Source organism: Acidovorax sp. 99, assembly GCF_003096455.1.
Taxonomy (GTDB): Bacteria; Pseudomonadota; Gammaproteobacteria; order Burkholderiales; family Burkholderiaceae_C; genus Acidovorax; species Acidovorax delafieldii.
Genome location: NZ_QEKU01000001.1, coordinates 2289431 through 2346074, shown reverse-complemented (window position 1 = coordinate 2346074; position 56644 = coordinate 2289431). Strand labels below are relative to the sequence as shown.

51 protein-coding genes (2 of these 51 cut by a window edge) are annotated in these 56644 nt (G+C 65.1%); 20 read left to right on the top strand and 31 right to left on the bottom strand.

The window, feature by feature from the left end; translation table 11 throughout:
• The 5 genes in view from C8C95_RS10980 to radA are tightly spaced (at most 49 nt apart) and all read right to left on the bottom strand, a layout consistent with a single transcriptional unit that may run on beyond the window.
• A protein-coding gene (locus tag C8C95_RS10980; protein WP_116748619.1) for a glycosyltransferase family 2 protein crosses the window boundary here: on the bottom strand, positions 1–735 show its 5' portion. It extends 81 nt beyond the left edge of the window; only the first 735 of its 816 coding nucleotides appear in the window; the start codon lies at positions 733–735; its stop codon lies off the left edge, out of view.
• Between the two features lie 15 nt (positions 736–750).
• Positions 751–957 (bottom strand): zinc-finger domain-containing protein, encoded by a 207-nt coding sequence (locus tag C8C95_RS10975; protein WP_056057299.1) that lies wholly within the window; start codon positions 955–957, stop codon positions 751–753.
• A gap of 5 nt (positions 958–962) precedes the next feature.
• Positions 963–1901: a branched-chain amino acid transaminase gene (locus C8C95_RS10970; protein ID WP_056057294.1), complete on the bottom strand. Its 939-nt coding sequence runs from the start codon at positions 1899–1901 to the stop codon at positions 963–965.
• A 39-nt stretch (positions 1902–1940) separates the two neighbouring features.
• Positions 1941–2375: a glycerate kinase gene (locus C8C95_RS10965; protein WP_116748618.1), complete on the bottom strand. Its 435-nt coding sequence runs from the start codon at positions 2373–2375 to the stop codon at positions 1941–1943.
• A gap of 49 nt (positions 2376–2424) precedes the next feature.
• Positions 2425–3804 carry a DNA repair protein RadA gene (gene radA / locus C8C95_RS10960; protein WP_116748617.1) on the bottom strand — a complete coding sequence of 460 codons (1380 nt, stop codon included), beginning with the start codon at positions 3802–3804 and terminating at the stop codon, positions 2425–2427.
• 114 nt (positions 3805–3918) lie between these two features.
• Here radA and hpaI point away from each other — a divergent pair, with 114 nt between their 5' ends.
• The 3 genes from hpaI to C8C95_RS10945 all read left to right on the top strand — a co-directional run bounded on the left by hpaI (position 3919) and on the right by C8C95_RS10945 (position 6576).
• A complete protein-coding gene (gene hpaI, locus C8C95_RS10955; protein ID WP_116748616.1) occupies positions 3919–4749 on the top strand; it encodes a 4-hydroxy-2-oxoheptanedioate aldolase in 831 nt (276 codons plus the stop codon).
• A 34-nt stretch (positions 4750–4783) separates the two neighbouring features.
• On the top strand, positions 4784–5761 hold the full coding sequence (locus C8C95_RS10950; protein WP_116748615.1) for a 2-dehydropantoate 2-reductase: 978 nt from the start codon (positions 4784–4786) through the stop codon (positions 5759–5761).
• A 191-nt stretch (positions 5762–5952) separates the two neighbouring features.
• Positions 5953–6576 carry a glutathione S-transferase family protein gene (locus C8C95_RS10945; RefSeq protein ID WP_116748614.1) on the top strand — a complete coding sequence of 208 codons (624 nt, stop codon included), beginning with the start codon at positions 5953–5955 and terminating at the stop codon, positions 6574–6576.
• Positions 6577–6651: 75 nt separating this feature from the next.
• Here the strand turns inward: C8C95_RS10945 and C8C95_RS10940 are convergent, their stop codons facing one another.
• Positions 6652–8232: an ABC transporter substrate-binding protein gene (locus C8C95_RS10940; RefSeq protein ID WP_116748613.1), complete on the bottom strand. Its 1581-nt coding sequence runs from the start codon at positions 8230–8232 to the stop codon at positions 6652–6654.
• A gap of 88 nt (positions 8233–8320) precedes the next feature.
• Positions 8321–8929 (bottom strand): LysE/ArgO family amino acid transporter, encoded by a 609-nt coding sequence (locus tag C8C95_RS10935; RefSeq protein WP_063461013.1) that lies wholly within the window; start codon positions 8927–8929, stop codon positions 8321–8323.
• Between the two features lie 77 nt (positions 8930–9006).
• Here C8C95_RS10935 and C8C95_RS10930 point away from each other — a divergent pair, with 77 nt between their 5' ends.
• Positions 9007–9894, top strand: coding sequence for a LysR family transcriptional regulator ArgP (locus tag C8C95_RS10930; RefSeq protein WP_116748612.1), 888 nt, complete (start codon positions 9007–9009; stop codon positions 9892–9894).
• A gap of 37 nt (positions 9895–9931) precedes the next feature.
• Here the strand turns inward: C8C95_RS10930 and C8C95_RS10925 are convergent, their stop codons facing one another.
• Complete coding sequence (locus C8C95_RS10925) at positions 9932–10741, bottom strand: siderophore-interacting protein (RefSeq protein ID WP_116748611.1); 810 nt, start codon at positions 10739–10741, stop codon at positions 9932–9934.
• Between the two features lie 80 nt (positions 10742–10821).
• On the opposite strand from C8C95_RS10925, the gene C8C95_RS24005 reads away from it, so the two are divergent.
• Positions 10822–11313, top strand: coding sequence for a MarR family transcriptional regulator (locus C8C95_RS24005; protein WP_116748610.1), 492 nt, complete (start codon positions 10822–10824; stop codon positions 11311–11313).
• 92 nt (positions 11314–11405) lie between these two features.
• Here C8C95_RS24005 and C8C95_RS10915 read toward each other — a convergent pair whose 3' ends face one another.
• Both C8C95_RS10915 and alr read right to left on the bottom strand, forming a co-directional pair.
• A complete protein-coding gene (locus tag C8C95_RS10915; RefSeq protein ID WP_116750246.1) occupies positions 11406–12275 on the bottom strand; it encodes a hypothetical protein in 870 nt (289 codons plus the stop codon).
• Positions 12276–12413: 138 nt separating this feature from the next.
• Positions 12414–13529 carry an alanine racemase gene (gene alr, locus C8C95_RS10910; RefSeq protein WP_116748609.1) on the bottom strand — a complete coding sequence of 372 codons (1116 nt, stop codon included), beginning with the start codon at positions 13527–13529 and terminating at the stop codon, positions 12414–12416.
• Positions 13530–13685: 156 nt separating this feature from the next.
• On the opposite strand from alr, the gene lplT reads away from it, so the two are divergent.
• From lplT to C8C95_RS10880, 6 genes are all read left to right on the top strand, one after another.
• Positions 13686–14990 carry a lysophospholipid transporter LplT gene (gene lplT / locus C8C95_RS10905; protein ID WP_056057261.1) on the top strand — a complete coding sequence of 435 codons (1305 nt, stop codon included), beginning with the start codon at positions 13686–13688 and terminating at the stop codon, positions 14988–14990.
• Between the two features lie 201 nt (positions 14991–15191).
• Entirely contained in the window at positions 15192–16091 is a 900-nt protein-coding gene (locus C8C95_RS10900) for a DMT family transporter (protein ID WP_116748608.1), read from the top strand.
• Between the two features lie 76 nt (positions 16092–16167).
• Complete coding sequence (locus C8C95_RS10895; RefSeq protein ID WP_116748607.1) at positions 16168–16656, top strand: glutathione peroxidase; 489 nt, start codon at positions 16168–16170, stop codon at positions 16654–16656.
• Positions 16657–17011: 355 nt separating this feature from the next.
• Positions 17012–17488, top strand: a complete 477-nt coding sequence (locus C8C95_RS10890; RefSeq protein WP_165836536.1) for a hypothetical protein — start codon at positions 17012–17014, stop codon at positions 17486–17488.
• Positions 17473–17973 carry a hypothetical protein gene (locus tag C8C95_RS10885; protein ID WP_116748605.1) on the top strand — a complete coding sequence of 167 codons (501 nt, stop codon included), beginning with the start codon at positions 17473–17475 and terminating at the stop codon, positions 17971–17973. The genes C8C95_RS10890 and C8C95_RS10885 overlap by 16 nt, the downstream gene beginning before the upstream one ends.
• A gap of 279 nt (positions 17974–18252) precedes the next feature.
• A complete protein-coding gene (locus C8C95_RS10880) occupies positions 18253–18723 on the top strand; it encodes an OmpA family protein (protein ID WP_133246225.1) in 471 nt (156 codons plus the stop codon).
• Between the two features lie 50 nt (positions 18724–18773).
• On the opposite strand, the gene C8C95_RS10875 is transcribed toward C8C95_RS10880, so the two are convergent.
• The 16 genes from C8C95_RS10875 to C8C95_RS10805 form a co-directional block, all read right to left on the bottom strand.
• Positions 18774–19730 (bottom strand): RHS domain-containing protein, encoded by a 957-nt coding sequence (locus tag C8C95_RS10875; RefSeq protein ID WP_243415679.1) that lies wholly within the window; start codon positions 19728–19730, stop codon positions 18774–18776.
• A 295-nt stretch (positions 19731–20025) separates the two neighbouring features.
• Entirely contained in the window at positions 20026–20595 is a 570-nt protein-coding gene (locus tag C8C95_RS23520) for a hypothetical protein (protein ID WP_133246224.1), read from the bottom strand.
• The gene (locus C8C95_RS10870; RefSeq protein ID WP_116748602.1) at positions 20586–25376 is read right to left on the bottom strand and encodes an RHS repeat-associated core domain-containing protein; all 4791 of its coding nucleotides are present in this window, start codon (positions 25374–25376) and stop codon (positions 20586–20588) included. The genes C8C95_RS23520 and C8C95_RS10870 overlap by 10 nt, the downstream gene beginning before the upstream one ends.
• Before the next feature lie 144 nt (positions 25377–25520).
• Positions 25521–25952, bottom strand: coding sequence for a DcrB-related protein (locus tag C8C95_RS10865; RefSeq protein ID WP_116748601.1), 432 nt, complete (start codon positions 25950–25952; stop codon positions 25521–25523).
• Positions 25953–26017: 65 nt separating this feature from the next.
• Positions 26018–28567, bottom strand: a complete 2550-nt coding sequence (tssI, locus tag C8C95_RS10860; RefSeq protein WP_116748600.1) for a type VI secretion system tip protein TssI/VgrG — start codon at positions 28565–28567, stop codon at positions 26018–26020.
• A gap of 328 nt (positions 28568–28895) precedes the next feature.
• The gene (locus tag C8C95_RS10855; protein ID WP_116750245.1) at positions 28896–29633 is read right to left on the bottom strand and encodes a YafY family protein; all 738 of its coding nucleotides are present in this window, start codon (positions 29631–29633) and stop codon (positions 28896–28898) included.
• A gap of 59 nt (positions 29634–29692) precedes the next feature.
• Positions 29693–30337 (bottom strand): glutathione S-transferase family protein, encoded by a 645-nt coding sequence (locus C8C95_RS10850; protein WP_116748599.1) that lies wholly within the window; start codon positions 30335–30337, stop codon positions 29693–29695.
• A gap of 22 nt (positions 30338–30359) precedes the next feature.
• A complete protein-coding gene (locus C8C95_RS10845) occupies positions 30360–30851 on the bottom strand; it encodes a GyrI-like domain-containing protein (protein ID WP_116748598.1) in 492 nt (163 codons plus the stop codon).
• A 233-nt stretch (positions 30852–31084) separates the two neighbouring features.
• Positions 31085–32038 carry a ProQ/FINO family protein gene (locus C8C95_RS10840; RefSeq protein ID WP_233250368.1) on the bottom strand — a complete coding sequence of 318 codons (954 nt, stop codon included), beginning with the start codon at positions 32036–32038 and terminating at the stop codon, positions 31085–31087.
• A gap of 92 nt (positions 32039–32130) precedes the next feature.
• Positions 32131–32745 (bottom strand): cold shock domain-containing protein, encoded by a 615-nt coding sequence (locus C8C95_RS10835; RefSeq protein ID WP_116750244.1) that lies wholly within the window; start codon positions 32743–32745, stop codon positions 32131–32133.
• Positions 32746–32818: 73 nt separating this feature from the next.
• Complete coding sequence (gene glcF, locus C8C95_RS10830; protein WP_116748596.1) at positions 32819–34072, bottom strand: glycolate oxidase subunit GlcF; 1254 nt, start codon at positions 34070–34072, stop codon at positions 32819–32821.
• A 45-nt stretch (positions 34073–34117) separates the two neighbouring features.
• The gene (locus C8C95_RS10825; RefSeq protein ID WP_099732258.1) at positions 34118–34939 is read right to left on the bottom strand and encodes a YoaK family protein; all 822 of its coding nucleotides are present in this window, start codon (positions 34937–34939) and stop codon (positions 34118–34120) included.
• A 44-nt stretch (positions 34940–34983) separates the two neighbouring features.
• Complete coding sequence (glcE, locus tag C8C95_RS10820; RefSeq protein ID WP_116748595.1) at positions 34984–36111, bottom strand: glycolate oxidase subunit GlcE; 1128 nt, start codon at positions 36109–36111, stop codon at positions 34984–34986.
• Positions 36112–36368: 257 nt separating this feature from the next.
• Positions 36369–37913 (bottom strand): ammonium transporter, encoded by a 1545-nt coding sequence (amt, locus tag C8C95_RS10815; RefSeq protein WP_116748594.1) that lies wholly within the window; start codon positions 37911–37913, stop codon positions 36369–36371.
• Between the two features lie 36 nt (positions 37914–37949).
• Complete coding sequence (glnK, locus tag C8C95_RS10810) at positions 37950–38288, bottom strand: P-II family nitrogen regulator (RefSeq protein WP_015012094.1); 339 nt, start codon at positions 38286–38288, stop codon at positions 37950–37952.
• A gap of 43 nt (positions 38289–38331) precedes the next feature.
• A complete protein-coding gene (locus C8C95_RS10805; protein WP_056057222.1) occupies positions 38332–39042 on the bottom strand; it encodes a TorF family putative porin in 711 nt (236 codons plus the stop codon).
• A gap of 214 nt (positions 39043–39256) precedes the next feature.
• Between C8C95_RS10805 and C8C95_RS10800 the strand changes: the two genes are divergently transcribed.
• Together C8C95_RS10800 and C8C95_RS10795 are read left to right on the top strand one after the other, a co-directional pair.
• Positions 39257–40801 (top strand): YifB family Mg chelatase-like AAA ATPase, encoded by a 1545-nt coding sequence (locus tag C8C95_RS10800; RefSeq protein ID WP_116748593.1) that lies wholly within the window; start codon positions 39257–39259, stop codon positions 40799–40801.
• A 182-nt stretch (positions 40802–40983) separates the two neighbouring features.
• Positions 40984–41481 (top strand): MarR family transcriptional regulator, encoded by a 498-nt coding sequence (locus tag C8C95_RS10795; RefSeq protein ID WP_116748592.1) that lies wholly within the window; start codon positions 40984–40986, stop codon positions 41479–41481.
• Between the two features lie 42 nt (positions 41482–41523).
• Here C8C95_RS10795 and C8C95_RS10790 read toward each other — a convergent pair whose 3' ends face one another.
• Positions 41524–42411, bottom strand: a complete 888-nt coding sequence (locus tag C8C95_RS10790) for an amidohydrolase family protein (RefSeq protein WP_116748591.1) — start codon at positions 42409–42411, stop codon at positions 41524–41526.
• 160 nt (positions 42412–42571) lie between these two features.
• On the opposite strand from C8C95_RS10790, the gene C8C95_RS10785 reads away from it, so the two are divergent.
• The 6 genes from C8C95_RS10785 (at position 42572) to C8C95_RS10755 (ending at position 51140) form a co-directional block, all read left to right on the top strand.
• Complete coding sequence (locus C8C95_RS10785; protein ID WP_060984553.1) at positions 42572–43354, top strand: crotonase/enoyl-CoA hydratase family protein; 783 nt, start codon at positions 42572–42574, stop codon at positions 43352–43354.
• A 39-nt stretch (positions 43355–43393) separates the two neighbouring features.
• A complete protein-coding gene (locus tag C8C95_RS10780; RefSeq protein ID WP_116748590.1) occupies positions 43394–45271 on the top strand; it encodes a feruloyl-CoA synthase in 1878 nt (625 codons plus the stop codon).
• Between the two features lie 28 nt (positions 45272–45299).
• A complete protein-coding gene (locus tag C8C95_RS10775) occupies positions 45300–46064 on the top strand; it encodes an SDR family NAD(P)-dependent oxidoreductase (RefSeq protein ID WP_056742222.1) in 765 nt (254 codons plus the stop codon).
• A 98-nt stretch (positions 46065–46162) separates the two neighbouring features.
• Complete coding sequence (locus C8C95_RS10770) at positions 46163–47152, top strand: Bug family tripartite tricarboxylate transporter substrate binding protein (RefSeq protein WP_116748589.1); 990 nt, start codon at positions 46163–46165, stop codon at positions 47150–47152.
• Between the two features lie 124 nt (positions 47153–47276).
• Positions 47277–49004 carry an acyl-CoA dehydrogenase family protein gene (locus C8C95_RS10765; RefSeq protein ID WP_116748588.1) on the top strand — a complete coding sequence of 576 codons (1728 nt, stop codon included), beginning with the start codon at positions 47277–47279 and terminating at the stop codon, positions 49002–49004.
• Positions 49005–49427: 423 nt separating this feature from the next.
• Complete coding sequence (locus C8C95_RS10755; RefSeq protein ID WP_116748587.1) at positions 49428–51140, top strand: tannase/feruloyl esterase family alpha/beta hydrolase; 1713 nt, start codon at positions 49428–49430, stop codon at positions 51138–51140.
• Positions 51141–51203: 63 nt separating this feature from the next.
• Here the strand turns inward: C8C95_RS10755 and C8C95_RS10750 are convergent, their stop codons facing one another.
• The 4 genes from C8C95_RS10750 to pobA all read right to left on the bottom strand — a co-directional run bounded on the left by C8C95_RS10750 (position 51204) and on the right by pobA (position 56189).
• A complete protein-coding gene (locus tag C8C95_RS10750) occupies positions 51204–51653 on the bottom strand; it encodes a carboxymuconolactone decarboxylase family protein (RefSeq protein ID WP_116748586.1) in 450 nt (149 codons plus the stop codon).
• Between the two features lie 511 nt (positions 51654–52164).
• The gene (locus C8C95_RS10745; RefSeq protein WP_116748585.1) at positions 52165–54186 is read right to left on the bottom strand and encodes an AAA family ATPase; all 2022 of its coding nucleotides are present in this window, start codon (positions 54184–54186) and stop codon (positions 52165–52167) included.
• A gap of 343 nt (positions 54187–54529) precedes the next feature.
• Positions 54530–54691, bottom strand: coding sequence for a hypothetical protein (locus C8C95_RS23690; protein WP_165836535.1), 162 nt, complete (start codon positions 54689–54691; stop codon positions 54530–54532).
• 325 nt (positions 54692–55016) lie between these two features.
• Positions 55017–56189 (bottom strand): 4-hydroxybenzoate 3-monooxygenase, encoded by a 1173-nt coding sequence (pobA, locus tag C8C95_RS10740; protein ID WP_116748584.1) that lies wholly within the window; start codon positions 56187–56189, stop codon positions 55017–55019.
• A gap of 103 nt (positions 56190–56292) precedes the next feature.
• Between pobA and C8C95_RS10735 the strand changes: the two genes are divergently transcribed.
• Positions 56293–56644: the beginning of a helix-turn-helix domain-containing protein gene (locus C8C95_RS10735; RefSeq protein WP_116748583.1), read on the top strand. 530 nt of this gene lie beyond the right edge of the window; only the first 352 of its 882 coding nucleotides appear in the window; the start codon lies at positions 56293–56295; its stop codon lies beyond the right edge, outside the window.

The following is a 56644-nucleotide window of genomic DNA, read 5'->3' as shown; positions in this document are numbered from 1 at the left end:
CAGGCAATACAAAAAACCGGCCCCGCCACACAGAAAACCCAGGCGGAACACATACAGGCGCAGGAACATGCTGGTGCCCGAGGCCAGGCCGCGCACCACCCCGCCCTTCTTGCCCGTCGCGGCCCGCTTGGCAGCGCCGAGCATCGCGTACTGCGTGAGCTTCTCCAGGCTGCCGCGCACGGTGGTGCGCGAGTAGTGCAGCAGCCGCGCTTCGATCAGGCGGCGCGGCACGGCGCCACCGCCCGGAGGTGGCAACAGCTCGGCCTGCTCGTGCACCACGCCTGTGAACTCGCGGACCATGGCGCGCACAAACAGGCGCTCGATCTGCGATTGCGAGCGAAAGTACTTGAGTTCGTGCCCATAGGCCACCATGCGCCAGCGGATGGTCCACACGGCCTGCGCGCCAGAGCGCACGATGGCCTGCAGCTCCTGGGCGAACGCCGGTGTCATCACCTCGTCGGCATCCAGGAAGAAGATGTAGTCACCCCGCGCATGGGCCAGCAGTCGGTTCCGCTGCACGGCAAAGCCCTTCCATTCGGGGTAGCTGTGGACCTCCGCGCCCAGGCGCTGGGCGATGGCCACGGTGTCGTCGGTGCTGCCGCTGTCCACCACCAGCAACTGGTCGGCAAACGCGGCGCTTTGCAGGCAGGCTTCGATGCGGTGCGCCTCGTTGAGGGTCAGCACCGCCACGGTCAACGTGGGCGGCGCCGATGCGCCACCGGTTGCAACTGGCATCAACCCATCAACCGGTCAGTGGCCAGCGTGCACATGCTCTCCGGCCTTCAGCCGGTACACCGTGCCGCAGTACGGGCACTTGGCTTCACCCGTGCGGGCCACGTCCAGGTACACCTTGGGGTGGCTGTTCCACAGCTTCATGTCGGCCTTGGGGCTGGGACAGAAAACGCCGCCTTGGGCGTTCAGGTCTTTGGCCAGGAGTTCAACGGTTGCTTGCGACATGTTCTTCAGACCTTGCTCAGCCAGTGGGCGTATTTCGGATTGCGGCCACCGACGATGTCGAAGAAGGCGCTTTGGATTTTTTCGGTGATCGGGCCGCGCGAACCGCTGCCCAGCTCGATCCGGTCGAGTTCGCGGATGGGCGTGACCTCAGCGGCTGTGCCGGTGAAGAAGGCCTCGTCGGCGATGTACACCTCGTCGCGCGTGATGCGCTTTTGCACGATCTCCAGGCCCAGGTCCTTGGCGATGTGGAACACGGTGTTGCGGGTGATGCCGTTCAGGGCACCGGCCGACAGGTCGGGCGTGTAGATCACGCCGTTCTTGATCACAAAGATGTTTTCGCCCGCGCCTTCGGACACAAAACCCGAGCTGTCCAGCAGCAGGGCTTCGTCGTAGCCATCGTCCGTGGCTTCCATGTTGGCGAGGATGGAGTTGGTGTAATTGCTCACCGCCTTCGCCTGCGTCATGGTGATGTTGACGTGGTGGCGGGTGTAGCTGCTGGTCTTGACGCGGATGCCGCGCTTGAGGCCTTCCTCGCCCAGATAGGCGCCCCAGGCCCAGGCAGCGACCATCAGATGAATCTGGTTGCCCTTGGGCGAAACACCCAGCTTTTGCGAGCCGATCCAGGTCAATGGACGCAGATAGCAGGATTCGAGCTTGTTTTCGCGCACCACGGCTTTCTGGGCCTCATTCACCTCTTCCTTGGTGAACGGGATCTTCATGCGCAGGATCTTGGCGCTGTTGAAGAGGCGGTCGGTGTGCTCTTCCAGGCGGAAGATCGCCGTGCCATTGGCGGTGTTGTAGGCGCGCACGCCTTCGAAGGCGCCGCAGCCGTAATGCAGGGTGTGGGTCAGCACGTGGATCTTGGCGTCGCGCCAATCGACCATCTGGCCGTCCATCCAGATCTTGCCGTCACGGTCGGCCATCGAGGGAACTACGGGGCTCATGGGTGTCCTTTGGTTGCTGTGGGTCGCAAAACCAGGATTTTACGGGGCGGCGGGCGGCGCGCCTTCTCCATCAGCGGCAGGGTTGTCCTGGGGGCGGACCAGGGTCCACACCACCAGCTTGCCCTGCTGGAACTCGCAGGTCACGTACGAGCGGGTGCCGTCGGTCCAGCGGTAGACCTCGGGCTGCACGTTTTCGGCCGACACGCGCTCTCCCAGCGCCTGGGTCATGGCCACCACGTGCATGAGGTTCACGCCCTTCGTCAGCCGAGCGTTGAGCATCACGGCGCTGCCCACATACCCGATGGGGCGCTTGGCGGCCTTTTGCATCACGCTCATCAGCCGCGTGAAGTGCAGCAGGCCCCACATGAGCAGCCCACCGGCCACGGCAGCCACTCCGGCCCAGCCGTAGGCATAAAAACCAAACCCGATCAGGGCCACCGCCCCCAGGGGCACCAGGATATTGCGCAAGTTCATAGGTCGAGATTGTCTTATGGCGCCATGGACATGGCGCTGTGGGCATTGCTTACAGACCGCGCACCACGTTCATGGCCTCTTCCACCCGCTCGACGGCGTGGATGGTCAGCCCTTCGATGGGTTTTTTGGGCGCATTGGCCTTGGGCACCACGGCCACGCTGAAACCCAGCTTGGCAGCTTCCTTCAGGCGCTCCTGCCCCCGGGGCGCGGGTCGCACCTCACCGGCCAGCCCCACTTCACCAAACGCCAGAAAGCCGCGCGGCAGCGCCTTGCCCCGCAGGCTGGAGGTGATGGACAACATTACCGCCAGGTCGGCTGCGGGCTCGCTGATGCGCACGCCCCCCACCGCATTCACAAACACGTCCTGGTCCATGCAGGCCACCCCCGCATGGCGGTGCAGCACGGCCAGCAGCATGGCCAGGCGGTCCTTGTCCAGGCCCACACTCAGGCGCCGGGGGCTGGGGCCGCCGCTGTCCACCAGGGCCTGGATCTCGACCAGCAGGGGGCGTGTGCCCTCCAGCGTCACCATCACGCAGCTGCCGGGCACGGGCTCGGAGTGCTGACTCAAGAAGATGGCGCTGGGGTTGCTCACGCCCTTGAGGCCCTTTTCGGTCATGGCGAACACGCCAATCTCGTTGACGGCGCCAAAGCGGTTCTTGATGGCGCGCACCAGGCGGAACTGGCTGTGGGTATCGCCTTCGAAGTACAGCACCGTGTCCACCATGTGCTCCAGCACGCGCGGCCCGGCCAGAGCGCCCTCTTTGGTCACATGGCCCACCAGAATCACGGCGATGCCCGTGCCCTTGGCCATGCGCGTGAGGTGCGCTGCGCATTCGCGCACCTGGGCGACCGAACCCGGTGCGCTGGTGAGCTGGTCGGAATAGGTGGTCTGGATGGAGTCGATGACGACCACGGCCGGTTGCGTGGCGTCCACCGTGGCCAATATTTTTTCGAGCTGGATCTCGGCCAGCAGCTGCACCTGGCTGCCCTCGATGCCCAGGCGGCGTGAGCGCAGCGCCACCTGCGCGCCGCTTTCCTCGCCTGTCACGTACAGCGTGGGCAGGCCTGCGCGCTGCAGCGCGTCCATGGCCTGCAGCAGCAGGGTCGATTTGCCAATGCCTGGGTCGCCGCCGATCAGTACCACGCCGCCCTCCACAATACCACCGCCCAGCACGCGGTCCAGCTCGTCGATGCCGCTGGGGGTGCGGGCCACGTCCTGGGCCTCGATGGCCGCCAGCGGAAGGACGGGTTGCGCATTGGCCAGACCCGCGTAGCCCTGCGGGGCGCTCAGGCGGTTCTTGCCCGGCCCGGCCTCGGCCACCTGCTCGATCAGCGTGTTCCAGGCGCCGCAGGACGGGCATTTGCCCAGCCAGCGCGGGCTGGTGCCGCCGCATTCGGTGCAGGTGAACGTGGTTTTTTCTTTGGCCATGGCAGGTGTCGGTGGGCGAACGCAAAAGCAGGGGCAGCCGACTATAGCGACCCGCCCCGCACACGAAGACAACAGCCCGTACGATGGCGGGCTTGGCACCGCACGGAGTTGACATTGCAGACACCCACCAACCGCTTCAAACAGGCCATGGCGCAAAGCCGGGCGCAAATCGGCCTCTGGCTCGGGCTGGCCAACGCCTACAGCGCAGAGATCCTCGCGGGCACCGGCTACGACTGGCTGCTGGTCGATGGCGAGCACGCGCCCAACGACCTGCGCTCCATCCTGCACCAGCTGCAGGCCATCGCCAGCGCCACCAGCGCCCTGCCCCCCGGAATGCAGGCGCCCCACCCCATCGCCCGGGTGCCGGTGGGTGACACGGCCCTCATCAAACAGTACCTGGACATCGGCGCACAGACCCTGCTGGTGCCCATGGTCGATACGCCCGAGCAGGCCCAGCAGCTGGTGCGCGCCACGCGCTATGCGCCCGAGGGTGTGCGCGGCATGGGCAGCGCACTGGCCCGCTCGTCGCGCTGGCAGGCCTACCCGCAGTACGTGCACGAGGCCAACCAGCAGATCTGCCTGCTGGTGCAGGCCGAGACCGTGGAAGCCATAGCCAACCTCGACGCGATTGCCGCCACGCCCGGTGTGGACGGCGTGTTCATCGGCCCGGCCGACCTGTCGGCCTCGATGGGCCACCCCGGCAACCCAGGGCACCCGGATGTGCAGGCCGCCATCCACGACGGCATCGCGCGCATCCTGCGCGCGGGCAAGGCGCCGGGCATCCTGGCCACCAACGAGGCCCAGGCGCGCCAGTGGCTGGCGGCCGGCGCGCTGTTTGTGGCCGTGGGCGTGGACACCATGCTGCTGGTGAGCGCTGCGCAGGAGCTGCTGGCCCGCTACCGCAGCGCGCCAGACGCCGCCCCCAACCGGCCCGCAGGCTACTGAACTTTTCTTCTTCCAGACCCAAGGACAGACATCCATGAAAGCATGTATTTACGGTGCGGGCGCCATCGGCGGCTGGCTGGGCGTGGCCCTGGCGCAAGCGGGCCACACCGTCAGCATGGTGGCGCGGGGCGACACACTGCGCGCTCTGCAAACCGAAGGGCTGCGCATGCGTCGCCCCGACGGCACGCTGGCGCAGGTGGCCGTCACGGCCCACAACGACCCGGCAGCCCTGGGTGTGCAAGACCTGGTGGTGGTCGCCGTCAAGGCGCCGGGCCTGCCTGACGTGGCGCGTGCCATGGCCCCGCTGATCGGGTCCGACACCATCGTGCTCACCGCCATGAACGGCGTGCCGTGGTGGTTCCTCGATGGCTTTGGCGGCGCGGCGCAGGGGCGTGCCCTTGAATCCGTGGATGCGGGCGGCGTGATCGCCCGCGCTATCCCGACGAGCCATGTGGTGGGCAGCGTGGTGCACACCAGCTGCTCGCTGGAGGCACCGGGCTTCGTCAAACAGCATTTCGGCAACCGCCTGATCGTGGGCGAGCCCGATGGCAGCCGCAGCGAGCGCTTGCAAGCACTGGCCGACACGCTGCAGCGCGGCGGCATCGATGTGGAGGTGAGCACCACCATCCAGAAAGACATCTGGTTCAAGCTGTGGGGCAACCTCACGGTTAACCCCATCAGTGCCCTCACCGGCGCCACCACCGACCGCATCCTGGACGACGACCTAGTACGCGGCTTCGTGAGCGCCGTGATGCTGGAAGCCAAGGCCATCGGCGAAAAGCTGGGTCTGCCGATTGACCAGCAGCCCGAAGACCGCCACGCCGTCACGCGCAAGCTGGGCGCGTTCAAGACCTCGATGCTGCAGGACGTGGAAGCGAACAAGCCCCTGGAGATCGACGCCCTGGTGGGCGCCGTGCGCGAGCTGGGGCAGCTCACCGACACGCCCACGCCCCACACCGACGCCTTGCTGGGCCTGGTGCGGTTGATGGCACGCACACGCGGCCTGTACTAAGAGCGGCTAACAAAACTCTTCTGGCGTCGTTGCTGTGTCTTGTCGTACTGCTCGTACTGCCTGCGACACAGCGCCTAGCCAGAACCGCTTCGCTGAGTTTTGTTTGCCGCTCTGAGTCATCTCAAGCAAAATCGGCTGCAGGCGCTAGTGGAATATGCATCAGCAGCTATTTAATTCATAGCAAACCAACCATGACCCAACTCACGCTGTACTACACCCCCGGCACCTGCGCGCAGGCCGTTCGCATTGCTCTGGAAGAGGCCGGCGCCCCCTACGACCTGGTGCGCGTGGACTTCGCCGCTGGCCAGCAACGCACGCCTGAATACCTGGCGGTCAACCCCAAGGGCCGCGTGCCCGCGCTGGCCACGCCGCAAGGCACGCTGACGGAGACCCCTGCCCTGCTGGCCTATGTGGCGCAGAGCTTTCCCGCAGCGCGCCTGGCGCCCGCCGACGCCTACGGCTTTGCGCGCCTGCAGGAGTTCCACAGCTACCTCGCGTCCACCGTACACATCGCCCACGCCCACCGCCCCCGCGCCAGCCGCTGGGCCGACGAGCCCGAGGCCCAGGCAGCGATGCAGCGCAAGGTGCCGCAGAACATGACGGAGTGCTTCAACCTCATCGAAAGCCACTACCTGCCGAACACGGACCAGGGGCCCTGGGTGATGGGCGAGCAGTACACCGTGGCCGACGGCTACCTGTTCACCATCGGCACCTGGCTGCACAGCGACGGTGTAGACATAACCCAGTTTCCGAAGGTGTTTGCACACACGCAGCGCATGCTGCAGCGCCCGGCGGTGCAGCGAGCAATGGCCTGAAACGCCCACGGCGGACACAAAAAAGCCCCGGTGCTTCGGGTCAGAAGCGCCGGGGCTTTTTGTTGGCAAATTGGATCAGTTCACCTTGAGATACCGCCAGTCGATGCGGTTGTCGGCGCGGTGGATGATCTCTACCTTCTTCGTGCCCGCCCACGGAATGACCTGGTTGTACAACGGGATGTGCGACACCAGCTCATGCTCCTTGATCAGCGCCTGCTCGATCAGGCCGTTGCGCGTTGCAGTGTCTGTTTCCTTCTTCACACGCTCGATCAGCGCGTCCATCTGCGGGTCTGAGAAGCGGCCCAGGTTGAAGTTGCCATCACCCCCCGCGCCGGGCGAGCGCACCAGCGACTGCAGGCTGTAGAACGCGTCAAACGTGGGCACGCCCCAGCCCAGCAGGTAGATGCTGGCTTCGTTGCGCTGGATCATCGGGAAATACGTGGCAAACGGCAGCGAGCGCAGCTTGGCCTTCACGCCCACCTTGGCCCAGTGCGAGGTGATGGCCTGGCACAGCTGTTCGTCGTTGATGTAGCGGCCCGCACTGCACGCAAAGTCCACTTCAAACCCATTGGGGTAGCCCGCGTCGGCCAGCAGCTTCTGTGCGGCCTTGGGGTCGTAGGGGTAGCGCACGTCGGCCTTCTTGGTCCAGCCGTTGACCTGGTTCGCGATCAGCGTGCCCGTGGGCTGGGCCAAGCCGCGCAGCACCACGCGCTGAATGGACTGGATGTCGATGGCCTGGTACAGCGCCTTGCGCACACGCAGGTCCTTCAGCGGGTTCTTGCCCTTCACGTCCGAGCCGGGCAGCTCGTCGCGGAACTGGTCCAGCCCCAGGAAGATGGTGCGGTACTCTGGCCCTTCCAGCACCTGCAGGTTGGGCGTCTGTTTGATGCGCGCCAGGTCTTGCAGGCTGGGGTCGATCACAAAGTCCACCTCCCCCGACAGCAGCGCGGCGGTGCGCGTGGCGTCGGCCTTGATGGGGGTGTAGACGATCTCGGTCAGGTTGGTGGGGTACTTGCCCTTGCCCCACCAGTGCGGGTTGGGCTCCAGCACCACACGCTGGTCGGGCGTCCACTGCTTGAGCTGGTAGGGGCCAGTGCCCAGCGCATTGCGGTGGGCATAGTTTTCGTCCTTGGTCTTGATGTCCTTGGGCTCGACCGACTTGTTCTTTTCGGCCCAGGCCTTGCTCATGATGCGCAGCTCGGTCAGCTGGTTCACCAGCACCGGGTTGGGCAGATCGGAGTGGATGTCGATGGTGTAGGCGTCGACCTTTTCCACACGGTCAATGCCCTGGGTGTAGACGGCGAAGTTGGAGCTTTTGGCCTTGGCGCGCTCCAGCGAGAACTTGGCGTCGTCGGCGGTGAACTCGCTGCCGTCGCTGAACTTCACGCCCTTGCGCAAGGTCAGGCGCAGCTGAGTGGGCTTGATGAGCTTCCACTCGGTGGCGAGCGAGGGCTCGGGCTTGAAGGTCTTGCTGTTGTATTCCACCAGCGTGTCGTACACCGCGCCGTGCATGGTGTTGTTCACGCCCACGTTCTGGGTGTGGATGTCCCAGGTGGAGATGTCCACCGACCGGGACCAGCGGAAGGTCTTGGCCTGTGCGGCCAGGGGCAGTGCCGCAACAACGGCGGCGGCCAGGAGTAGGTGTTTGAAGCGCATGGACGGGAGGATAGGCAAAAACGCCAAAAAATGCTGAATGGCCGCACTATCCCCCAAGCAACGCTGCATGGGAACGAACTTATTCTTCTTAGCTTAGAGCCATCACCCCTGCCAGCACCAGCATGGTGGTGGCCGTCACCCCATCCAGCACCCGCCACGCCGCCGGGGTGGCAAACAGCGGCGCCAGCCAGCGGGCGCCGAGGCCAATCAACAAGAACCACAGCGCGCTGGCCAGCGAGCCCCCTGCGGCAAACAGCGCACGGCCCCAGGCCGGGTAGGGCGTTGCCATGGTGCCCAGCAGCACCACGGTGTCCAGGTACACATGCGGGTTGAGCCAGGTGAGTGCCACCACGGTGGCCAGCGTGGTGCGCAGGCTGGTACCGGGGCCGCTGGTGGCGACCAGCAACTGTCCTGGGCGCAGCGCCCGCGCGGCCGTCTGTGCCGCATACATCAACAGGAACAGCGCACCCGCCCAGCGCATGAACTGCGCCCACTCGGGCCGCGCCAGCAGCACGCCGCCCATGCCCCACACGCCCACCTGCAGCAGCACCGCGTCCGACAACGCGCACACCAGCACCACGGGCATCACATGCTCGCGCCGCAGCCCCTGGCGCAGCACAAATGCGTTTTGCGCGCCAATGGCCATGATGAGCATGGCAGTGGATGTGAAACCGTGAACGAACGCAGTGGAGACCATGGGCACGGATTCTGGCCAAGGGCCTGCGTTGACGCCAGCTATACTTTTTAACGATCCGTCAAAATGGCTAACCACCCATGCAACTCGACTCCGCCCAGCTCAACGCCTTTGCCACGGTGATCGATGAGGGCAGCTTCGAGCGGGCGGCGGCCATGCTGCATGTCACGCGCTCAGCGGTGTCGCAGCGCATCAAGCTGCTGGAAGAGCGCGTGGGCCAGGTGCTGGTGCGCCGCGCCACGCCCTGCACGCCCACCGAGGCCGGGCAGGCGCTGTACCGCCATGCGCGCGAGGTGGCGTTGAGCGAGGCCGATGCGCTGGCCACCATTGGCGGCGGGCAGCACAGCACCACGCGGCTGGCGATTGGTGTGAATGCCGACTCGCTGGCCACTTGGTTCCCCCACGCCATGGCACAGGCGGCCGAGGGGCAGGCCATCACCTTCGACATCCATGTGGAAGACCAGGACCATTCGGCCAACCTGCTGCGCGAAGGCCGCGTGATGGCCGCCGTGACGGCCGACCCGCAGCCCGTGCAGGGCTGCCAGGTGCTGCCGCTGGGCACGCTGCGCTACCGCGCGCTCGCAAGCCCTGCGTTCATGGAGCGCCACTTTGCGCAGGGCGTGAACGCCACCACCCTGGCGCAGGCGCCCATGCTGGTGTTCAACCGCAAGGATGCGCTGCAGGCGCGTTTTGTAGGCCGCATCACGCGCCGCAAGCTCGCACCGCCCGTGCACTGGCTGCCCGAGGCACATGCGTTCGTCAAAGCCACCCGCGCCAGCCTGGGCTGGGGCATGACGCCCGACCCGCTGGTGGAGGATGACCTGAAGACTGGTGCGCTGGTCGAGCTGATTGCAGGCAAGCCGGTGGATGTGCCGCTGTACTGGCAGTGCTGGCGCCTGAATGTGCAGGCGCTGCAGCATGTGACCGCAGCCGTGCAGCGGGCTGCTGCGCTGACGCTGCTGCGCTGAGAAGAAAGTCGAGAGGGATGTAGCAAGCAAGGGCCGACTACGCAGCGCTCGCCAGGTCCTCGTGGTGGTCCGCCGCGCCGCGCTTCCAGTAAGCGGAGATGCGCATGCGTTTCGCGTCCACGCCCGGCTTGGCCATCACGGCGCGGCGCACGGCGGCCATGTCGCTGTGTTCGCCAGCGGCCCAGACAAAGCCCGCGCCGGGCGGCAGCGACAGCGCCTCCACAGCGGCAGGCAGCGCGCTCACCCATTGGAGATCCACCTGCGCCGCGCTCGCCAGCGTGCGCTGGTCGGCCGGGTTGCTCAGCTGGATGCGCACGGTGGCCACCGCGCTGGCGGGCAGCTCGGCCAGGCGGCGGGCGATCGCGGGCAGCGCGGTTTCGTCGCCCAGCAGCCAGTGCCAGTCGAAGCCCGTGGGCACCACCATGCTTCCGCGCGGCCCGGCAATGCCCACCCACTGGCCCACGGTGGCGCTGGCGGCCCAGTCGGTGGCGGGGCCCGCGTCGTGCAGAGCCACTTCGATGTCCAGCTCGCCTGCTACCGCGTCAAAGCGCGCGGGGGTGTAGTCGCGCAGCACGGGGCGCGGGCCATCAAACACGGGGCGGCCGTCCTGCAGCGTGGGCAAGGTGGGGCGGTCTTGCCCGGGCGAGGGAAGGATGAGCTTGAGATGGTCGTCGAACCCGGCGCTCATAAAGCCCGCCAGCTCGGGGCCGGCCAGGGTCAGCCGCACAAAGCCGGGGCTGACCTGGGTGCGGCGCACCACCTGGAGGTGGCGGCCCTGCAAAGGGTGGCGAATGCGCTCGATGGCGAGGGAGGGGGCCGTGGCGGCCAGGGGCAAGGAAGCGTTCATGGCGTAAAATGTTGATTTAATCAACCAAATCAACCAAATCATCCGTCATTCAGTTGACTTTGTCAACCGATAGCCACGCCATGCCCCCACGCGCCCGCCCCGATGTGTTTGAAGCCCTGCACGACCTGATGCACGCCTACCGGGCGCGCATGGTGCGCGCGATGACCTCCGTGCACCCGGACCTGACCTTCAACGAGGTGCGCGCGCTGAACTTCATCGGCCGCCACCCCGGCGCCACGCAGAAAGAGCTGGTGCGCCACAGCGGCGCCGACAAGGCCCAGGTGGCACGCATGCTGGGCCTGTTGCAGGACAAGGGGTGGCTGGAACGCCAGCCGCACGCCGAGGACCGGCGCAGCCTGTGCCTCACGCTGAGTGCCGAGGGCCAGGCGCTGTACCAGGCGCTGCAGGCCGCGCGGCAAACCCTGTCGGCCCAGGTGCTGGCGGGCTGCGACGACGCCACCCAGGCGCAGCTGCTGGCCCTGCTGGCGCGGGTGCGGACCAACCTGGACGCGCTGCCCCCCCTGGAGACTGGCGAGGACTGCAGCCACGGCAAGGGCCGATCCTCCCGTTAAGGGCCCCACAGGGGGTTTCAAGCGCTTTTGAAGGGATTTTTGCCCCAAGCGCTAGTGCAATATGCCCTGACAGCTATCAAATAGAGAGCAAATCAGCGCCCCTGGATCACGCGCAGCGCCTCGGGCAGCGAATGCACATGGGGCAGGAAATGGTCGATGGTGGCGCCCAGCAGCACGGCGCAGACCAGCGCGCCCAGCAGCGGCTTCCAGGTCAGGCGCACGGCGGCGCTGAGCCAGCCCTCGCGCTCCACCCCCACGGCGGCGCGGGCAGTGGCCACCGAGAAGGCAATCTCCACCGCCACCGTGAGCAGCACATCCCAGCCAAAAAACAGCATGGCCAGCGAGCCCGCCCCCAGGATCAGTGCCGCGCCAATGAGAAAGATGGCCACCACGGGCACGACCACCACAGCGCCCTCGTCGGCGCTGCCCAGCGCATCGGCCGCGCCCCCGGCAATATCGCCCAGCACGCCGGAGTCGCTGCCGGAGCCCCCGCTGGACAGGCCCTGCGTCCACCCGCCCCCAAAGTCCCCCGATGCGCCACCGCCGCCAAAGTTGCCACCGCCGGTGCGCGGCAAGGGCACCTGGCCTCCACCGGAGGGGCCATTGCCACTGGGCCAGGAGATGTCGGGCAATTCCACACTGCTGCCGTCGCCCGACGACCCGTCCCGCCGCACCAGCCGCGCTGCCCAGGCGCGCAGCACCAGCAGATAGCCGATGTAGCCCACCGACAGCGTAATCAAGTACCGCAGCGCCAGCGACTCCACGCCCAGCACCATCTGCAGGTGCGAGGTGGCCCACATCAGCAGCAGCGTGAAGCTGCCGATCAGCAGCCCGTGCCAGCGCAGGCTGTAGCGCTGCTGCAGGGTGCGCGCGACCGCACCATGTTGCGGCATGCGCACCGAGCGCCAGGTGGAACTGCCTTTTTTCTTGGAACTGGAGGAGTTGCTGCGGGGTGTGGCCATGGAAGGAGCGCGCTGCGCGCGGCGGCAAACAGACGGCGCCATTTCACACCAGTTTCAGGCCGCGCCCCACACCGGCTGCCCCTGCGGCGTGAACTTGTGCGCGAACCGCGCCCTGCCGCACGCCAATGTAGGGGGGCTTCAGGCCCCGCCGTCCACCACCACCGGCACGCGCTGCGCCAGGGCGCACATCAGCTCGTAGCCCACGGTGCCTGCTGCCTGCGCCACCTCGTCGATGGACAACACCACGCCATTGCTGGCGCGGCCCCAGAGCGTGACCTCGCTGCCAAAGCCCACCTCCACACCCGCCTGCTGCAGGGGCGTGAGGTCCACCGTCACCATGTCCATGCTCACCCGCCCCACCAGGCGCGTGCGCACGCCGTTCACCAGCACCGGCGTGCCGGTGTCGCAGTGGCGGGGGTAGCCGTCGGCGTAGCCACAGGCGGCGATGCCAATGGTGAGCGGGCCGTCGGCCGTGAAGCGCGAGCCATAGCCCACGGTGTCGCCCGCCTGCAGTTGCTGGGTGGCGATGAGGCGCGTGGACAGCGTCATGGTGGGTTGCAACCCCCAGTGGCCGGCATGGTGCTCGGGGAAGTCCGGCGCGCTGCCATAGACCACGATGCCCGCGCGCACCCAGTCGGCGCGCACACCCGCATCCTGCGCGTGGCGCAGCGTGGCGGCACTGTTGCTCAGGCTGCGCTCGCCAGGCAGGTCCTGCGCGGCGGCGTTGAAGGCCGCCATCTGGTGCGCAATGCCGCGCGGGCCGTCGGCGTCGCTGAAGTGGGTCATGAACGAAATCTCGTCCACCTGCGGCAGCGCATTGAGCCGGGCCCACGCGGCGCGGTAGCGCTCGGGCGTGAAGCCCAGGCGGTTCATGCCCGAATTCATCTTGAGGAACACCCGGTGCGGCACCTGCGTCTTGTGCGCAGCCAGCATGTCGATCTGCTCGTCGCAGTGCACCGCATGCCACAGGCCCAGGCGAGAGCACAGCTCCAGGTCGCGCGGCTCGAACACGCCTTCGAGCAGCAGGATGGGCCCGCGCCAGCCCAGGTGGCGCACGCGCTCGGCCTCGGCCAGGTCCAGCAGCGCAAAACCGTCGGCGCCGCGCAGGCCCTCGTATACCCGCTCGATGCCGTGGCCATAGGCATTGGCCTTGACCACCGCCCACACCTTGGCGTCAGGCACCGACTGGCGCACGCGCGCGAGGTTGTGGTGCAGGGCCGTGGTGTGGATGGTGGCAGCAATGGGACGGGGCATGGGACAGACCTGATGGAGCGAGGGATTTACCGGGGGATCAGCGCCGGATTCTGGCACTGTGGCCGTTTATCCGCGTGATATAACCGCCTGTCCCTCGCTACGATTCTTCACATTTACCAGGGCATCAGCCCAACTGATGCTCTCACCAGCCATTCGATGAAGCGCGGTTTTTACACCATCATGTCGGCGCAGTTTTTCAGCTCGCTGGCCGACAACGCACTCTTCGTAGCCGCTGTGGAACTCCTGCGCACCGGAGGCGCCCCCGAGTGGCAGCGCGCGGCCCTGGTGCCCATGTTCGCATTGTTCTATGTGGTGCTGGCGCCCTTCGTCGGCGCCTTTGCCGATGCGCTGCCCAAGGGCAAGGTCATGTTTGTCAGCAACGCCATCAAGGTGGCGGGTTGCCTGATGATGCTGTTTGGCTCGCACCCGCTCATGGCCTACGCCGTGGTGGGGCTGGGTGCTGCGGCCTACTCGCCCGCCAAGTACGGCATCCTGACCGAGCTGCTGCCCGCGTCCCAGCTCGTCAAGGCCAACGGCTGGATCGAGGGCCTGACCATTGCATCGATCATCCTGGGTGTGCTGCTGGGCGGCCAGCTGGTGGGGCAGCAGCTGTCGGGCATGCTGCTGGGCTTTGACTTCCCCGTGATCGACACCGGCGTGGACACCCCCGCCGAGGCCGCCATCGCAGCGCTGATCGCTGTCTATGCACTGGCTGCCTGGTTCAACACCCGCATCCCGCACACCGGGGTGGAGATGCGCCCCCTGCGCGCCGACCCGTCACGCAGCGTGGTGGCCAACGCGCTCAACCTGCTGCCCGACTTCTGGGCCTGCAACAGCCGCCTGTGGCGCGACAAGCTGGGCCAGATCTCGCTGGCCACCACCACCCTGTTCTGGGGCGCCGGTGGCAACCTCAAGTTCATCGTGCTGGCCTGGGCCGCCGTGGCCCTGGGCTACAACACCACCCAGGCCTCGGCCCTGACGGGCGTGGTGGCCATCGGCACCGCCGTGGGTGCCGTGGTGGCATCGATGCGCATGCGCCTGGACATGGCCACCCGCGTGATCCCGCTGGGCATTGCGATGGGCTTGCTGCTGATCCTGATGGTGTTCATCAGCAACATCTGGCTGGCCATTCCGTTCCTCATCGTGCTGGGTGGCCTGGGCGGCTACCTGGTGGTGCCCATGAACGCCCTGCTGCAGCACCGGGGCCACAACCTCATGGGCGCGGGCCGGTCGATTGCCGTGCAGAACTTCAACGAGCAGGCCTGCATCCTGGGCCTGGGGGCTTTCTACAGCCTGTCGCTCAAGCTCGGCCTGTCGGTGTTTGGTGCCATCACCACCTTCGGGCTGGTGGTGGCGGGCATCATGTGGGTCATCCGCCGCTGGCACCAGCGCAACTGCGTGAACCACCGCGACGAAGTGAACCATCTGCTGGACATCGCGCGGCACGATACGCACCATTGACTCCCGATTGCGAAGCCCCCCTGTGCGGCTTCGCTGCTTCCCCCGAGGGGGACGCACCCAGTGGCCTGGCAGAGCCAGTTCCACGGGTGCACTGGCGAGGAGCCGCCCCGGCTTTGAGTGCTATGCCATGGCGCCAATTGCTACATAATTTATAGCTATCAGCGCATATTCAACTAGCGCTACCGCCTGTTTTTGCCTTCAATGCACTCTCCACAGCCCTTCGCCGCCCTGCTGTTCAACGCCTTTGTCTGGGGGCTGGCGTGGTGGCCGTTCCAGCACATGCACCAGGCGGGGTTGCACCCCTTGTGGGCCACGGCCTGCATGTATGCGGTGGTGCTGCTGGCGCTGCTGGCCTGGCGCCCCGGCATCCTGCAGCAGGTGCGCGCGCATCCGCAGCTGTGGTTGCTGGCGCTGGCCTCGGGCCTGAACAACGTGGCCTTCAACTGGGCCGTGACCATTGGCGACGTGGTGCGCGTGATCCTGCTGTTCTATCTGATGCCCGCCTGGGCCGTGCTGCTGGCCTGGAAGGTGCTGGGCGAGCGTCCTACCCCTGCGGCGCTGCTGCGCCTGGCGCTGGCTTTCTGCGGCGTGGTGCTGGTGCTGCTGCCCGAGGGCGCACCTGCTTCGCGCCTGCTGCAGAACCTGTCGCTGGCCGACGCTCTGGCGCTGCTGGGCGGTTTCATGTTCGCGCTGACCAACGTCACGCTGCGCCGCCTGCACACCGTGCCGGGGCCCGCGCGCATGTTCTCGATGTTTGGCGGCTGCATGCTCATGGCGCTGGCCGTGGCCAGCATTGGCCTGCAAGTGGGCGTGGTGGAGCCCTTCCCTGCCGTCAATGCCACCTGGGTCGTCACCGGCCTGCTGCTGGCCGGGGTGCTGATGCTGGGCAATTGGGCGCTGCAATTTGGCGCCGCCCGCCTGGCGGCGGGCACCACGGCGCTGGTGATGCTGTCGGAGGTGATGTTTGCCAGCGTGTCGTCGGCCCTGCTGGGCGCGGCCACGCTGAACACGCGCACCGTGCTGGGCGGGGCGCTGATCCTGCTGGCTTCGCTGCTGGCGGCGCTGCAGTTCCGCCGACCGGGTGCTGCGGGCCCTCATTGATGGATTGACCCGCCTGCGCACAGGCCTCTGCAGCTGGGGCTACGATGGCCCGTCATCCCCCACCCGGAGAACCCGCATGTCCACCAGCATCTACGACTTTGAAGCCCTGCAGATGAACGGCCAGGCCGTGCCCCTGTCGCAATACCGGGGCAAGGTATTGCTCATCGTGAACACCGCCAGCGCCTGCGGCTTCACACCCCAGTTCGGCGGGCTGGAAGAACTGCACAAGGAATACGCCGACCAGGGCCTCGTCGTGCTGGGCTTCCCCTGCAACCAGTTCGGCGCCCAGGACCCCGGCAGCAACGACGAGATCGCCAGCTTCTGCCAGCTCAACTACGGCGTGAGCTTTCCGATGATGGCCAAGATCGACGTGAACGGCGCCAACGCCTCGCCCCTGTACCAGTGGCTCACCGCCGAAGCCCCAGGCCTGCTGGGCAGCAAGGCCATCAAGTGGAACTTCACCAAGTTCCTCGTCGGCAAGGACGGCCGCGTGATCCGCCGCTATGCGCCGCAGGACGCGCCGAAGAAGCTGGCGGGGGATATTGCGGCGGCACTGGCGGCCTGAACCCACTGCCCCGGCTCGCGGAGGACGGCACCGCTCTTTGCGCGCGCCATCACAGGCGATGATGAGCTTATCAGCACATATCAGGGTGCTCCGCGCATGCCTGGCGTTACCAATTGATGCGCCATGTAGGCATTTGTGAAAGCTGAATCAAGCAGTTGCCTACAGACGCATTGACGTCAAAACAGCAGAAAACACCGGCGACACTCGGCGTCGTTTCAGAGTGGCAGAGACCACTCGGTCGCATTTTCTGCTGTTTGGGAGGCCCCTCTTCATGTCTGCTTTCGCTGGATGGCGAGCGTGCTTTGCCGCTGCGTCATTTCTTGTCGCCGCCTGCGCTGCTCAAGCCCATGACTTTGTGAACATCCCACCAGCCTTGTGCGTGCCGGTGGACCGCAGCGTGGGTCTGCCTGCCGAGATGGAGCCCTATCGTGCTGCAGTGCGTATATGTGCCATCGCGCAGCAGCCGCCTTCCGTGGCTGCGCCGGTTGCTGCCAAGGTGAACTTGCTCAGCGTGTTCACCGACGACTATTACAAAACCTTGCCCGCTGATGCGGCGTGGCGCGACTTTCCTCTGCCCATGCTCGTTGACGCGACGGGTCGCTGCCTGGGCCGCATCCCGCACCTCTTCCCAGTCGATCCCCCGCAGGAATTGACCATCAGCGCCGGGCGATGGCAGCGCGGTACCCCGCACGAACTGCGCCTAAAGGTGCAGTCCCCTGCCGTGGGCGGTGACTCCACGCTGCCCAGCCTGCACTGGAATCCTCGCAAGGGGACCTACACCCCCAAGAACACCACCCCTTCACAGGACAAGACCTCGTGCCCACAGACGTAGCCGAAACCGCGCAGTCCGTCAGCAAGCTCAAGCAGGCTTGCGATGCTGCCTATGCGCTGTATCCCAACTCATGCAGCCATGCCGTCTGGCATGTGATCAAGCAGTACCTGCCCAACCAGGCTTGGATGAGCGCCAACGCACTGGTCGAACACATGCGCGGGCAGGCGCACTGGAAGATCGTCCCGGCAGGACAGGTGGGCCGTCTGGCGCGCGAAGGTGTGCTGGTGGTGGGCGGCAAATCCGAGGCCACCAACGGGCACGTGATCGTTGTCTACCCTGGGCCAGACACGACGGCGGGCGGCTACAGCTATACCCGCGACGGCAAGGCAGAGACCCTGCGCACGCGGGGCAGTTACGCGCCGGCCATGTCCACCTCGTTGGGCTCGTGGCCAGGTGCCAAAAGCCGGGGGGACAAAACCATCTGGGACCCTTGGGCCAACGACGCCAAATTCGCGCAGGTCACCTTCTGGCAACTGGTGCAATAGCGGACAGGGCCGCTGTGCGGCTCTGCCACTGCCATGGCACCGAGTCTCGTCTTCGGTCTTCTGTGGCGGGATTTGCGCCACCAAGGTGACGCCTCCGCCAGTCGCTATCTGGCTGGCCGCGAAATGTGTCCCGCCGGTAGCAGGCCGCCGCGCCAGTGGCCCTCTGAGGGCCTCCGCGCGGACTGGCGAGGACCTACTGGTCAGTTCCAGGCCGCTCAAAGAGTCATCGTTTCAGCGCGCAAGTTTCCATCACTATTTTTTCAACTCGAAGGGATGTCCATGCTCTTTCACACACGCTTCGCCCCCGTTGGTTTGCTGACCGCCGCCGCACTGCTGCTTGCAGGTTGCGCCGACACGCCGCCCCCGCCGCCGGAGCCCGAAGTGGCTGCCGCGCCCGCCCCTGTACCCCCCGCACCCCCGGCTGAACCCGCGCCCGCACCGGTGCCGGAGGAGCCGCGCCTGCCTGAGGATGGCATGGTGGCCCAGTTCAAAGCCAACCAAGTTAAGCTGTCGCCCGAGACGCAGGCCATCCTGACCCGCCTGGCCGCGACACGCGAGCCCACAGAACGCCTGGAGATTACCGGCTACTGCCACCGCAAAGACGCACCGGTCGATGCCCGTGAGATCGCATTGATGCGTGCCATGGCAGTGCGCAACGCACTGGTCAAGCAAGGCGTGCCCGCCAAGTCCATCCGGGTGAAGTTCAACACCACGCAGGCACTGCATGCGGTGAAGATCACGGCGAAGTAGGCAGGGCATCTCCTCCTCTATCCAAGTGAAGTGGGCTGCAGAACGGCCCGTCAATTGCGCTGCTGTTCCAGATAGCGCACATGACCTTGGACTCGCAGGATGGGACGCGCTCTACTTTCGTGCACCCCGCCCACACCCTGAGACTGCGGCGTTTGGTACTCCATGGCGGCGACGGACCTCCATCGCGCGTTGTGGTGCAGCCCCGTTTCCCTGTCCAGGTACTGCCCCTGCATCCGCAGGTTCTGCTGAAGCTGGACTGTCTGGTTCGCTGACTGCTGTTGCGGCCGCTGAACAGGCCTGCCCGCTTCGTCGTAGCTTTGCCATTCCTCCCTGACCGTACTGCCCCACGTGCTGTACTGCGCTGTCCACACCAAGTGGCCGCTGTTGTCGCTCAGCTCTTCCGGCAGGCCGTTGGGCTGGGTGTGGAAGTAATACACCTGCGCTGCCTGCGCCGTTGGAGTTGCGGTTGCGGCCGTGGTCTTTGCGTCCGCGTTGGCATAGCCATCGGTGGGCCCATCGTTCGCCGCCCCCACGTTGAACCGGTCGCTCCAGCCCGGGTTGGTCGTGGGCACGCTGGCTTGCTTGCCTTGTGCATTGTCTGATCCTCCGCCCAGCGCATGCGCCGCCGCAGCGTGTGGCTCTATGCCGCCACTTCCGTCAATGCGCGCCAGTGGCACGTAGCTGCCCGGCTCGTAGACGTAGGTGCTCGTCTGCGCGCCACGGCTTTCCTGCAGCAGCCGCATTCCGTCCCAGGTGAAGTGCGTGGTGCCAAAGCTGTCGGTCTTGGCGATGCGCCTGCCCAGTGCGTCGTACTGGTAGCTGAAGACCTGGCTTTGTGGCTGGCCGTCTTTGCCCGCCCGCACCACCGCCACCTGGGTCAGCCTGTGCTGGTGGTCGTAGCGGTAGTGCTGCTCCGTGTGGCTACCGATGCGTTTTCTGATCAGCCGACCGAAGCCGTCGTAGTCGTAGCGCTTGTCCTGGAACACCTTGACGCGGTCGTTTTGCACCCAGCCTCGGCCCTGGCTGCTGAGGCTGCTTTCCTCCAGCGCGCTGATGCGGTTGCCTGCCAGGTCGTAGTGGAAGTGTTCGTTGCGCTCGGGATGTGACAGCTAGCCAATTGGTGCTAAGCGGCGTCCAAATCCCTCACCACTTGAGAACGATGTGTCCGATCTAGTTGCTAAGTTGCACACGCCGCTCGCGTCGTTGTCGCTCCACTTCTTGCTTTATCGCTTTAATTGCGTTGCTGTCAATCTTTTGCAGCAGCTGCATCTTTGCTGAGTCATTTGCATTTGGAGGCCAATGCTATATCTCAGCCTTCCGGCTGCGCTTTACTGCATCCAATATTTTAGAAACCGCGTCAAACTGTTTTTTTGAGGCGTACTTCGTCAAATCTTCAAATCTCAAATACTTGCCTTCAAGTGATTTTACTAGTGAAGATTGCACCTCATTACCAAACCTTGTTTTCAAAGAAATGGCTCCAACATAATAATTTCTCACCCTAAAATGAAACTCCACAACCAAATCCGAAGCGGCATCAACAGCATACAAATATTCGAAATCATCGGAAAAATACAAATTGCACTTCGTTAAAGATAGCGTCAGCCTTTTCAAGAGATAACCGATTTTGGTATGTACTCCTTGAAATTTTAGAAAATGGCCATTTAACGCAAAACCACGCCGCACATCAAAAATGACTTCCAACCGAGACCCGGAGAATCGGCTCAAGCTCGGCCGAACGTCATTTTTGACGGTATAAATAATATATGACTCATTTTCAACATCCAGGCATTGCACACCTGGCAAAAACAATTTAGAAGAGTATTCACTAGAAATTTCCTCTACAACCGCTAACATTTTCTCTTTCAGCGACATGGATTCGTACCCGCAGTGTGGTGCTGTCGTGCTATATCTCTAACCTTTGCCATCTCATTAGCACGATTGCCTTTAGGATTATTATCAACTCCCATCTGTGCTATCTTTGAAAGGCGATCTACTTCCTTGGGGTTGTCCAAATGCTTACCGACAGCTTCCTGGACCTTAGCCCACTGTTTGTCATTGAGATTTCGAGTCGCTGCGTCTTCTCGCGTCATCGTTAGTCCAGTACCTTTCTGATTGGGGACGAAGCCCACATGGCCCCCGCCGTTGGGCAGCCCGGGACCGTGAACGTTCACGTGCGCCCCTCTACTAACAGTGTCGTGACCGGCAGTCTGCCCTGACACGTCATAACCCTTAGACGCCCACCCCCAAGGATCAATCCACCCAACAGGGTTGGGCGCATACTGGTGCAGGTTCAATCCGCCCGACAGCCCAATCGGATCCGGCGTCGTAAACGCCCCCAGATCCGCGTCGTAGTACCGGAACGTGTTGTAGTGCAGCCCAGTTTCCCTGTCCAGGTACTGCCCCTGCATCCGCAGGTTCTGCTGAAGCTGGACTGTCTGGTTCGCTGACTGCTGTTGCGGCCGCTGAACAGGCCTGCCCGCTTCGTCGTAGCTTTGCCATTCCTCCCTGACCGTACTGCCCCACGTGCTGTACTGCGCTGTCCACACCAAGTGGCCGCTGTTGTCGCTCAGCTCTTCCGGCAGGCCGTTGGGCTGGGTGTGGAAGTAATACACCTGCGCTGCCTGCGCCGTTGGAGTTGCGGTTGCGGCCGTGGTCTTTGCGTCCGCGTTGGCATAGCCATCGGTGGGCCCATCGTTCGCCGCCCCCACGTTGAACCGGTCGCTCCAGCCCGGGTTGGTCGTGGGCACGCTGGCTTGCTTGCCTTGTGCATTGTCTGATCCTCCGCCCAGCGCATGCGCCGCCGCAGCGTGTGGCTCTATGCCGCCACTTCCGTCAATGCGCGCCAGTGGCACGTAGCTGCCCGGCTCGTAGACGTAGGTGCTCGTCTGCGCGCCACGGCTTTCCTGCAGCAGCCGCATTCCGTCCCAGGTGAAGTGCGTGGTGCCAAAGCTGTCGGTCTTGGCGATGCGCCTGCCCAGTGCGTCGTACTGGTAGCTGAAGACCTGGCTTTGTGGCTGGCCGTCTTTGCCCGCCCGCACCACCGCCACCTGGGTCAGCCTGTGCTGGTGGTCGTAGCGGTAGTGCTGCTCCGTGTGGCTACCGATGCGTTTTCTGATCAGCCGACCGAAGCCGTCGTAGTCGTAGCGCTTGTCCTGGAACACCTTGACGCGGTCGTTTTGCACCCAGCCTCGGCCCTGGCTGCTGAGGCTGCTTTCCTCCAGCGCGCTGATGCGGTTGCCTGCCAGGTCGTAGTGGAAGTGTTCGTTGCGCTCAGGCTGGTTCGACAGCGTCTGCGTGATGCGCCCGCCCTGGTCGTAGCGGTGCAGGGTATGCCCCTGCTGGCTGTGCTCCACGCTGGTGAGTTCTCCGTTCCCGTCGTAGCTGTAGCGTTTGAGCAGCACGTCTTCGGCGTTGTGCCGCTGCTGCAAGCGCTGGCTCCAGTCTGCGCTGTAGGGGCTCCACGGGCCATCGGCACCTGGGTCGGTGCCGATGCCGCGCCCTACCCGCAGCGTGGCTGGCCGCACCCAGGCCGCCGCTTTGCGACCAACGAGGTCGTAGGCAAAACGGCTGGCCAGGCGGCCTTGCGTGCGCAGCACCTCGCGGTGCAGGTCGTCGCGCTCGATGTCGGCCAGGACGGCGCCGTCCAGGTTGATCTGGTGCAGGTGGCCGCTGCCGTAGTACAAGTGGTTCAGCGCGCGCCCGTCCGGCAGCCTGGTGCCGATGCGGTTGCCCAATGCGTCGTATTGGTGGTGCAGCGCGCTGCTGCGCTGCTGACCTTGCACGGCCTGCCCGGCGGTTTCCTGCAGTACCTGGCCCAAAGCGTCGTATTGCCAGGTGTGCTGTGCAATGACTTCGCCCAGAGGCGTGCTGTGTTGCGCCGTCAACAAGTCGCCGGTGGGGCTGTATACATAGTCGATCCGGGCTTGCAGCTCGGGCGGCGCCTGCGTTGCGGCTGCGCCCGCCTGCGCGGCCGCACCGGGTGTGTAGACGTTCTTCTGAACCAGCTGGCCAGCAGCATCGCGCACCAACTGGGTGTGGATGGGCTGCACCTCGGCGTGGCCCGGCACGGCGTCGCCCTGGCCCTGGGGCATGGGGTGTTCGGTCACGCCGACGACTTGGTGGGCTGCATCGTAGTGCAGCACTTGCCGGGTGCCGTCGATGCGGGTCTCGGCCACCAGGCGGTCCACCGCGTCGTAAGCGAACCGGTACGCCTGGCGGTTTTCATTGACCAGCGCCGACAAGCGCCGTGCCGCGTCATACCCCAGCTGGATGTTGCTGGTGAGTGCGCCAACCGCTTTGGACCGCCCAGTCAACTGGCCGCGCTGGTTGTAGCTGTAGCTGGTGGTATGGCCCAGCGCGTCGGTCGCGATCACGCACTGGCCCGCCGCGTCATAGCGGTACTGGTGCTGCGCGCCGTCCGGCAGGGTCAGCTGCAACAGCCGGCCCGCCGGGTCGCGCTCGAAGACGGTGGACTGGCCCAGGGCGTCGATTTCCTGGTGAAGGTGGCCCTGCGCGTCGTACATGTAGCGGGTGGTCTTGCCGCTGCAATCGGTGTAGGCGGTCAGCAGGCCCCTGGCATCCCAGCGCAGCTGCTTGCGCCCGCCGTGGGCATCGGTCACCAGAACGGGCAGGCCTCGGTCGTCGTTCGCGTAGCGGGTCACCTGGCCCAGAGGGTCAGTCTCTGCCACCAGATTGCCGTGGTCGTCGTACTGGTAGCGCCAGGTTCCGCCGCCGGGGTCTTCCGTCGCGACCAGCAGGCTGGCCGGGCCGGGGCTCCAGCGCTGGCGGTGCGTGCGTCCCAGGGCGTCCGTTTCTGCGGTGAGGTTGCCAGCGTCGTCGTAGGTGTACGTGGTGGATCGCCCCAGCGGATCCGTATGGCACAGCAGCTGTTTGGTGGTGCCCCACACCTGCGTGGTGGTGTTGCCCAGAGCGTCCGTGTGGCGGGTGATTTCGTGGTCGGTATTCCAGTGCCACTGCTGACAGCGGCCCAGGCCGTCGGTGACCTGGGTGCTGCCGCTGCCGTCGCCATGCAGGCCGTATTCAAAGGCGTACGCTTCGCCGTCGTCCGTCCAGTGCCGCACCACGCGCGCATGGGGGCCAGGGCGATTGCCGATGCCTTGGGTAAACTCCTGCCATTCGTAGCTGCACAGCAAGCCACCGGGCAGCTGGTGGCTCGCCATGCGGCCATTTGCATAGGTAAACCTGCGCGTCGTCTGCCCTGCGCGGTCTCTCACTTCGGCCAGTTGGCCTGCGGCGTCGTAGCAGTAGTTCACCAGCGCCTGCGCAGCCTCGCCATCGGCGCCCACGCGCAGATGAATCTGCTGAAGCCGGGCAGTGCCCGGAACATACAGAAACTCAAGGAGCCGGCCTGCGCTGTCCGCCACATGGGTGAGCACACCGTGGTCACCGTAGCGCAGCGCGTGGTAGTTGCCGTTGCGGTCCTCGATGCGCTGCAGGTGCAATACGCCCATCGCCGCAGCATCACCCACGCTCCCGGCGGGCGCCTGGCCGAACCATTGGTACATGCCTTCGGCTGTGACGACGACGTAGTCGCCGCCTTCACTGCACAGCACGCCGATTCCTTCGGCAACGCTGAACAAGCCCTGCCCCGGCGCCGGGCGATTGAACTGTATGTCGCGCCCATCCGCGTCGTAGTAGGTGACGGCGGGCCGGCCCTGCGGATCGTGGTCCAGATGCAGCTGAACCGTGTAGGGTGTGCTCCAGCCGCGGCCCAGCGGGCCGTCGCTGCGCTCGTCCAGGCTGTTGTAGATGCGCTGCCACGCCACCGGCAGTACGCCCGGCAGCACGAAGTCCAGGTCGTTTCCATCGGCCAGGAGCTTGGCGCCCGTGGCGATGTGCACAGGGTTGCCCAGAATGGCCGGCACGGTCATGGCCGCTGAGCCTGCGGCTTGCGCAGCCTTCAACATGCATTCCGCGTTTTTGACGAGCGCCTTCGGATCCTTGACCAGCTTCCAGAGACATTTGATGTTCTTCAGGAGATTTCGCGCCTCCGCAATGAATAGTGCCGCCCGCAGCAGTGGATTGACCTCGTCGTCGTAGTCACGCACCGTCTCAGGAGCCCCGCCAATAAAGACGTTGGGCGAGCCTGCATGAATGGTGGCCCCGCACACGACCTTGTCGCCTTTGCGGGCGGCCAGGGCTTCATTGATGACGGTCTGCTTGGGCCCGACCGCCGCGCCCTGTGCGATCAGGTTGACGGGCGTGATGGTGTGCTTGCCGCAAACCACTTCGTCCAGCGGTACCGCGTTGGTGGCCCGCGCAGCGGGAATGCCGTTGACGAACACATCGGGTGAGCCGGACGTGATGGCCCCGGTCACATCCCAGGTTTCCGGGACCAGCCAATCGGCAATTTTTTCTCCAATGGCGCCCCCCGCCATGCTGACAGCGAAGGTGGCCAGCGCTCCGGTCAGCACGACGGCTCCCGCGAGGATCGGCGCCGCCAGCCCGCCTGTAACCACGGTGCCGACCGCCGCAACACCCGCTGTCACCCCCGCCGCGATGGTGCCAGCACACAGCGCACCGAGCGCGGCAGCACCTGCGGCTATGCCCACCACCTTCGCCAGAAGGCGTGCGTTGGCGTTGCTGTGGGCAATGGGGTCGCCCAGTCGGGCCGCTGGTGGAAACTGACTCATGGGCGAAGGAGGTCGTGGAACGAGGGGTGGGGGCGGCTGCCGGGTTACGCCATGGGGTGCTGCGGCGTCAACGAGAGCCGATGTCCGTCGATGTGCGTCGGAGCGGCTCGCGGGACGCGGGCTCGCAACCCGGCGCTGCCAGGTTCAGTGGCGCGGCTGGAAGCTTGCACAGATGGCCAGCCAGGCTTTCTTCTGTGCGTCGGTGATGGGCGCGGCAGACGCCGCCGTGAGCACCAGCACGCTGGCGGCGTCGGGCAGCAGCCACGTGCGTTGCCGCTGGTGGATGACCTGACCGTTCTGCGTGAACTGCTGGGCAAGTTCCACGGCAATGGTGTCGTCCCGGTCGGGAGCCTTCTGCGCGTGTTTTTCCTGGATGGAAAACTTGCTGACCTGAAGTGTCACCGCCTTGATCTGGCGGTCGACGAAGGCGTCGAAGGATTCGCCAGGCTCCAGCCTGTCCCGAGTGATGATCAGGCTCAGATCGAGGCCACTGTGGCCCGTCAGCAGCATGTTCATGCTGTTGTCCCGAAGGCCGTCGGGCAGCGTGAAGCTGCCTTCGTTGAGGTGGAATTGCATGCGAAGGTTCTTTGGTGGTGATGGCAGTCGTACTGGCGAAAAAATCCGCTGCGCAGGGGGTTGATTCAGCAGTTGAGCTGGATAGGCGCCCCGTGAACGTCCAGCAACTCGCTCAGCTTGATCAGGCCGTTCTTGCCCTTGATGACGACTTCGCCTTTGTCGGTGAGCTTGAGCGAAGCGACGCCTTCTCCCTCGCCGATGGTCAGCGTAATGCTCTCGCCCGCCTGCAACCTGATGTGCTTGGCCGCCTTCACCAGCACGGAATCCTTCGTGGCCTGGATGTTCACGTTCTGGTCACCGACGACGGTGGCGGTGTCCTGCTTGGAAGCCAGGGTGATGTTCTGCTGGGCGGTGAGGTTCATGTTGCCAGTCTGGGCTTCCGAAGCGATGTCGCCCTTGGACACGGTGTTGCGCTGACCACCTTCGGACACGTGGGTCAGCATGCCGCTCTTGGCCAGTTGGGTGAGTTGCGCGCCGCTGGACAGCGTGATGTGCTGCTTGGCATGCATGGAGGCGCTCTGCCCGGAGCTGATCACGATGGGCTTGGGGCTGATCATCGAATGCCCTTCGGGGCTCACGATGGAAACCACCGGCTTGCTGATGTCCTTGGACAGCTCTCGTAGCGCCTGTGACTGCGGCATCGCCGGGTCGGTATTCGTGGGCATGAGCGTTTCGGCCCCTGCACCAACCCCACCTCCGTCGCCGGCGAGCGCAGCAATGGCAGCTGCCGCTTTCGACAAGGTGGCCATGGCAGCCTTGCCACCGGTCATCGCGGCGATTCCCGAACTCAGCTCCATCATGTGCGATGTCTTGAGGCCATTGATGGCTTCGATGGCACCGTTCATGGCGGCGACGGCCTCGCCTGCTTCCTCCATCAGCGAAGCCGTGTTGGCCAGGCCTTCACCCAGGCCGTCGAAGCCGTCCGGGTTGTCGTGCGCCAGCTTCTGCTTGAAATCCTGCGTATACGTCGTGATCAGCAGCCCCTTGTCCGCCCGGATGGCACCCCACTCATTGGTGCGCAGCTCAAAGCCATAGCTGCGCTTGGCCTCGGTGCTTTGGTTCATCAGGTAACCCATGTGCAGGTGCGTATTGCCATGGTCGGTGGAGAGCTCGATGTGCTCGATGCCCTTTTGGTCTTCAAACCGCAGCATGTGCTTGCCGCCGCCGCCTTTGCTCCAGTTGGTCTGGAAGCCGGACTGCGTCTTGTGCTTGGGCAGCTCCCACGGTGGCATCTGGTCTGCGTTGTAGACGCGGCCAGTGATGATGGGGTAGTCGGGGTCGCCGTTGAGGAAGTCCACGATGACTTCCTGGCCGATGCGCGGCGTGAAGATGCCGCCGTACTTCATGCCCGCCCACGGGTGCGACACACGGATCCAGCAGCTGGAGTTCTCGTCCATGGAGCCAACGCGGTCCCAGTGGAACTGCACCTTCACACGTCCGTATTTGTCGGTCCAGATTTCCTCACCGGGTGGGCCCACCACCACGGCCGTCTGGGGGCCCTGGCTGCGGGGCTTGGGCGTGACCCGGGGTGGGGTGAACGGCAAACTGGTGGGTTGCGCCTTCAGTACAAACCGTTGAATGGACCCCACCTCATCCTTGGTGGTTTTAGGCGTGGGCTTGGCTACGCTGCTGACCTCAGGGTTCTCCTGAAAATGGTATTGCACCGAGGTGATGAGGTACTGCTGGTTCTGGTCTTCGCGCGGGTAGTTTTCCAGGTTGAAGGTGTAGCCGGGGGTGAGCGCGCGGCAGCTGGATTTACCTTGTACGACGCTTTGGCGAGTCAGGTTCTCCTGCAGGCGCACCTTCACATACGCCTCGCCATCTCCATATTCGGTATAGCCACCGGGCCACTCGTAGATCTCGTGGCTGTCATGCGCGTGGCCCGGGGGATCTTTGCGCATGTTCGACAAATCTGCCTTGGGCTTCTTGAAGTCGTAGTCGTCGTTGTAATGCCGACCCGGTTTGATTTCCTCCGCCAACTCCCACGCATAGACGCTTTCGCGATCAGCGATGGCTGCTTTTTCAGGGGGATAAAAGGGGATTGAGGCTGCGTCTGGCAAAGGGTTGTGCGACGCCACAATGTCGTCCGCCAGCGTGAGCGTGTGTTGTCCTGCTGAATGCTGGTGGTAATAATAAATACCCTCATGCTCCATGAGGCGAGAAACAAACTGGCAATCAGTTTCGTTGTATTGAACGCAATAATCCCAGGCACGATAACTACGCGTCAGCTTTTTATCGAGGGGATAACCATATTTACCCAGAACTTCTTCAATGATTTCTGGAACAGTTTTGTTCTGAAATATTTTGAAATCGCTTTTACGGGTTGCCAGCCAGAGCCAGGGGCTGAGCCGCGCCCGGTAGGAGTACATGCGGTGGTCTTGCCCCTGCATGCCAAACCGGGTGACGATGCCGTCGATATGGCGGGTGCCACCGCCCTCCGTTTCTACAACGATGGTGGCGTTTTTGCCTAACAACGCCTTGGGATCCACACTTTTGCTCTCACTCAGCAAGTCCACGTCCAGGGTGAAGAGTTGGCTGATCTCTTCGATACCCTGGAGTTGCCTGAATTTGAGCTGGTCGCCCAGAGGCGTTTGAATGGTGACGCGACGTTTCATGTGCTGCAGACTGTCCGGCCGATGAGTGCAAAGTGCGGCGGATGATAGCTGCAGGCAGGTATTTTCTTTTGACAGAAGGCGCCGTTAATACGGCGAAATTAACGCAAAAAGTAACTTCGGTTACCAATCAGGAATCTTCAAGACATCTTGCAACAGAAAGAAAATCGGCAAAGGCACCTGTGGTAATGAACAACTCCTGTCCAACTCTTTTTGAAACAAGGCTCATGTCATTTGCAGCAGGCCGCCCATCAGGATCATCGCGAGGCGCTTTGCCACGACATTTCTGCCAAGGATGAGCTCGGCATCGAAAACGATTGGAGGCACGGCATCAGGCCATTGCCGACGGCGCCGCTGGAGGATCACCCCCCTCCACCACTCTCCCCTCCATCTCCCCCTCCACCTTGCGCAGCAAGTCCGCCAGGGTCTTGCCGGGCTCCTGCCGGAACTGCTCGTCCAGCACGGTGATGGAAGAAATGCGGTCGATGCGAAAACCCCGAAAGTCATTGCGCAGCTCGCACCAGGCCGACAGTGTCCAGACCTTGCCCCAGTAAAAGCAGCCCAGCGGGCGCAGGCGGCGCAGGCTGGGGCGGCCGTTGACGTCGGCATAGTCCACCTGCACCACGTGGCGGCTGTGCACTGCCTCGCGCAGGGCTTGCAGGGTGGCCTGGGCGCGCGGGTCCAAACCGACGGGCGGGGCATACAGGGCCTGGGCCTCGGCAGCCACGCGCGCGGCGGGGGGCAGCACGGACAGGATCTTGCCCAGCGCCATCTCCACCTCGCGGGCCAGGCCGGCGTCCAGCCAGGCCTGGGCCAGGCGTGCCGCCGCCACCAGGGCATTGGCTTCGCCCTGGCTGAACATCAGCGGCGGCAGGTCAAAGCCCGCGCCCAGGCGGTAGCCGACACCGGCTTCGCCCTCAATGGGCACGCCCTGGTGCTGGAGGTCCGCCACGTCGCGGTAGATGGTACGGGCCGAGACTTCGAGCCGCTCGGCCAGGAAGGCGGCGGTGGACAGGCGCCGCCCCCGGATGAGCTGGACGATCTGGAACAGGCGGTCAGCGCGGCGCATGACCATGGCCCAGGGGATGGGCTGCCGCCGACCGCTTGGGCCGTATCAGGTCGCAAAACTCAGCCATGGCCTTTGCTCTGCTGCACCAGCGCATCGTCGATCTGGGCAGCGCGCACGAACGCGGGGCGCTGCATGAACGGCTGCGCATACCGCTCGAACGCGGGGCGGCGTTCGATGGTGCCGAACTGCATGCCCCAGATCAGGTGCGCGCCCACGTACAGGTCCACTGCGGTGAAATGGTCGCCGCAGAGGTACGGCCCCTGGCTCACGGCTTGCTCCAGGGTGTTCATCACATCGGCGTAGCTGCCGTAGCCCACCATGGCCGCCCGTTCGGCGGGTGCCAGCAGGTTCAGCGCCTTGGCAGTGGCGGCGCTCTCCAGCGGGCCGGCGCAAAAGAACAGCCAGCGGTAATACGCAGCGCGTGCAGGCGTGCCCACAGGGGGCGCCAACGATTTGTCGGGGAACAGGTCGGCCAGGTAGGCGCAGATGGCCGCCACCTCGGTAACCACCACCTGTCCGTGCCGCAGTGCAGGCACCTTGCCCATGGGGTTGATGGCCAGGTAGTCGGGAGCCTTCATGGTGGTGCCGTATTCAAGCAGCACGGTGTCGTAGGGCACACCACACTCTTCCAGCATCCAGCGCGCGGTACGGCCTCGGGACATGGGATGGGTGTAGAACGTCAGGGCGGCAGAAGATGTGTTCATGGAGGCTCCTGGTTCGTTCAGGTCATGCGCGGGGCGCACTGGGGGCGATGCCGATATGGATGGCCACGCGGTCCGGGCCTTCATACAGCTCGAAATCGGTGCCAAAGCGCCGTGGCACTTGCGGATGGGCCGCAAAGTAGCGCCAGACCTCGCCCCAGGCATCGATCACCATCTGCGGCATTGTGCCGTGGCCGTGGAACACCAGATAGTCGCCCGCCTGCACCGCGATCTGCACAGCCCCTGGCACCGAGGTGACGGGCGGTGGCACGGCCACACCAGCGGTGACATCAAAGGCGCCATGTTCGTCGGATTCGTAGCCGCTGTAGACGCCGAAGATGCGGCCATCCTCACCACGGCCGGGCAGGTTGCGCTCCCAGCTCTGGCTGAAAAAGCGGTCCCAGAGACCTCCAATGCGGGCGGTGGCGGGGTCCATCTCGTCGCGGTTGCGGGTGCGTACTGTCAGTCCAGTGACATGAAACGCGGCAACCGGGGTCAGGGTGGGGGTTGCTGTCATGGTCAAGCTCCTCTCTGTGTCGGGCCCGGCATGGTGCAGCCCGGCTGCTGACAACATGGTGTCAGTAGTGTGTCTGCAGCGTTGCAACAAGCCGTGACACGCGCCGACGCAGACGGAGCCACGCCGCAGGGCCCCATCTCGGCCGACGAGCCGATGACGGAAACCGCTGCCAGCACGCCATGACAAGCGAGGGCAGAGGGAGCGTTGTGCCGCCCCCACTCAGCACGGGCCGGTCAGGCTGCGGCGGCGGAGTCGCCAGGCTCTACGGCGGGAGCAGCAGATACCGCAGCCGCTGCAGCAGCCGCCCGCCGGCGGGCGCGCTCCAGCTGCTGCCCCACCGTGCGGGGCACCATGCCGTACATATCGGCAAAGGCGTCCAGGGTCTGGCCGCTGGCCTCAAAGGCGCGCAGCAAGGCTTCATCCTTGGCGTTGCGGGCCGACCATTCGGCAAAGGCTTCTTCGAGGATGGCGTTGGCGGCTTCGTCGCGGCTCAACACCAGTTGGGTATATGCCTCGCGCGTGAGGCCCGAGGCCTCGAACGCAGCCATCATGCGGTTGCGCAGCTTGGGCAGCAGGTCTTCGGTGGCGCGCGCCTTCTTGCGGCGGTAGACCTCCAGCAGCGCATGGTGCACATGCTCGGGGGCCATGTCTTCCACAGGCTGGCCCTGCAGGTCGTGGCGCTTATCGCCTGCCGCCACGCTTTGCAGATAGCGCGTGGAGCGGGTGTGCAGGCCCAGCGCCACCTTGAGCGCCTCGCGCTCGAACAGCTCCGGGTGGGCCGCCAGGATGTCCTGGAAGATGCCGCGCTTGAGCGGACGGAACACGGCGCCAAACAGGTGGGGGTAGAGCCCTGCCAGCTGCTCCAGCGCGGGGTGCACGCGCTGCGGCGCGCGCGTGCCTGCGCCCGGGCCACCTGCGGGCGCTGCAGCGTCTGCCGCACCGTCGGCGCTTGCACGGCCCTGCGGCGCCTGGCGCCCTTCGGGTTTGCGGCGGTTGCGGCCACCCCGGCGCGAGCCGTCCTGGCGCCGCTGGGGCGCGCCGGCTTCGGCCAACGCAGCAGGTTCAGAGGCCGCCACAGCGACCGCAGCAGCCTCGGTCGGCACAGGCGCTGCCTGGGGAGCGGCAGGCGCTACGGGCGCGACGGGTGCGGTTTGGGGTTGTTCTTGTGCGGACACGGAGTCGGTCATGGCGGTGCAGTTCGGGGGCAAATGAGAGACGACAAAGCCCTCGATCATGCCAGTGTTGGGGGTACAGCAGCCAAACGGCCTTGGCAAGCGAGCTACTTTGCAAGCGGATGGGTGCACCACTGCTGCTCACAGGGAACGCCGTCGCCGTTCCCGTCCATCTTGGTCCCAGGGCAGTTCTGCAGGAAGAACTTGGCCTCGGAGCAAGATGTCATCTGCGAGCAGTATTGGCGACCGTCACAGCGATACAAGGTGGTCAATGTTTGCGCCGGGGCGGCGGGGGCGCGCTGCTGTGGTGCCTCCAGAGCCTGCGCCGCCGCTTCTGAACGGGCCACAGCAGCTCGCTGCGTACGCCGGTCAAAGTGCCAGTAGGCCCCAGCCAGAAGCGCGCAGGCCACCACAAAGACAACGATGCGTGTGGGCAGCCCTCTGGATTCAGGGGACTCGCGGTCGATGTCGCGGCGCGCACGGGGCGGGGCAGCGGTAGGCGAAACCAGGGCGGGCCGGTCACGGCGCACCCGAACCGCCTGCTTCTTGCCATCCTTGTTCAGCGAGATCTCGAAACTCAGCGCTTCATTCAGTTGCGGCCGCAGGCCGTCGCGCGCAAATGCAGAGATGTGCACAAACACATCCTGGCCCGCAGGGGTAGGCGTGATGAAGCCAAAACCCCGGTCATCGTTCCACCGCGTCAGCGTCCCCTCGAAGCGCATGGCCTCCCCTTTCTTGGCTGGTTGGGGCGCCATGGTAGCGGCTGGTCACACGGCCAGCCCCGAGGCTGCGAGGTCACTGCCCCAATAGCGCCTCGTCCAGCACCTCCACCCAGTGCCGCACAGGCGTCTCCGTGCCGCTTTGCAGATGGGTGATGCAGCCGATGTTGGCCGACAGGATCATGTCGGGCGGCTGGTTGCCGAAGGCCTCGCCGAGCACACCCAGCTTGCGGTCGCGCAGCTGGTAGGACAGGTCGGGGTTGAACACCGAATAGGTGCCTGCCGAGCCACAGCACAGGTGGGCATCGTTGCGTGCGGTGCGCAGCTTGAAGCCCAGCTGGTTCAGGTGCGCCTCCACCCCGCCGCGCAGCTTCTGGCCGTGCTGCAGCGTGCAAGGGGGGTGGTAGGCGTACAGGGTGTCAGGCTGGTTGACCCTGCCCTGCAGTTTGGTGGCCAGCTCGGGCAGCATGGCGGGCAGCAGCTCCGACAGGTCGCGCGTTAGGGCGCTGATGCGCTCGGCCTTGGCCGCGTATACCGCATCGTCCTTCAGGATGTGGCCGTATTCCTTGACGGTGACGCCGCAGCCCGAGGCGTTCATGACGATGGCCTCGACCCCACCTGCGTCCACCAGCGGCCACCAGGCGTCGATGTTGGCGCGCATCTCTGCCATGCCGCCAGCCTGGTCGTTGAGGTGGAATTTGACGGCGCCGCAGCAGCCCGCCTTGGATGCGATCACGGTCTGGATGCCTACCGCGTCGAGCACGCGGGCGGTGGCCGTGTTGATGTTCGGCATCATGGCCGGTTGCACGCAGCCCGCCAGCATGAGCACCTTGCGCGCATGCTCACGCGTGGGCCAGGCGCCAGCGGCCTGCAGTGCGGGCACCTTGGCCTTCAGCGCCTCGGGCAGCAGGCCGCGCACCATTTGTCCTGCCTTCATGGCAGGAGCGAACAGCGGCGAAGGCAGGCCCTCCTTCAGCGCCCAACGCAGGGCTTTTTCGCCCACGGGGCGGGGCACTTTTTCATCGACGATCTTGCGACCGATGTCCACCAGGTGGCCGTATTGCACGCCGCTCGGGCAGGTGCTTTCGCAGTTGCGGCAGGTGAGGCACCGGTCCAGGTGCATCTGGGTCTTGCGCGTGGGCTCGGCGCCTTCGAGCACCTGCTTGATGAGGTAGATGCGGCCGCGCGGGCCATCCAGCTCGTCACCCAGCAGCTGGTAGGTGGGGCAGGTGGCGGTACAAAAGCCGCAGTGCACACATTTGCGCAGGATGGATTCGGCCTCCAGGCCATCGGCGCGGGCGCGGTATTCGGGGGAGAGCTGGGTTTGCATGGGGTGCAGCCTGGGCGAAGAGACAAAAATTTCGGCGGAGGTTGGTCAGCGCGCGGCCGGGGGGTCCGCTGGCGGGGCCAGGCTGGGGTCGCCCGGCGCGGCCGGCGCCGAGGGCTTGCGCAAGGGGCGGCGCAGCCTGGCGCGGTCGGCCCACAGCGGTGGCAGCGACAGGGCCAGCAGCACCAGCGCCAGCGGCACCACAAACACAAAGCCCACGTGCTTGAAGCCCGCAGCCCCCGCAATGCCGCCCACCAGAAACATGCCCACCAGCCCGGCAAACAGCCGCAGCCGGGCCTGGTTGGCACGCACCTGCGATTCGGGCGCAGTGCCCGTGCGGTTCCAGTAGAGCATCTTGCCCATCTCGATGCCCAGGTCGGTCACCACGCCCGTCATGTGGGTGGTGCGGATCTGGGACGAGGACATCTTGGTCACCGTGGCGTTCTGCAGGCCCATGATGAAGGACAGCAGCAGCACCGTGAGTGGCACCGCAAAAGGCGTGGGCCAGCTGAGGGTGATGGCGCCCACCAGGCCAAACAGCAGCATGAGCACGGACTCCAGCAGCAGCGGCAGCGCGTAGGTGCTACGCAGCCTGCGCTGGCGCGCCCAGTTGACCATGATGGCCGTGGTGCCCGCCCCCGACATGAAGGCCCAGAGCGCGCCCACGGCGCCCAGCACCAGCTTCATCTGCCCCAGCACCAGGTTGTCGGCCAGCGACGACAGGAAACCCGTCATGTGCGAGGTGTAGAGGTGCACCACCAGAAACCCCCCGGCGTTCACCGCCCCGGCGTTGAACGCCAGCAGCAGGCCCAGCACCTGGTTGCTCGCAACCGTGCGGTGGTGTCCGGTGAGGTGAAAAAGGCGTCGCATGGCCAGGGTGGCGGTGGTGGCTGTAAAGGAGGGGGTTGGCTTGCCTACCAGGCCCGCGCCATGCGGCCGGGGTTGAAGATGCCGGCAGGGTCAAAGCTGTGCTTGAGGCGGGCGTGGATTTGCTCCAGCGCCTTGGATTGCAAGTCAAAAGCACCGCTGGCGCCGGATTTATTTGCCTCAGCAGCTACAAAAAGAGAAGCACTCCCACCCACTGCCCGGACGGCTTCGCGCAGCGCGTCGCCGGCGGACTCGGGGGCCTGCACCCAGCGCAACGCCCCATGCCATTCCACCAGGGGCTGCACGCCGCCGGGCAAAGCCAGCACCGGCGCGGTGGCGGGCACCGACAGGCGCCATAGGGCGTGGTCAGGGCGCGTGGCCCGGTCGGTGAACCACGGCAGGGTCTGCTCGCGGCAGGCGGTCCAGTCAGCGGCCACGGTGGCGTTGTCCATGCACGTGCCACCCATGGTTTTGCACGCGGCCTCCACTGCCGCCACGGCGCCGCGCAGGCGCACATAGAGCGTGCCCACGCCCTGATCCTGCACCCAGCAGCTGGCGTTGAGGGGCAGCGGCTGGCCGCCCCAGGCGTGCAGCTTGCGCAGGGCGTCGGCCTGGTTGATGCCCTCGAACCGGAGCGTGGCCTCGCCGGGCGCCACGGGCAGCACCTTGAGGCTCACTTCGGTCAGCAGGCCCAGCGTGCCCCAGGCACCGGCCATGAGGCGCGCCACGTCATAGCCCGCCACGTTCTTCATGACCTGGCCGCCGAAGGTGAGCAGCTCGGCCTTGCCGTTGAGCAGGGTCACGCCCAGCAGGTAGTCACGCACCGCCCCCACGCTGGCGCGCGCCGGGCCCGACAGGCCGGCCGCCACCATGCCGCCCACGGTGGCAGCGCCCGAAAGGGGCTTGGCGAAATGCGGGGGTTCAAAAGGCAGGCACTGGCCCTGCTCGGCGAGCGCGGCCTCCAGCTCGGCCAGCGGGGTGCCGGCCCGCACGGTGACGACCAGCTCGCTGGGCTCGTAGCTCACGATGCCACGCAGCACCCGGGTGTCCAGCACCTCGCCGTGCAGCGCCAGGCCATGGAAGTCCTTGGTGCCCCCGCCACGGATGCGCAACGGGGTCTGGTCGGCAGCGGCAGCGCGCACGCGCTCAGTGATCGGGGCGAGGGAAAAGTCCATCCGTGCATCGTAGCGGCAGCGGTCCGCCGCACGGCATGCAGGGGGCGTGAATTTTTTGAACAGCGGACGTGCAAAGGACTGGCGGATGCCATAGGGCCTTTGGCCCCCTGGCGCGCCAGTCCCACACGCGTCACCCACCGGTACGAAAAAAGCCCGCCGGTGGTCGGCGGGCTGAAGTAACCAGAGGAGTAACTCGCTTGTTCTTATTGCGACGCCACGGTGCCACCAGACACCGCGGCGCGTAGGGCGCAGAGCGATCAGCGGTTGTACGCCGTTTCGCCGTGCGAGGTGATGTCCAGACCTTCGCGTTCGTCTTCTTCCGAGACACGCAGGCCCACCGTCAGGTCAACTACCTTGTAGGCCACGAAGGACACCACGCCCGACCACACGATGGTCAGCAGCACGGCCTTGGCCTGTGTCCACACCTGGGCAGCGATGGAGTAGTCAGCAGCCGTCACGCCGGTCGCCGTCACCCAGTCCGCCACGAAGCCGGGGCCACCCAGACCAGGGGCGTTGAAAACGCCGGTCAGCAGCGCACCCACGATACCGCCGATGCCGTGCACGCCGAACACATCGAGCGAGTCGTCTGCACCCAGCAGCTTCTTGAGGCCGTTGACACCCCACAGGCAGGCAAAACCACCCACCAGACCGATGACCAGCGCACCGCCGATACCGACGTTGCCGGCAGCCGGCGTGATGGCCACCAGGCCCGCCACAGCACCCGACGCTGCACCCAGCATCGAAGCCTTGCCGCGCATCAGCGCTTCACCCATGCACCATGCCAGCACGGCAGCAGCGGTAGCCACCAGCGTGTTGATGAAGGCCAGGGCTGCAAAACCGTTGGCTTCCAGGGCAGAGCCGGCGTTGAAGCCGAACCAGCCCACCCACAGCAGCGAGGCACCGACCATGGTCAGCGTCAGGCTGTGAGGCGCCATGGCTTCCTTGCCGTAACCAATGCGCTTGCCCACCATGAACGCACCCACCAGGCCCGCCACAGCGGCGTTGATGTGCACCACGGTACCGCCAGCGAAGTCCAGAGCACCCCACTGCCAGATCTGGCCGGCCTTGCTGGTCATGGCGTCGGCCACTTCCTTGGAGGCGTAGGCATCAGGACCCATCCAGAACCACACCATGTGGGCGATCGGCAGGTAGCTGAACGTGAACCACAGGACCATGAACAGCATGACGGCGCTGAACTTGATGCGCTCAGCGAACGCACCGACGATCAGGGCGCAGGTGATGCCGGCGAACGTGGCCTGGAAGGCGGCAAACACCACTTCCGGAATCACGACACCCTTGCTGAACGTGGCAGCGTTGGCAAACGTGCCTGCGGCGTTGTCCCAGATGCCCTTCATGAACAGCCGGTCGAAACCACCGATGAAGGCACCGCCTTCGGTGAAGGCCAGGCTGTAGCCGTAGATGAACCACAGCACCACGATCAGCGAGAACGTGACCATCACCTGCATCAGCACGGACAGCATATTCTTGCTGCGCACCAGGCCGCCGTAGAACAGCGCCAGGCCAGGCAGGACCATCAGGATCACGAGGATGGTGGAGGTCATCATCCACGCGGTGTCACCCTTGTTGGGGACAGGAGCAGGCGCTTCTGCGGCGGGCGCAGCAGGCGCAGCGGCGGCAGCAGCCGCCGGTGCAGCCGCTGCGGCAGGGGCAGGGGCTTCAGCCGCTGGTGCAGCCGCAGCGGGTGCCGATGCCTCTGCCGTGGCGGGCGCCTGGGCGAGGACAGCCGATCCGCCGGATAGCAGACTCAGCCCCAGAATGAAGGAAGCAAGCAGTTTTTTCATGGCGTTTCTCTTCTTGGATGGGATGCGGCCTCGCCCTTACAGGGCTTCCTTGCCGGTTTCGCCAGTGCGGATGCGCACCACCTGCTCCAGGTGGGTCACGAAAATCTTGCCGTCACCGATCTTGCCGGTGCGCGCTGCGGTCTCGATGGACTCGATCACGCGGTCCACCAGGTCGTCGGCCACGGCGGCCTCGATCTTGACCTTGGGAAGAAAGTCCACCACGTACTCTGCACCGCGGTACAGCTCGGTGTGGCCCTTTTGGCGGCCAAAGCCCTTGACTTCGGTCACCGTGATGCCTTGCACGCCGATGTCGGAGAGCGCTTCGCGCACTTCGTCGAGCTTGAAGGGCTTGATGATGGCTGTCACCATTTTCATTTTCAGTTCCTCCGGAATGGGCGCCGCCGGCGCCCATTGAGACTTACAGGGTTTTGGTGAGCGTGACGATCACGCGCGACTTGTTGACCGGGCCGTAGAAGGCCTTTTTGGTGGCGCCGACCACGGCAGCGCCGAGGGACACGCCGCCGCCGAAGTCGTACGAGCCGCCCAGGCTGTAGTCCATGAAGTTGGGGGCGGTGATGTCACCACCAAAGCGGGTGAAACCGACCGATGCCTTCAGCGTGGTGCTGGGGGCCACTTCCTGGGCAAACGCCAGGTTCAGGTAGCCGGTGTTGCGGCCCTTCATGCCAGGACCTGCGTAGGCAAAGTAGTCCTTGGACAGGGTGTGCGAGTACTTGGCCGTCACGGGGCCGAAGGTGGCAGCGCCATAGACTTCGGTGGTGTTGCCCGCGCTGTTGCCGGGGTAGATGTAGGTCAGCAGGCCCACGTCCAGGTCCACGTCACCGGCCTTGAACTTGTAGCCGCCGTAGATGTCGGATTCGAGCGAGTTGCCGGACAGCCAGTTGACGCTGGAGTTCCAGTTGCCCACGTAGAAGCCGGTTTCGCCGAAGGTGTAGTCAAAGCCGCCTTGCAGTGCGGGCTTGACGGCCTTGACCTTGGACGTGTCCTGGTCCTGGCCACGGAACTTGTAGTTCGTGGTCAGGCTGACGTTGGCGGTGAGCTGGGCGCTGGCCAGCATGGGAAGGGTTGCAACAAGGGCAACGCCCAGGGTCTTGATGATGGCGCGGGTCATGTTTCCTCCGGTTGGACAAAGTAGGGACAAGCGCTTTAAGCACGGACCGTGCCACACCAAGGTGCACGGCGCGCTGCACGGTTGCGTTGCGTTACAACAATCCCCAGTACAGTGGCGGTGACCGCGTCCGGCATGTTGCACCCAACTGGTGCAGACACCCAACGGGTCGCGCTAAAAAACCACAAAACGCACCCATCTGGGGAGAAATCGCTTCATGAGTCTTGCTTTGGTGCAAAGCCGCGCCCTTCTGGGGCTGCAGGCGCCCGCAGTCACCGTCGAAGTGCATCTGGCCAACGGTTTGCCCAGCTTCACGCTGGTCGGGCTGGCCGAGGTGGAGGTGAAAGAAGCCCGCGAGCGCGTGCGCTCGGCGCTGCAGAACGCAGGGCTGGAGTTCCCGACCAACAAGCGCATTACCGTCAACCTCGCGCCTGCGGATTTGCCCAAGGACTCGGGCCGCTTTGACCTGCCCATCGCCCTGGGCATCCTCGCCGCCAGCGGGCAGGTGGACGCCAGCCGCCTGGCGGGCTACGAGTTTGCGGGCGAGCTGTCACTGTCGGGCGAGTTGCGCCCGGTGCGCGGTGCGCTGGCCACCAGCCTGGCGCTGCAGACCCAGCAGATTGACGCTCAGCTGGTGCTGCCGCCCGGCAGCGCCGAAGAGGCCGCCCTGGTGCCCGCCGCGCGCGTGGTGCGTGCGCGGCACCTGCTGGATGTGGTGCGGGCGTTCCTGCCACCCGGCAGCACGGCCGGTGGCGATGCCGATGTGGCCAACGACGGCTGGACCCGCCTGCAGGCCACCGCGCTCACCGCCAGCACCACCGGGCCCGACATGGCCGACGTGAAGGGCCAGGCGGGCGCCAAGCGCGCGCTGGAGATTGCAGCGGCTGGCGGCCACAGCCTGCTGATGGCCGGGCCACCTGGCTCGGGCAAGTCGATGCTGGCGCAGCGTTTTGCCGGGCTGCTGCCCGCGATGACGGTGGATGAAGCGCTGGAGAGCGCCGCCATTGCCAGCCTGGCTGGGCGCTTTCGGCCCGAGGCTTTTGGCGTGCGCCCCACCGGCCAGCCCCACCACACGGCCAGCGCGGTGGCGCTGGTGGGCGGTGGCTCGCCACCCCGGCCGGGCGAGATCTCGCTGGCCCACCAGGGCGTGCTCTTCCTTGATGAACTCCCGGAATTCCCCCGCGCTGCGCTAGAGGCTCTGCGCGAGCCGCTAGAGACCGGCCACATCACCATCGCCCGGGCAGCGCAACGCGCGGAGTTTCCGGCCCGGTTCCAGATGATCGCGGCGATGAATCCGTGCCCCTGCGGCTTTCTGGGCTCCACGCAGCGCGCCTGCCGCTGCACGCCCGACCAGGTGCACCGCTACCAGGCCAAGCTCAGCGGCCCGCTGCTGGACCGCATCGACCTGCATGTGGAGGTGCCCGCCCTGCCCGCCGCGCAGCTGGTGCAGGCGGCTGCGGGCGAGTCCACCGCCAGCATCCGCGCCCGGGTGGAGCAGGCCCGCGCCAAGGCGCTGGCGCGCCAGGGCAGCACCAACCAGGCGCTGCAGGGGCAGGCCATCGACGCCCACCTGCACCTGGACGATGCGGCCGCCAAGTTCCTCAACACCGCTGCCGCGCGCCTGGGCTGGTCGGCCCGCAGCACGCACCGGGCGCTGAAGGTGGCGCGCACCATCGCCGACCTCGCGGGCGCGCCCACCACCGAGGTCAGCCACGTAGCCGAGGCCGTGCAATACCGCCGCGTACTGCGCAGCCCGGTGTGAGTAACGCTGGCGGCCCTTGAGACACATCAGCACCTTGACGGAGGCAGATATCAAATTGATAGCACCTGGCGCATGTATCACCAGCGCCTGCGGCTGATTTTGATCAAAAAGAGGGTGCGCAGCACCCAGCGGGCGCTGCGCACCGGCCGCAGGGGCCCGGGCGCCCGGCACAATCTCCCCCCATGTCCAGCGTCCGCTCCCCCAAGAAATCCCCGTCGGCCCCCGCCCCCACAGACACCGCAGCCCCCGCCAACGAGCCCGTGGACACCGGCTTTTTGCGCACGCTGGTGGGCTACAACACGCGGCGCGCGGCGCTGTCCATCATTGCCGTGTTCATGGAACGCATGGCCGTGTACGACCTGAAGGTGGTGGATTTCTCGGTGCTGTCGCTGGTGGCGCACAACCCGGGCATCACCTCGCGCCAGCTGTGCGCCACGCTCAGCGTGCTGCCGCCCAACATGGTGGGCTTGATTGCGGCGCTGGAACGGCGCGGCCTGATCGAGCGGCGCCCACACCCGAGCGATGGGCGCGCCATGGGCGTGCACCTGACGCCCGCCGGGGTGGAACTGACGGCGCAGGCCGAGCAGACGGCCGCGCAACTGGAAGAAGACGCCACCAACCGCCTGACGGCGGCCGAGCGCAAGACGCTGATCCGGCTGCTGCAAAAAGTCTACGACTGATCCAGCGGCCGCTCAGCCGGCCACAAGAGGCCCGGATGCGTATCAGGCGGCCGGCGCTGCCGGGGCCTTGTCCAGCCCCAGCAAGCGCACCGCGTTGCCCTTCAGGATGCCGGGCATCACCTCGGGCTTGAAGCCCGCTTCCTGGAAGTCCTTCATCCAGCGCTCGGGGGTGATCAGCGGGTAGTCGCTGCCGAACAGCACGCGGTCCTTCAGCAGCGTGTTGGCGTACTGCACCAGCTGCTTCGGAAAATACTTGGGACTCCAGCCCGACAGGTCGATCCAGACATTGGGCTTGTGCGTGGCGACCGACAGCGCCTCGTCCTGCCACGGAAAGCTGGGGTGGGCCATGACGATCTGCATGTCAGGGAAGTCGATGGCCACATCGTCGAGGTGCATGGGGTTGCTGTACTCCAGCCGCAGGCCGCCGCCGCAGCGCATGCCGCTGCCAATGCCGCTGTGGCCGGTGTGAAAGATGGCGGGCATGCCGTATTCGGCGATCACCTCATAGATAGGCCAGGCCATCTTGTCGTAGGGGTGGTAGGCCTGCACCGTGGGATGGAACTTGAAGCCCTTGATGCCGAACTCCTCGATCAGGCGGCGGGCCTCGCGCGCGCCCATCTTGCCCTTGTGGGGGTCGATGCTGGCGAAGGCCGTCATCATGTCGCTGTTGGCCTTGGCGGCCTCGGCGATCTCTTCGTTGGGGATGCGGCGGCGGCCCATCTTGGACTCGGCGTCCACGGTGAACATCACCAGGCCAATCTTCTGCTCGCGGTAGTAGGCCACCGTCTCGGCAATGGTGGGGCGGCGGCCGTTCTTGAAGTACTTGTCGGCGGCGCGGTCGTACTCCTCGCCGTAGTTCTCAAACGGGTTCCAGCAGCTCACCTCGGCGTGGGTGTGGATGTCGATGGCGATCAGATTGGCGTGGTCCATGCGTGTCTCCTGGGTTGGCGCCCGCCGGTGCAGCGTCAAACCCCCAGCATGCGCCACGGCGCGTGACGCAGATCAAGGGTAAACACCAATAAAAAACGGGCTTGGCTTGCTTGAATTGGTTATGAACTATAACCACAATTCAACCAACACGAAAGCCTCTATGACCCATCCAGACATCCATTTCGAGCTGCGCGGCGACCACCAGGAAGTGGCCGTGATCCGCCTGACCCGCGCGGCCAAGCGCAATGCGCTGAACGACGGCCTGATCCTCGCGCTGCGCGACCTGTTCGAGAAAATGCCCAGCACCGTGCGCGCGGCCGTCATCGATGGCGACGGCCCCCATTTCTGCGCCGGGCTGGACCTGTCGGAGCTCAAAGAGCGCGACGCCGGCCAGGGCCTGCACCACTCGCGCATGTGGCACGCCGCGCTGGAGCGTGTGCAGTACGGCCCCGTGCCGGTCATCGCTGCGCTGCACGGCGCCGTGGTGGGCGGCGGGCTGGAGCTGGCCAGCGCCTGCCACATCCGCGTGGCCGACGAATCCACCTTCTACGCGCTGCCCGAAGGCTCGCGCGGCATCTTCGTGGGCGGCGGCGGCGCGGTGCGCATCCCCAAGCTCATCGGCGCTGCGCGCATGACGGACATGATGCTCACCGGCCGCGTCTACAACGCGCAGGACGGCGAAAAGGTCGGCTTTGCGCAGTACCTCGTACCCGAAGGCCAGGCCTTTGCCAAGGCCTTCGAGCTGGCCGTGCGGGTGGCGCAGAACGCCCCGCTGACCAACTACGCGCTGATGCACGCCCTGCCCCGCATTTCCGAGCAGCCCGCCGACCAGGGCTTCTTCACCGAAGCCATGATGGCGGCCATCGCCCAGAGCGCGCCCGAAGCCAAGTCCCGCCTCGCCGACTTCCTGGAAGGCCGCGCCGCCAAGGTCCGCAAGGACTGAGCCCGCCCCCAGTCACCCCTTGCCCCTGCTGGAATCCCTATGAGCGACCTCTCCACCCCCACCGCCCCGGCCCGCTACCGCCCCGTGACCTTCGGCGTGACCCGCGTCAGCCTGCGTGACGGTGCACCGGGCGTGCGTTACCTGCAGGCGGACCTGCCCCTGGGCGCCTTTGCGCGCCGCGTGACGGACTACCTGGTGCACTGGGCAGAGACCACGCCCGACCACAGCTTTCTGGCACGCCGCGAACAGCTGCCCGGTGGCAAGACGGGTGACTGGCAGCATGTGAGCTACGCCCAGGCGCTCGACGCCGCGCGCAGCATCGGCCAGGCCCTGCTGGACCGGGGCTTGAACGCAGAGCGCCCGGTGGTGGTGCTGAGCGAGAACACCGTCGAGCACGCCCTGCTGGCGCTGGGTTGCATCTACGCCGGTGTTCCCTACTGCCCCGTGTCGCCCGCCTATGCCACCGTGAGCCAGGACTACGACAAGCTGCGCCACGTCATCGACACCCTCACCCCCGGCCTGGTGTTTGCCGCCGACGGCGCACGCTACGGCAAGGCCATCGCAGCCACCGTGGCGGCCGATGTCGAAGTGATCCTGGCCCAGGGCGCGCTGGAGGGCCGCAAGGCCGGCACCTTCCAGAGCCTGCGCCACACCACCGCCACCCCGGCGGTGGACGCGGCCATGCACGCCACCGGCCCCGGCACCATCGTGAAGTTCCTGTTCACCAGCGGCTCCACCAAGATGCCCAAGCCGGTCATCAACACCCAGCGCATGTGGTGCGCCAACCTGCAGCAGATCTCGCTGTCGCTGCCGGTGCTGGCCGAGGCATCGCCCGTGCTGGTGGACTGGCTGCCGTGGAACCACACCTTCGGCAGCAACCACAACTTCGGCCTCACGATGATGCATGGCGGCACGCTGTACATCGACGACGGCAAGCCGACGGCCGCACTGATTGGCGAGACCCTGCGCAACCTGCGCGAGATCGCACCCACGGTGTACTTCAACGTGCCCACCGGCTTTGAAATGATTGCCGAGGCCATGAAGACCGACGCCCAGCTGCGCGCCAACCTGCTGTCGCGCGTGCGCCTGTTCTTCTACTCGGGCGCCGGCCTGGCCCAGCCCGTGTGGGACAGCCTGCACGCCACGCAAGAGGCCGCCATTGGCGAGCGCATCGTGATGTGCACGGGCCTGGGGATGACGGAATCCGCCCCCTCGGCCATGTTCTGCAACAGCCCCGACGTGCGCTCCGGCCACATCGGCGCGCCCGTGCCCGGCATGGTGCTCAAGCTGGTGGAGGTGGACGGCAAGACCGAGGTGCGCTACCGCGGCCCCAACGTCACGCCCGGCTACTGGCGCTCCGACGCCGCCACGCGCGACGCGTTTGACGACGAAGGCTACCTGTGCACCGGCGACGCCGTGAAGTGGATCGACGAGAACAACATCCACCGGGGCCTGGCGTTTGACGGCCGCATTGCCGAGGACTTCAAGCTCTCCACCGGCACCTTCGTGAGCGTGGGCCCCATGCGCGCCAAGATCATCGTGGCGGGCGCCCCCTACATCCAGGACGTGGTGCTCACCGGCCTGAACATGAAGGAAGTGGGCGCCCTGCTGTTCCCCTCCCCCGCCTGCCGCGAAGTGGCCGGCCTGGGCCCGGACGCCCCCTGGGCCGACGTAGTGGCCCACCCCGCCGTGCGCCAGCGCATCGAGGCGGTGCTGGACGGGCTGGCCCGCGAAGCCACGGGCAGCGCCAGCCGCGTGGCCCGTGCGCTGCTGATGGCCGAGCCACCCTCCATCGACAAGGGCGAGATCACCGACAAGGGCTCCGTCAACCAGCGTGCCGTGCTCAAGCACCGCGATGCGCTCGTCACGGCCTTGCACGACGACACGGCACCGGGCATCCTCAAGCCCGGCGCCTGAACCCCACCCCGAACAGGACAGACCCACCATGCAGATTCAAGGACAAGCCGCCCTCGTGACCGGCGGCGCATCGGGCCTCGGCGAGGCCACCGCACGCGAACTGGCCCGCCTGGGCGCCAAGGTGGCCGTGCTCGACCGCAATGCCGAGCTGGCCGAAAAGGTCGCCGCCGACATTGGCGGCGTTGCCTGCCCCTGCGACATCACCGACGCCGCCAGCGTGACCGCCGCGCTGGAGAAGGCCGCTGCCGCCCACGGCCCCGCCCGCATCCTCATGAACGTGGCCGGCATTGGCAGCGCCAAGCGCGTGGTGCAACGCGACGGCAGCGCCGCGCCGCTGGAAGACTTCGTGCGCGTCATCAACATCAACCTCATCGGCAGCTACAACGTGAGCCGCCTGTTTGCCGCCGCCTGCAGCAAGCTGCCCACGCTGGACAACGGCGAGCGCGGCGTGATGATGTTCACCGCATCGGTGGCCGCCTTTGACGGCCAGGTGGGCCAGCAGGCCTACAGCGCCTCCAAGGCGGGCCTGGCCGGCATGACGCTGCCCATGGCGCGCGACCTGGCGCAACACGCCATCCGCGTGTGCACCGTGGCGCCCGGCCTGTTTGCCACGCCGCTGATGAAGGAGCTGCCCGAGGCCGTGCAACAGTCGCTGGCGGCCAGCATCCCCTTCCCGCCACGCCTGGGCAAACCCGAAGAGTTTGCCGAGCTGGCTTGCCATATCGTGACGAACGGCCACCTGAACGGCGAAGTCATTCGCCTGGATGGCGCCCTGCGCATGGCGCCCCGGTAAACGATCAGCGCCACACATCAGTAAATAACAAGAGGGCGCGAAAGCGCTCCAGCTTGACCCCCGAGATTTCCGTCAGACACACACCAGGAGACATCAGCATGACCACCACCCGCCGTCAATTCGTTCAGGCCCTTGGCGCCAGCGCCGCGCTGGGCGCCTTCCACCCCTTTGCCGCCCATGCCCAGGTGGACCAGGTGAAGGTGTACTTCGGCTTCCCCGCCGGCAGCTCGGGCGACACCGTGGCCCGCCGCGTGGCCGAGAAGTGGGCTGGCAGCGCGTTCAGCAAGAACCCTGGCGTGGTGGAAAACAAGCCCGGCGCGGGCGGCCGCATTGCGCTGGAGACGCTCAAAGCTGCGCCCGCAGACGGCTCGGTGCTGGCCGTGGCACAGGTGTCGGCCCTGGCCAACTACCCGCACATCTACAGCAAGATGAACTACACCGACAAGGACTTCGCGCCCGTGTCGATCGCAGCCATCATGCACCACGGCCTGGCCGTGGGCCCCATGGTGCCCGCCAGCGTGAAGAACGTGAAGGACTTCCTGGCCTGGGCCAAGGCCAACCCCAAGGACGCCAGCTACGGCTCGCCCGGCGCGGGCTCCACGCCCCACTTCCTGGGTGCGCTGCTGGGCATCAACAGCGGTGTGGACCTGCGCCACGTGCCTTACCGTGGCTCCATCCCTGGCGTGACGGACGTGGTGGGCGGCCAGGTGGCTGCCATGGTCACGCCGCACGGCGACTTCATCGCCAACTACAAGGCAGGCAAGCTGCGCATCCTGGCCACCTCGGGCCCCAAGCGCTCGCAGTACGTGCCCGACGTGCCCACGTTTGCCGAGCAAGGCTTCCCTGAGCTGACCACCGAAGAATGGTTCGGCTTCTACGCCCCGGCCGCCACGCCCAAGCCGGTGATCGCTGCTGCCAACGCCGCCATCAACGCCGCGCTGAAGGAAAAGTCGGTCATTGACAGCCTGGCCATCGTGGGCCTGATGCCCCACGGCTCCACCCCTGAAGAACAGGCCCGCTGGCAAAAGGCCGAGTACGACAGCTGGGGCCCGCTGATCAAGAAGATCGGCTTCACCGCAGAGTCCTGATTTCCCCTGCGCCGCAGGTCCGGACTGGCACCCCAGTCCGGGCCGCCGCATGGCAAAAAATAGAAGAAACAGCCGCTAGCGCCCAACCATCAAGCGCAGACAGCTACTAATAAGAGAGCAACTCATGCAAGCCCGCCAGACCCTTGCCGACATCCAGCACCTGCTGACCACCGTGCTGAAGGCGCCCACGCGCTGGCAGGGCCTGGCGCCGTTTGCGGATACCGATGGTGACCTGGCGGCCCAGGTGCTCGACGAGGCGGCCAAGTTTGTGGACAGCGCCATCGCCCCGCTGCAGCGCAGAGGCGACGAAGAAGGCTGCCGCTTTGACGGCGGGCAGGTGCACACCCCCGCAGGTTTTCGCGATGCGTACCAGGCCTTCTGGCAAGCCGGCTGGCCGTCACTGTCTTGCGCACCCGACGATGGCGGCCAGGGCCTGCCTGCGGTGCTGGAGTGTGTGCTGTTTGAATGGCTGGCCGGTGCCAACCACGGCTGGACCATGGCGCCCGGCCTGCTGCACGGCGCGTACGAATGCATCAAGCACCACGCCAGCGACGAACTCAAGGCCCAGTACCTGGAGAAGGTCGCCACTGGCGAATGGCTGGCCACCATGTGCCTGACCGAAGCCCACGCAGGCAGCGACCTGGGAATGGTGCGCACACGCGGCGTGCCCCAGCCCGACGGCAGCGCGCGGGTGAACGGCAGCAAGATCTTTATCTCCGGCGGCGAACACGACCTGACCGACAACATCGTGCACCTGGTGCTGGCGCGCCTGCCCGACGCACCGGCGGGGCCCAAGGGCCTGTCGCTGTTCCTGATGCCCAAGGTGCTTCAGGATGGAAGCCGCAACGCCGTGGTCTGCGAGCGCATCGAAGAAAAGATGGGCCTGCACGGCAGCCCCACCTGCGTGATGCGCTTTGACGACGCCACCGGCTGGCTGGTGGGCGAGCCGAACAAGGGCCTGAACGCCATGTTCGTGATGATGAACGCCGCCCGCCTGCACGTGGGCCTGCAAGGCATTGGCCTGCTGGAAGCCGCGTGGCAAAAGGCCAGCGCCTACGCCGCAGAGCGCCGCCAGATGCGCGCGCCCGGCGCCAAGGACACCAGCCTCATTCAAGACCACCCCGCCATCCGCCGCATCCTGCACACACAGCGCGCCTGGATCGACGGCGGCCGCGTGCTGGCCTACCACACCGCCCTGCAACTGGATGTGGCTAAACACAGCACCGACGCGGGCGAACGCGCTGCCGCACAGCGCTGGTGCGCGCTGGTCACGCCCGTGCTCAAGGCCGCGCTCACCGACCAGGCCTTTCACGGCGCCAGCGCCTGCCTGCAGGTGTTTGGCGGCCACGGCTATGTACGCGAATGGGGCATCGAGCAGATCGTGCGCGACGCGCGCGTGGCCATGATCTACGAGGGCACCAACGAGATCCAGGCCATCGACCTGCTGGTGCGCAAGGTGCTGGCCGATGGCGGCCAAGGCCTGGCAACGCTGCTGACCACACTGCCCGGCGCAGCACCCAGCGCCGCCGCCAGCGCGCGCCGCCATGCGCTGGTGGAGATCACGCAGACCCTGGCGATTGCCGCCCAGTCCGACCCCGAACTGCCCTACTGGGTGGCCGACGACTACCTGCGCGCCGTGGCGCTGGTGCTGCTGGAATGGGCCTGGGCCCAGATCGGCGCCGCCCGCCCCCACCGCGCGGAACAGTCCACCGCTGCCACAGACCGCTGGACCCCACCCGCCCAGGCCTTCGCCCAGTGGGTGCTGCCCGAATTCGACCTGCGCACCACCATCCTGCGCCAGCGCATTGCCCAGGCGTTTGAATTCAGGCCGCAGGAGGCCGCAAGCGCATGATTCATATGCGCCAGCAGCTCCTGATTCAGTAGCAAAACACAAGCTTCACCCATCTCCCACCCACAGCGTGTTGAGGCCACGTTGCGGGTTCTAGAGAACCTGTTCAGAACCTTTTAGGGGATCGCATTGGAGTGCAATCGGGATGAGTGGATGCTTCGGATGCGCTGCATGGGCTCGTGCCCATGCAAGCAGCCGGGGCTTCCAATCGCCCGATTTCACTCCAACCCTTCGGGCAAGTGCCTTGCCGGGCGGTCTGCGGCGTTGCGGCGCTTGTTGATAGCCGAGCTATCAACTGCGTACCGCGCCTTGCATCCCATCCCGGCAAGGTACTTGTGCGACCCCGAAAAGGTTTTGAACAGGTTCTAACGCCTCAAAAAAACCACTGGAGACAACACCATGCGCTTGAAGATGAGAAGAAACCGGATGCGTGCCCACCAACCCCTGGCGCTCTCGGCCGCAGCCGCTGCCTTGCTCATGGGCTGTGGCGGCTCGTCAGATGCCGCCCTGCCCCAGCTCTCCGCCGCCACACCGGCCACCCTGCAGTCCTGCGCCACGCTGGCCAGCAGCTTGGCGTTGCCCGACACGCGCATCACCTCGGCCGAACAAGTGCCCGCAGGCCCCATCACCGTGCAGGGCGTGACCACCCAAGCGCCTGCGCACTGCCTCGTCAAAGGCAAGATGAAAGAACGCACCGGCCCCGTGGACGGAGCCAGCTACGCCATCGGCTTTGAGATGCGCCTGCCCGTGGAGTGGAACGGCCGCTTTTTGCACCAGGCCAACGGCGGCCTGGACGGCAGCGTGGTCACCGCGCTAGGTTCGGTGAGCGGTGGCGCCCCCGTGGCGCCTGCCCTGGTGCAAGGCTTTGCGGTGCTCAGCTCTGACGCAGGCCACGGCGCGCCCACGCCCTTCTTTGGCGTGGACCCACAGGCCCGGCTGGACTATGGCTACCAGGCCGTCGGCACCCTCACCCCCATGGCCAAGAACCTGATTAAGAGCGCTTACGGCAAGGCGCCCGACCGCTCGTACCTGGCCGGCTGCTCCAACGGCGGCCGCCACGCCATGGTGGGCGCATCGCGCTATGCCGAGCAGTACGACGGCATCCTGGCGGGCAACCCCGGCTTTCACCTGCCCAAGGCCGCCACCACCCAGCTGTGGAAGGCCCAGCAATACGCCAAGGTATCCACCAAGGACGCCAGCGGCCTGCCCGACCTGACCACCGCCGTGAGCCCGGCCGAGTTCAAGCTCATCAGCAGCAAGATCGTCGCCAAGTGCGACGCGCTGGACGGCGCCACCGACGGCCAGGTCAACGACGTGGCCGCCTGCCAAGCCGCCTTCAACCTGCAGACCGACGTGCCCACCTGCACCGGCGCCCGCGACGGCAGCTGCATCACCAGCGAGCAAAAGGGCGTGCTGGCCAGCATCTTTGCCGGCCCCAAGAACAGCAAGGGCGAAGCGCAGTACGCTGGCACCTGGTGGGACCCCGGCATTGCCGGCGCCAACTTTGCATCGTGGCATTTTGGCGCCCCCGCCACGCGTGACGCCGGTGCAGTGGCCTTCATCTTCACCTCGCCCCCATCCAGCGTGGCCGCGTTCACCGCCATCCCCGGCATGCAGTACGCGCTGAACTTCAGCATGGAGACCGACTACCCCAAGATGTTCGCCACCACGGCGCAATACACCGAGTCGCCCTGGTCGTACATGACCCCACCCAATGAGACGGACCTGAGCACCCTGAAGAACCGGGGCGCCAAGATGATCGTCTTCCACGGCGTGGCCGACGGCGTGTTCTCGCCCATGGACACCGCCAACTGGATGGACCGCCTGCAGGCCAACCACAGCGGCAAGGCCGACGCCTTTGCACGCCTGTTCCTGGTGCCCGGCATGAACCACTGCTCCGGCGGCCCCGCCACCGACCAGTTCGACATGCTGGCCCCACTGGTGGCCTGGGTGGAACAAGGCAAGGCACCCGACAGTGTGACGGCGAAAGTGCGCGGCGCAGGCGCCAACGTGGTCAACGCCGAGCTGCCCGCCAGCTGGTCCGCCAACCGCACCCGGCCACTGTGCGTGTACCCCAAGGTCGCCCGCTACAACGGCACGGGAGATGTGGAGAGCGCGAGCAGTTTCAGCTGCAAGTAATCAGTTCAGCGCTTGAAAAGCGGGAAGCACGGCACAAGCCGAGCTTCCCTTTTTCTTTTCCTTTTACGCCTTGGCGCGAGGCTTCATGCGAAAGCTGACGCCCATGCGGTTGATGGCATTCATGCTGGCAATCGTGAGCGTCAGGTCCACCAGGTCCTTCTCTCCAAACACGGCCAGCGCGGCCGCATAGGCCTCATCAGAGGCATGGGTCTCGCTCACGCGCGTCACCTCCTCGGCCCAGGCCAGCGCAGCGCGCTCCTGCTCGGAGAACAGATACGCCGCCTCACGCCACACGGGGACGAGCACCAACTTCTCCACCGACATGCCTTCGGCCAGCAGGTCACGCGTGTGGATGTCGATGCAGTGCGCGCACCCGTTGATCTGCGACACGCGCAGGAAGACCAGGTGCGTCAGCAAGCTGGGCAGGCCCGTGCCCTGGGTGACGAAGTGGTGCAGCGTCCCGATAGCCTTGGCACCCTCGGGCGATACGTTGAACCAGACAGCGCGATTCATACAGCAGTTCCTTCACATTGAATGTTGAGCAGAGGGCGATATCGACCTCCTGCTCTCAAGACGTGTGATGTGAGGGTGCTGTGACAGATGGTGGAGAAATGGGTGCAGACCTCGCCATGGTCGCCGCGGTGGGGCAAAGCGAGGCACTCGACAGCTTGACGGCGAAGGTACGCGGATCAGAGGCCAATGTCGTCAACAAGAAGCTGCCCACCAGCTGATTTGCCAACCGGACACGACGCTATGTGTGCCCGAATGTGGCGCGGTACAACGGGACGGGGAAGTGGAGAGTGCGAGCAGTTTTAGCTGCGAGTGAAGAGGTATTGAGAGTGGGAAGCCGGGCTTGTGCCGGGTTTCATTTTTGCAGGATAGTTAACTCGAAGAGTTACTCGCCACCTCAAAGCAATCGCTCATCAACTAGGTTGGACGGCGTGCGCAGGTGGAGTAGTTGCATATGTATCGCCAGTTCAAAAGCGGGCTTACTGCTGCGCGATCCAAACGGCACACTGGCAACCTACTTGAGAACCTTATTCGCATGGGCGAACATCTCCGCAAATGCGTCGCGCTCTTGCGCCTTCAGGTCGCTTAGCGAATGGGTCCGGGTCCACCGCAAGTACGCTTTTGCCAACTTGTATTTGCTGAAGTCCGTAACAACGCGCTGGAAGATATCAACAATCCCACGCGACGGCTCAGCAGCTGCCTCCACAGCAACATCCCAGCCAAGTTCTTCCTTGCCTACCTCTATAAGCGTATCTCGCAGAAGATCCTCCACCTCCACTCCGTGAACAGCACCTTTGTAAAAATCTTTAGTGCGCATTACTGCCTTCTGCCCAAGGGTATGAGTGAGAGTGTCTTGCTTGGCCGCTTGATCGCCAGCTGAGTCCGAATCCAATAGTGCTGCGACCTTCAGTTTCTGTGCGTGAAGGATGGTCGCGAAATAGACCACTTTTCCGGCATTGCCAGCAGGCACAAGCGCCACCTTCTCTTCCAATGACTTCTCGCCTGCATCGTCAAACAACTTCGATGTGGCATCGACGTACCAATAGTCGGTAAGCCCTTCAAGAACAAGGTTTCTCTGTTGCGCAAAAAGACTTTGCGCCAGATCGTAACCAAGCGCTTCCTGCAGTGGCAGCAGTGCTGGCGAATCAGAAGCTGCAACGGTCGTTGACGCCTTAGTGCCAGTTGCACGGTCCTTCATCTCTACCACACGCACGAGGTCCAGTTCGTCCGGACCAACTAAAAAGGGGGAGTGCGTCGTGTATATCGTTTGGTTGCGTTCAGATAGCTTCGACAGCGTCGATCGAAATTCCCGTTGCTTAAGACCGTGAAGACTGACGCCAGGCTCATCGAGCAAAAGGATGGCGTTGCGGTGCTTACCTTCAGCTTCGGCAAAAAAGATTACGAAGAAGGACACCAGCCACTGAAAGCCTTCGGACCGTTGGTCCAGTTCAACTTCCACACCTATCGAGTCCTCGACAACCAGCTTTAAATACTGGCCATCGGGAACGATCCTCACCTTCGCCGCTTCGCCCCGACTCTCGTCAGGGGCCCAGATCGACCGAACTTCAGTCGTCAACCGGACGCTGGCCGCATTTAACTGATACTGCCGTTCATCCAAACTCTTCTGGTAGGCCTTGATTGCTTCAGGATTGTTCTGCGCCGGGACTTCCTTCGACGCCAAGTCTGATAGCTCGCGTGGCGAGAACCCAATGAGCTTCAATAGGCAAAGATTGCCGTAATCGTAGGTCTTGTCATCAAGAATATTCTGCTCAACACGCGCAGCTAAATGGTTTAGCTGAATTCTTGGCTTGACCCTAAGGTAGTTGTTGAACAGAACAAATGTCGGCGTGTGCGCCCACAACAACTTGTAAACCTCCGATCGCACCTTGTCGGCATTACAAGCGATCATCAACCGGTCATAGCGCTCTTCCTCTGCTTGCGAGGCTTCATCTATAAACGTAAGAGCAGCCTTAAGGGCCGTCTCCAATGCGGCGCCGCGCGCGGTAGAAACGAGATCGGATGGAGCCCATGTCCCAACCAGATCCTCGATGTCTTTGGCTGCGGCCTCAGCTCCTGCATTTGAGCCTTCCGGCGGGTCAGAACGTCGAAGATGCGCAACGAGCCTCGTCACATCTTTTGAAATTGTCGTAGTGGTCGGGATGCTAGGCCCGCCCTCGATTGAATGAAACGCCTCGTCATTCGCATATCGCCCCCGCCTATATAAAACGTCGGCATAGTCAGACGGCAATAGCGCCTTGTCATCGTCGTCAAGAATGAACCAGCCTTCAACAACGATCTCTTTTGCGGGATTTATCGCTCCAGTCCGGATCTGATGAAACTTGGATCGAGGGAAGTCACGAAGCGCCTCTAGGCCCTCAACCTCTGCTGGCCTGTTGATCTGCTGGAGAGCCTGAAGTATTGCTGTCTTGCCAGCCTCATTAGCTCCAACCAGAATCGTCTTCATCTTCTCAACGTCGAAGACGCCGGTATCGATGATGCTTCGATAGTTGCGTACGCGCGCACGTCCCAGCCGCATGGTCGTGTCTCCCCTAGAGCAGTTTTAGTGCAATTAGCCTACTATGAAAACCTCAATTGCGCATTGAATTTCGGCGCCAGTTGTGAGGACGCCCCCCCCCCGCGACCGCCCTCCCAAGCCGAGGTATTCAAGAGGCGCGTTCTCATTCCGTTGCAAGCAGTACCAGCGCAGCTACTTCGGTCACCCAACAACTGAAGCGCTTGCGCTTCGATATTCGAACCAAGGCCTTCCACAAGTACTCGTCCAAACTCGTACCGTCGCCGTTTTAGAGGCCGACCGCCATGGCGTGACACAGGTAGGTGGAAGCCTGATGCCCCGCAGGCCAACCAGCGGTGACCGTCGCCTAATCCGGCGCACCAGGCGTACGTACCACTGGCAATTGCGATCTGCTGGCTTCTTCTTTCACCTTCTTACCCTGGTCGTAATGCCACTTGATGGCGAAGAACATGCCGGTGCCGAACACGGCCACCTTGAAGACAATGAAGACTATCGGGACCCAATCCATCTTGGAAATTTTCCTGGCTATTGATTGGAACTATCGGATGTGAAGTGCACTGCCTCAAAACGCTGCGTCAGCAGCTTCATCGTGTTCAAGCCATCGTCGAATAGCACATCGACACCACGGGCAAATGATCTGAAAACTTGGTGCGATGCTATCGGGCCTACTGTGCGGGCGTAAGCATCAGTTCCGCCTAAATTTTGCGTAGCAGATGGAGACCGCTGCCCAACGCGACTGCCTGCACTAAGCGCCGATCTGGGCGCAAAAAAAGGCTTGCAGGGAGACACCCCATGCAAGCCTTTAACTGGGTAGCAGCGCTACCGCAGGGTGCTCAAAACGGCAACCCCACATAGTTCTCCGCCAGCGACCCCAGCGCCTTCTCGGACGAGAACAGGTACGCCAGGTCCGTGTCCTGCAGCTTCTGGTCATACGCCAGCGACTCGGGGAAGGTGTGCAGCATGGTCGTCATCCACCACGAGAAGCGCTGGGCCTTCCATACGCGGGCAAGGGCCTTTTCCGAGTATTTGTCGAGGCCGGTGCTGTCGCCATTCTTGTAGTGCGCCACCATGGCGTGGTACAGGTAGTAGATGTCGGATGCGGCGCTGTTCAGGCCCCGTGCGCCGGTGGGCGGCACGATGTGGGCGGCATCGCCCGCCAGGAACAGGTTGCCGTAGCGCATGGGCTCGGCCACAAAGGAGCGCAGCGGGGCGATGGACTTTTCAATGGATGCGCCGGTGATGAGCTGCTCGGCCACTTCGGCAGGCAGGCGGCGCTTCAGCTCGGCCCAGAAGGCTTCGTCGGACCAGTCTTCTACGGTGTCGGTCAGCGGCACCTGGATGTAGTAGCGGCTCAGCACCTGCGAGCGCAGCGAGCACAGCGCAAAGCCGCGTTCGTGCTTGGCGTAGATCAGCTCGGGCGAGACGGGCTTGGTGCGCGAGAGCACGCCCAGCCAGCCGAAGGGGTAGACCTTTTCATACTCTTTGAGCACGTCGCGCGGGATGGACTTGCGGCTCACGCCGTGGAAGCCGTCGGCGCCGATGACGAAGTCGCAGTCGATGCGCACCACCTCGTCGCCGTTGCGGTAGGTCACGTACGGGTTGGCGCTTTTCAGGTCGTGCGGCTGCACGTCTTCGGCGTTGTGGATGACGATACCGTTCATGCGGTCGCGCGCTTCGTACAGGTCGCGCGTCAGCTCTGTCTGGCCGTAGACGACCACGGAACTGCCGCCGCTGTACTTGTGCAAATCGACCCGGTCCATCTTGCCGTCGTGGGCAATGATGAAGCCGTCGTGGATCTCGCCTTCCTTGTCCATGCGCTCGCCGCACTGGGCCTCGCGCATCAGCGCGGCAAAGCCGTGCTCCAGCACGCCGGCGCGGATGCGGCCCAGCACATATTCGCGGCTTTGGCGCTCCAGCACGATGGTGTCGATGCCCTTGAGGTGCAAGAGCTGCGAGAGCATGAGGCCCGAGGGGCCTCCGCCGATGATGCAAACCTGGGTTTTCATAGCGTCTCCAGTAGTGGTTGGTGTGTTCATGACATGGGTCAAACGGACCACCCAAAGATACGTGGCACAGTCGCCGCGTTGAATGGACGGATGGAGCCAGAACATGCACTTTTCGAACATCGATGGCATCCGCTCTTACAGCCTGTTTGGCGAGTCGCAGCACCTGCCCGATGTGCTGCACTGCGAGACGATTGCCGAGCGTTCGGCGCTGCACGACTGGGAGCTGGCACCGCACCGGCACACGCGGCTGCACCAGGTGCTGCTGATCACGTCGGGCGGGGGCGTGGCGCACCTGGATGGCGAGCGGGTGCCGCTGTTTGCCGGCGCGCTCATCAACGTGCCGCAAGGGCATGTGCACGCGTTCCGCTTTACGCAGCACACGCAGGGCTGGGTGGCCACGCTGGCGGATGAATTGATGGACGAGATTTTTGTGCGCGTGGGCGATGTGCGGCGCG

Excerpts from the sequence above, each read along its gene's own strand:
- C8C95_RS10975 (WP_056057299.1), bottom strand. The coding sequence starts at position 957 with ATGTCGCAAGCAACCGTTGAACTCCTGGCCAAAGACCTGAACGCCCAA.
- tssI (WP_116748600.1), bottom strand. The coding sequence starts at position 28,567 with ATGAAACGTCGCGTCACCATTCAAACGCCTCTGGGCGACCAGCTCAAA.
- C8C95_RS23690 (WP_165836535.1), bottom strand. The coding sequence starts at position 54,691 with ATGGATTGGGTCCCGATAGTCTTCATTGTCTTCAAGGTGGCCGTGTTC.
- C8C95_RS10965 (WP_116748618.1), bottom strand. The coding sequence starts at position 2,375 with ATGAACTTGCGCAATATCCTGGTGCCCCTGGGGGCGGTGGCCCTGATC.
- lplT (WP_056057261.1), top strand. The coding sequence starts at position 13,686 with ATGAAGCGCGGTTTTTACACCATCATGTCGGCGCAGTTTTTCAGCTCG.
- C8C95_RS10840 (WP_233250368.1), bottom strand. The coding sequence starts at position 32,038 with ATGACCGACTCCGTGTCCGCACAAGAACAACCCCAAACCGCACCCGTC.
- C8C95_RS10970 (WP_056057294.1), bottom strand. The coding sequence starts at position 1,901 with ATGAGCCCCGTAGTTCCCTCGATGGCCGACCGTGACGGCAAGATCTGG.
- C8C95_RS10775 (WP_056742222.1), top strand. The coding sequence starts at position 45,300 with ATGCAGATTCAAGGACAAGCCGCCCTCGTGACCGGCGGCGCATCGGGC.
- C8C95_RS10835 (WP_116750244.1), bottom strand. The coding sequence starts at position 32,745 with ATGCGCTTCGAGGGGACGCTGACGCGGTGGAACGATGACCGGGGTTTT.
- C8C95_RS10865 (WP_116748601.1), bottom strand. The coding sequence starts at position 25,952 with ATGCAATTCCACCTCAACGAAGGCAGCTTCACGCTGCCCGACGGCCTT.
- C8C95_RS10805 (WP_056057222.1), bottom strand. The coding sequence starts at position 39,042 with ATGACCCGCGCCATCATCAAGACCCTGGGCGTTGCCCTTGTTGCAACC.
- C8C95_RS10900 (WP_116748608.1), top strand. The coding sequence starts at position 15,192 with ATGCACTCTCCACAGCCCTTCGCCGCCCTGCTGTTCAACGCCTTTGTC.
- C8C95_RS10940 (WP_116748613.1), bottom strand. The coding sequence starts at position 8,232 with ATGCGCTTCAAACACCTACTCCTGGCCGCCGCCGTTGTTGCGGCACTG.
- C8C95_RS10915 (WP_116750246.1), bottom strand. The coding sequence starts at position 12,275 with ATGGCCACACCCCGCAGCAACTCCTCCAGTTCCAAGAAAAAAGGCAGT.
- C8C95_RS10785 (WP_060984553.1), top strand. The coding sequence starts at position 42,572 with ATGACCCATCCAGACATCCATTTCGAGCTGCGCGGCGACCACCAGGAA.
- C8C95_RS10755 (WP_116748587.1), top strand. The coding sequence starts at position 49,428 with ATGCGTGCCCACCAACCCCTGGCGCTCTCGGCCGCAGCCGCTGCCTTG.
- C8C95_RS10750 (WP_116748586.1), bottom strand. The coding sequence starts at position 51,653 with ATGAATCGCGCTGTCTGGTTCAACGTATCGCCCGAGGGTGCCAAGGCT.
- alr (WP_116748609.1), bottom strand. The coding sequence starts at position 13,529 with ATGCCCCGTCCCATTGCTGCCACCATCCACACCACGGCCCTGCACCAC.
- C8C95_RS10790 (WP_116748591.1), bottom strand. The coding sequence starts at position 42,411 with ATGGACCACGCCAATCTGATCGCCATCGACATCCACACCCACGCCGAG.
- C8C95_RS10935 (WP_063461013.1), bottom strand. The coding sequence starts at position 8,929 with ATGGTCTCCACTGCGTTCGTTCACGGTTTCACATCCACTGCCATGCTC.
- C8C95_RS10780 (WP_116748590.1), top strand. The coding sequence starts at position 43,394 with ATGAGCGACCTCTCCACCCCCACCGCCCCGGCCCGCTACCGCCCCGTG.
- glnK (WP_015012094.1), bottom strand. The coding sequence starts at position 38,288 with ATGAAAATGGTGACAGCCATCATCAAGCCCTTCAAGCTCGACGAAGTG.
- C8C95_RS10895 (WP_116748607.1), top strand. The coding sequence starts at position 16,168 with ATGTCCACCAGCATCTACGACTTTGAAGCCCTGCAGATGAACGGCCAG.
- C8C95_RS10745 (WP_116748585.1), bottom strand. The coding sequence starts at position 54,186 with ATGCGGCTGGGACGTGCGCGCGTACGCAACTATCGAAGCATCATCGAT.
- C8C95_RS10855 (WP_116750245.1), bottom strand. The coding sequence starts at position 29,633 with ATGCGCCGCGCTGACCGCCTGTTCCAGATCGTCCAGCTCATCCGGGGG.
- C8C95_RS10845 (WP_116748598.1), bottom strand. The coding sequence starts at position 30,851 with ATGACAGCAACCCCCACCCTGACCCCGGTTGCCGCGTTTCATGTCACT.
- C8C95_RS10850 (WP_116748599.1), bottom strand. The coding sequence starts at position 30,337 with ATGAACACATCTTCTGCCGCCCTGACGTTCTACACCCATCCCATGTCC.
- pobA (WP_116748584.1), bottom strand. The coding sequence starts at position 56,189 with ATGAAAACCCAGGTTTGCATCATCGGCGGAGGCCCCTCGGGCCTCATG.
- glcE (WP_116748595.1), bottom strand. The coding sequence starts at position 36,111 with ATGGACTTTTCCCTCGCCCCGATCACTGAGCGCGTGCGCGCTGCCGCT.
- C8C95_RS10765 (WP_116748588.1), top strand. The coding sequence starts at position 47,277 with ATGCAAGCCCGCCAGACCCTTGCCGACATCCAGCACCTGCTGACCACC.
- C8C95_RS24005 (WP_116748610.1), top strand. The coding sequence starts at position 10,822 with ATGCCCCCACGCGCCCGCCCCGATGTGTTTGAAGCCCTGCACGACCTG.
- C8C95_RS23520 (WP_133246224.1), bottom strand. The coding sequence starts at position 20,595 with ATGTCGCTGAAAGAGAAAATGTTAGCGGTTGTAGAGGAAATTTCTAGT.
- C8C95_RS10925 (WP_116748611.1), bottom strand. The coding sequence starts at position 10,741 with ATGAACGCTTCCTTGCCCCTGGCCGCCACGGCCCCCTCCCTCGCCATC.
- C8C95_RS10770 (WP_116748589.1), top strand. The coding sequence starts at position 46,163 with ATGACCACCACCCGCCGTCAATTCGTTCAGGCCCTTGGCGCCAGCGCC.
- glcF (WP_116748596.1), bottom strand. The coding sequence starts at position 34,072 with ATGCAAACCCAGCTCTCCCCCGAATACCGCGCCCGCGCCGATGGCCTG.
- C8C95_RS10945 (WP_116748614.1), top strand. The coding sequence starts at position 5,953 with ATGACCCAACTCACGCTGTACTACACCCCCGGCACCTGCGCGCAGGCC.
- C8C95_RS10930 (WP_116748612.1), top strand. The coding sequence starts at position 9,007 with ATGCAACTCGACTCCGCCCAGCTCAACGCCTTTGCCACGGTGATCGAT.
- C8C95_RS10800 (WP_116748593.1), top strand. The coding sequence starts at position 39,257 with ATGAGTCTTGCTTTGGTGCAAAGCCGCGCCCTTCTGGGGCTGCAGGCG.
- amt (WP_116748594.1), bottom strand. The coding sequence starts at position 37,913 with ATGAAAAAACTGCTTGCTTCCTTCATTCTGGGGCTGAGTCTGCTATCC.
- C8C95_RS10880 (WP_133246225.1), top strand. The coding sequence starts at position 18,253 with ATGCTCTTTCACACACGCTTCGCCCCCGTTGGTTTGCTGACCGCCGCC.
- C8C95_RS10870 (WP_116748602.1), bottom strand. The coding sequence starts at position 25,376 with ATGAGTCAGTTTCCACCAGCGGCCCGACTGGGCGACCCCATTGCCCAC.
- C8C95_RS10950 (WP_116748615.1), top strand. The coding sequence starts at position 4,784 with ATGAAAGCATGTATTTACGGTGCGGGCGCCATCGGCGGCTGGCTGGGC.
- radA (WP_116748617.1), bottom strand. The coding sequence starts at position 3,804 with ATGGCCAAAGAAAAAACCACGTTCACCTGCACCGAATGCGGCGGCACC.
- C8C95_RS10795 (WP_116748592.1), top strand. The coding sequence starts at position 40,984 with ATGTCCAGCGTCCGCTCCCCCAAGAAATCCCCGTCGGCCCCCGCCCCC.
- C8C95_RS10825 (WP_099732258.1), bottom strand. The coding sequence starts at position 34,939 with ATGCGACGCCTTTTTCACCTCACCGGACACCACCGCACGGTTGCGAGC.